This window comes from Pinisolibacter sp., assembly GCF_036782435.1.
Classification (GTDB): Bacteria; Pseudomonadota; Alphaproteobacteria; order Rhizobiales; family Ancalomicrobiaceae; genus CALBKH01.
In genome coordinates, this window is the sequence record NZ_DAIPZB010000042.1 from 1 (window position 1) to 41,395 (window position 41,395).

A 41,395-nucleotide genomic window follows, 5' to 3' on the forward strand; every position below is an offset into this window, starting at 1 on the left:
CGGCCCATCAGGCCTTCCCGGTCGGCGATGCCGCCGCCGCGCGGGCCGTACATGCCGACCGCGTGCACCTCGTCGATGTAGGTGAGCGCACCGTACTTCTCGGCGAGATCGCAGATCTCCTTGATCGGCGCGATGTCGCCGTCCATCGAGTAGACGCTCTCGAAGACGATCAGCTTGGCCCGCTCCGGATCGGCCGCCTCGAGCAGTTCCTCGAGGTGCTCGACGTCGTTGTGGCGCCACAGCTTCTTCTCGCAGCCCGAACGGCGGATGCCTTCGATCATCGAGGCATGGTTGAGCTCGTCGGAGAGGATGAGGCAGTTCGGCAGCAGCTTGGCGATGGTCGAGATGCCCGCCTCGTTGGAGACGAAGCCCGAGGTGAAGACGAGGCCGGCTTCCTTGCCGTGCAGGTCGGCGAGTTCGGTCTCGAGCTCGACCAGCGGATGGGAGGTGCCGGAGATGTTGCGGGTGCCGCCGGCGCCGGTGCCGAGACCCTGGGCGGTGGAGATCATCGCGCCGAGCACGCTCTGGTGCTGGCCCATGCCGAGATAGTCGTTGGAACACCACACGACGATCTCGCGCGGCTCGTCCTCCTTGCCTTCCTTGCGCCACATGGCGCGCGGAAAGCGGCCGACGATGCGTTCGAGATCGGCGAAGACCCGATAGCGTTTCTCGGCCTTCAGCTGATCGATGGCGTCCTCGAAAATCGACTGATAGTTCATGTCCGTCCTCGAGCCCCTCTCACTCATTTCTGGTGGGCCGTTTCGTCGTCGAACCTCGAAACCAGAGGACCAGCTCGGCTTCGAAGCCCCTCGTCGACGACCGTCTCGAACTCACTGTCCTTCCGATTCTCGCACCGTCTCCCTGACGTCTCGCTGACGCGTCGGCCGTCTCGGACCCGGTGCGTCTATTAGACTTACATGAATTCGATGCACTTTGACCATGATCAAGCTGGCCGAACTTGGCCATACGGGACCCTACGGACCGTGGTTCGTCGACGCAGCCTCACGGCAACCGCTTGTTCACCTTTCCCGGCGAGACTCGTGATCCGTGGAGGAGGCCCCGCGTGAACCTCGATCTCGCATCCCTGACCTTCCTCGTCGTCGAGGACAGCGCCTATATGCGCACCATCCTGCGCACCATGCTGCAGGGTTTCGGCGCGCGCCGTATCGTCGAGGCGGAAGACGGCGCTTCGGGCCTCGAAGCGATGGATCGCGCCAATCCCGACATCCTCATTCTCGACTGGGTGATGCCGATCCTCGACGGCGCCGACATGGTGCGGATGATCCGCAATCCGCAGAACCCGTTCGCCTACATTCCGGTGATCATGGTGACGGCGCACACGGAGCGGTCACGGATTCTCGAGGCGCGAAAACTCGGCATTCACGAACTGTTGTGCAAGCCGATCTCGGCGAAGTCACTCTATCAGCGCATCGCCTCGGTGATCATGCACCCGCGCGAGTTCGTGAAGACGCCCAACTATTTCGGCCCGGCGCCGCGCGCCATCCGCAACCGCCAGAAGATCTGGCAGGCCAAGCCCCAGGGGCTGCTCACCGACAAGCCGAAGGACGGCGGCGACAAGACCGAGATCGCCGCCTGATCCCGGCTCGATCTCCGGCGGCTGCGATTTCCTCTCCCGATCGCCTTCGCTTCGCCGCATGATACGAAACTCGAATTTTCCATTCGGGTTTCGTATTCCGTCCGTCGAAACAGCCCGGTCCGCTCGCGGGCTTTTCGACGGGACGGATCCGGCATCGCGAAGCGATCTGCCGGATCTCGATGAACGAGACGGGCAGGAGCGGGGTCGCGCGGCGCTTCGCCGGGACGATGCGGGGGAGAGTCCGTGAAGATCTGGCCGAGCGGCGGCGCCGCGGTGTTCCTGAAGCGAGTGGGCACGGTCTCCGGCTTCACCATGCTGTCCCGCGTCACCGGCTTCCTGCGCGACGTGGTGCTCGCCTGGGTGATCGGCGCCGGCCCGCTCGCCGACGCCTTCTTCATCGCGCTCCGCATCCCCAACCATTTCCGCGCCCTCTTCGCGGAAGGCGCCTTCAACGCTTCCTTCGTCCCGACCTACGCCGGCACCCTCGAAGCGCAGGGCGCGGAAGCGGCGATGCGCTTCGCCGCCCGCGTCCTCGGCGCCCTGGTGGCGGTGCAGGTGGTGATCCTTCTCGCCGCCGAGATCTGGACGCGCGGTCTGCTGGAGTTGATCACCCCCGGTTTCGCCGGCGCCGGCGAACTCGGCGATCTGACGGTGACGCTCACCCGCATCACCTTCCCCTATCTCCTCTTCGTCACCCTGGTGACGGTCTACGGCGCCGTCCTCAACGCCCATCACCGCTATGCCGCGGCGGCGGGCGCGCCGGTCCTGTTCAACTTCGCCATCATCGGCTGCGTCGGCGCGACCCTCCTGGTCCCCGGCCGCACGCCGAACCTCGCGCCCACCGCCGCCGCGGTCGGCGTGGCGCTCGCCGGCGTCGCCGAGCTGATCCTGCTGATGTGGGCGATGCGTCCGGCGGGGCTGTCGTTGAAGCCCGCCCGGCCGCGGCTCGACCCGGAGGTGACGACCTTCCTGAAGCGCCTCGGCCCCGCCACCATCGGCTCCGGCGCCTCGCAGATCGCCATGTTCGTCGACACCATCCTCGCCGCGGCGCTGCCGGTCGGCGCGGTCTCGGCGATGTACTACGCCGATCGCCTCTACCAGCTGCCGATCGGCGTCATCGCCATCGCCATCGGCACGGTGCTGCTGCCCGAACTCTCCCGCCGCTTCGCCGCGAAGGACGAGGCCGGCGCCCGCCGTGCCCAACGCCGCGCCCTGTTCTGGTCGATCGTGCTCACCGCGCCCTTCGTCGTCGCCTTCCTGCTGATCCCCGACTGGCTGGTGAAGATCGCCTTCGCCCGCGGCGCCTTCGACGCCGCCGCCGTCGCCCGTGCCGGCATGACGCTGCAGGCCTATGCGGTCGGCCTCCTCGCCATCGTGCTGTTGCGCTCGGTGGTGCCGGGCTTCCACGCCCGCGGCGACACACGCACGCCGATGTGGGTCGCCTTCGCCGGCATCGCCGTCAACGTCGCGCTGAAGTTCTGGCTCACCGGCCCCTTCGACGTCGCCGGTCTGGCGCTCGCCACGTCGGCCGGCGCCTGGGTCAACCTGCTGCTCCTCGTCGCCATCGATCGCCATCGCGCTCGTGCGGCGTGACGGCCGGGCGCCGCCGCTTGCGCCGGCCCGCGCCGACGTCGCAAGATCGACCGATCGGGCGAGGAAGATCCCATGCGCGGACGCGGCACCATCCTGTCGAACGGTTATCGCTCGTTCCTCGCCGTCGCCGAGGCCGGCTCGATCCGCGCCGCGGCGCGTGAACTCAACATCGTCTCCTCCGCCGTCAATCGCCAGGTGCTGATGCTCGAAGAGGATCTCGGCATCCGCCTGTTCGACCGCGTCGGCCGTGGCCTGCGCCTGTCGGAGGCCGGTCGCCTGCTGCTGCGACAGGTGCGCGAGGCGGTCGATCGCCACGACGACGTCGTCGCCGAGCTCGACACGCTGCGCGGCTTGAAGCGCGGCCGCGTCCGCCTCGCCACGGTGGAGAGCATCGCCGCCGACCGGCTGCCGCGCCTCCTCGCCGACTTCTGGCGCCGTTATCCCGGCGTCGAGACCGGGCTCGTCGTCGCCGGCGCCGAGGAGGTCTGCCGTCTGGTCGAGACCAATTCGGCCGACATCGCCTTCACCTTCTCCACCCACGAGCTTCCCGCCATGCGGGTCGTCCACCACGAGCCCCATGCGCTCGGCGCCGTTCTCGCTCCCGACCACGCGCTCGCCGGCGCCACCACGTTGCGCCTCGACGATCTCGTCGGCGAGCCCCTCGTCCTGCCGGCACGCGGCCTGTCGCTGCGCGCCGCGCTCGAACCGGCGCTCGCCCGCGTCGGCCGCGCCCTCGTCGTCCGCGCCGAATGCGATTCGCTGCGCCTCACCGCAGCGCTCGTACGCCGCGCCTCGGCCATCGGCTTCATGACCCGGGTCGGAATCGAACGCGAGTTGGCAGCCGGCGAACTGGTCTGGGTGCCGCTCGCCGACCCCGATCTCCTGCCAGATCATCTCGACGTCGTCGCCCGCGAACGCGCCGTGCCGAGCCTCGCGGTGGCTGCTCTCTGCGATTTCATCGAAGAGTCCTGGGGAGGGGCTGCCGTTTCGGCAGGCTGAGGCGTTGATCCGCCGCGAAAACGGGCAGAGGCTGCCCGATACGCGGTCGACGTGTCGATCGATGCTTTTTCGAGTTCGGTACGCTCGAAAATCATCGCTTTTTCGAACGGTCGACTCGACGCATGATCAGGAAATGCCCGTAGGCTCATGGCCGGCGGGCGGATGTCGCGGGGCGCCCATGGCGGTGAGGCGCCCGCGCGGCGTCTCGCAGACGAGGATCGACCATGGGCCGATTGACCACACACGTTCTCGACACCTCGAGCGGCCTGCCCGCCGCAGAGCTCGACATCACCCTGTGGAAGCTCGCCCCCGACGGCAGTCGGCGCCGCATCTCCGCTCACCGCACCAATTCCGACGGTCGCGTCGATCGGCCGATCCTCGAGGGCGAGACCTTCGTTCCCGGCATCTACGAGTTCGTCTTCGCCGTCGGCGACTATTTCCGCCGCCGCGGTCTGGTTCTCGACGATCCGGCCTTCCTCGACGAGGTGCCGCTCAGGTTCGGCATCGCCGAGGGTCTCGGCCACCTCCACGTCCCCCTGCTCGTCGCCCCCTTCGGCTATTCGACCTATCGAGGGAGCTGACCGCATGCGCCGCTCGATCCGCTACCTGTCGCAAGGCCGTGTGATCGAGGTCGCCGACTTCGATCCGACGACGACGCTGCTCGATCACCTTCGCTTGTCTCGTCGTCGCACCGGCACCAAGGAGGGTTGCAACGAGGGCGATTGCGGCGCCTGCACCGTGGCGCTCGGCCGTCTCGTCGACGGCCGGCTCGTCTACGAACCGGTCACCGCCTGCATCCGCCTGCTCGGCACCGTCGACGGCTGCGAAGTGGTGACCATCGAGGATCTCGCCGAGGATGGCCGCCTCCATCCGGTCCAGGAGGCGATGGTGCGGCTGCACGGCTCGCAATGCGGCTTCTGCACGCCGGGCATCGTCATGAGCCTCTTCACCCTCTACGCCACACCCGGTCCGATCGATCGCGAAGCCGTGCTCGATCGCCTGTCGGGCAACCTCTGCCGCTGCACCGGCTATCGCCCGATCGTCGACGCCGCGCTCGCCGCCTGCGCCGCGCGGCCCGGCGACCGGCCCGACGATCTCTTCGCCGCCGCCGCGGCCGAGACGACGCTGGCGCTCGCCGCCCTCGACGACGGCGACGAGGTCTTCGTCGGCGACGAGGACCGCTTCTTCGCCGCGCCACGCCGGCTCGACACCCTCGACAGCATCCTCGCCGCCTGCCCAGACGCCACCCTCGTCGCCGGCGCCACCGACGTCGGTCTGTGGATCACCAAGGCCGGCCGCGACCTGCCGCGCCTCGTCCACGTCGGCCATCTCGACGGCCTCGACCGGGTGGAGGAGCACGACGACGCGGTCGTTCTCGGCGCCGCGGTCAGCCTCGAGGACGCCGGCCGCCTCCTCGGCCGCCTCGATCCCGACATCGCCCATCTCTTCCGCCGTATCGCCGGCGCCCAGGTCCGCGCCTCCGGCACGATCGGCGGCAACATCGCCAACGGCTCGCCGATCGGCGACACGCCGCCGTTGTTGATCGCCCTCGGCGCCTCGATCGAACTGGTCCGCCCCGGCCACGTCCGCCGCCTGCCGCTCGAGGACTTCTTCGTCGCCTACGGCCGTCAGGACCGCGCCCACGACGAGATTCTCACCTCGATCGTCGTGCCGAAGCTGGGCGCGAACCACGCCTTCCGCGCCTTCAAGATCGCCAAGCGCCACGACCAGGACATCTCCGGGCTGCTCGCGGCGCTGCGCCTCACTCTCGACGGTCACACCGTCGCCGAAGCGCGCCTCGCCTTCGGCGGCATGGCCGGCACGCCGAAGCGGGCAGCCGGCGCCGAAGCCGCGCTCGTCGGCGTCTCCCTCGCCGATCCGGCGAGCTGGCGTCCCGCTCTCGACGCGTTGCGCGCCGACTTCACGCCCCTTTCCGACCTGCGCGCCTCCGCCGACTATCGCACCGAGGCCGCCGTCGGTCTGCTCGGCAAGGCGCTGGTCGAGATCGCCGGCACCCCGACCACCCGCACCCGCATCGCCGGCGCCAGAGAGGAGGCCGCCCATGGACGCGCCCTCTGACGCTCCGCGCCGCGATGCCGAGGCGAGCGCCGTCGGCCGATCGGCGCCGCACGAATCGGCCCGACTGCACGTCACCGGCGCCGCCCCCTACATCGACGACCTGCCGGAACCGGCCGGCACGCTCCACATCGTCCCCGGCTGGTGTCGGACGGCGACACGCGGTCGTATCCTGCGCCTCGACCTCGAGGCCGTCCGCGCCGCTCCCGGCGTCGTCGCCGTGCTCACCGCCGCCGACATCCCCGCCGTCAACGACTGTTCGCCCTCGGTCGGCGGCGATCCGGTCTTCGCCGAGACCGACATCCGTTTCCACGGTCAGGTGGTCTTCGCCGTCGCCGCCGAGAGCCGCGCCGAGGCCCGCCGCGCCGCTCGTCTGGCGGTGATCGAGGTCGAGGCGGAGAAGCCGGCGGTCACCGTCGCCGACGCCCTCGATCGCGGCACCGACGTGCTGCCGCCCTACGAGTTTCTGAAGGGCGACGCCGCCACGGCGATCGAGGCCGCACCCCACCGCATCGTCGACGGCTTCCTCGTCGGCGGCCAGGAGCACTTCTATCTCGAGACCCAGGTGGCGCTGGCGATCCCGCGCGAAGCCGACGAGATCCGCATCCTCGCCTCGACCCAGCACCCGACCGAGGTCTCCCACATCGCCGCCCGCGTCCTCGGCCTTCCCGAGGCGGCGGTGCCCTGCGAGTGCCGGCGCATGGGCGGCGGCTTCGGCGGCAAGGAGAGCCAGGCGACGCAATGGGCGGTGATCGCCGCTCTCGCCGCCAGGGTCACCGGCCGGGCGGCCAAGATCCGCCTCGACCGCGACGACGACATGATGATGACCGGCAAGCGCCACGACTTCCGTGTCGACTGGTCGGCCGGTTTCGACGGTTCGGGGCGACTGGCCGGCGTCGAGGTCGACTTCTACGCCCGCTGCGGCCACTCCGCCGACCTCTCCCAGGGCGTCGTCGACCGCACCATGTTCCACGCCGACAACGCCTACGACTACCCCGCCGCCCGCATCTCCACCCGCCGGCTGATGACCGACACGGTGTCGGCCACCGCCTTCCGCGGCTTCGGCGGCCCGCAGGGCATGGCCTTCGCCGAGCGCATGATGGACGCCGTCGCCATCCGCCTCGGCCTCGACCCGCTCGACGTGCGGCTGGCCAATTTCTACCCCGACTTCGAAGCGCCCGCCCACGGCACCACGCCCTACGGCCAAGTGGTCGACGACGGCATCCTCCGCGCCCTCGTCACCCGGCTCGAGGTGACCTCCGGCTACCGCCGCCGGGTCGCCGAGATCGACGCCTTCAACCGGACGAGCCCGGTGCTGAAGCGCGGCATCGCCCTGACCCCGGTGAAGTTCGGCATCTCCTTCACCCTCATGCATCTCAATCAGGCCGGCGCGCTGGTCCACGTCTATTCCGACGGCTCCGTCACCGTGAACCACGGCGGCACCGAGATGGGCCAGGGGCTGATGACCAAGGTGGCGCAGGTCACCGCCGACGTCTTCGGTCTGGCGCTCGACGCCGTCCGCGTCACCGCCACGGCGACCGACAAGGTGCCCAACACCGCCCCGACGGCGGCCTCCTCCGGCTCCGATCTCAACGGCTGGGCGGCGCGCCGCGCCGCCGAGACCATCCGCGAGCGCCTCGCCGCGGTCGCCGCGCGCCTCCTCGGTGGCGACGCCGCGGCGGTGCGCTTCGCCGGCGGCCGGGTGTGGGCGGGCGACGGCAGCCTGCCCTTCGCCGACGTGGCGAAACAGGCCCATCTCGCCCGCGTCTCGCTGTCGTCGACCGGCTTCTACGCCACTCCCGGCCTCACCTGGGACCGGGCGAACGCCCACGGCCGGCCGTTCTTCTACTTCGCCTACGGCGCGGCTTGCGCCGAGGTGGTGATCGACAGCTTCACCGGCGAGATGCGTCTCGCCCGCGTCGACCTCCTCCATGACGCCGGCCGCTCGCTCAATCCGGCGATCGACATCGGCCAGATCGAGGGCGGCTTCGTCCAGGGTCTCGGCTGGGTGACCAGCGAGGAGCTGGTGTGGGACGCCGCGGGCCGGCTCCTCACCCATGCGCCCTCGACCTACAAGATCCCGACCGCCCACGACGTGCCCGAGGATTTCCGTGTCGCGCTGTGGGACGGCGACGCCCGCGTCGACACCATCCATCGCTCCAAGGCGGTGGGCGAGCCGCCCTTCATGCTGGCGATCTCGGTCCACTCGGCGATCCTCAGGGCGTTGGCTTCGCTCGCCCCGGGCCGGCTCCCCCCGCTCGACCTGCCGGCGACGCCCGAGACGATCCTCGCAGCGGTCAAGGCGATGCGCCATCCGGAGGTGACGCCGTGATCGGACACTGGGCCCGCCTCGCCGCCACCCTGGAGAGCCACGGCCGCGCCGCCCGCGTCGCCGTGGTGGCGACCCGCGGCTCCACCCCGCGCGAGATCGGCGCCGCCCTGGTGGTCCGCCCCGACGGCGGCTTCCACGGCACCATCGGCGGCGGCGCCCTCGAATGGTGCCTCCTCGCGCATGCCGGCGTCGCGCTGAACGACGGCGCACCCGGTGTCCACTTCGAGGAGACGGTGCTCGGCCCCGATCTCGGCCAGTGTTGCGGCGGTCGCGTCACCGCGGCGATCGAGATGTTCGATGCCGGCGACCTCGCCGAGGTGCGCCGTTTCGCCCGTCTCGAGGCGGCGGGTCCCTTCACCCTCGTCGCCGAACTCCACGACGGTCGCTTCCGCCGCGCCGTCACCGAGGATCCCGATGCGGAACCCGGCCTCGATCGCGACGGTCGCCTCGTCGAGCACTTCGGCGACGACCGGCGGCGCCTTCTGCTCTTCGGCGCCGGCCACATCGGCCGCTCGCTGGTCCTGGCGCTGGCGCCGCTGCCCTTCCGCGTCACCTGGATCGACGGCCGTCCCGATGCCTTCCCCGCCGCGTCGCCGGCGAACGCGAGCTTGCATACGCCCGCCGATCCGGTGACGATGGTCGCCTCCGCCCCGCCCGCCGCCTTCGTTCTCGCCATGACCCACGACCATGCCCTCGATTTCGCGATCGTCGACGCGAGCCTGCGCCGCAGCGATTTCGGCTATGTCGGGGTCATCGGCTCGGAAACGAAGCGTGCCCGTTTCGCGAGCAGATTGTCGGAAATCGGGCACACGGGAGAGGCGACTCGCCGTATGGTCTGCCCGGTGGGCGGCATCGGGCCGCGCTCCAAGGAACCGGCGGTGATCGCCGCCTCGATCGCGGTGGAACTGCTCGTCGCCGACGAGATGGCACGAACCCCGCAAGGGCGCATGCGCCACGCGGCCGAGGGCGTGAGCGTGGCGGAGGAGTGGGCATGACGGCGAGCGGGACGGCGGCGGGCGGTGCGAAGGGGGAGGGGGCGAGCGCGCCCGGGTTCCTCGTCGAGGCGCGCGGCGTCGTCAAGCGCTTCGGCGCCTTCACCGCCAACGACCACGTCGATCTGGCGATCCGCCCGGGCGAGATCCATGCCCTGCTCGGCGAGAACGGCGCCGGCAAGTCGACCCTGGTGAAGATGCTCTACGGCTCGCTGCAGCCGACCGCCGGCCGCATCTTCTGGAAGGGCGAGCCGGTCGTCGTCACCGACCCGGCCGAGGCGCGCCGTCTCGGCATCGGCATGGTGTTCCAGCACTTCTCGCTGTTCGAGGCGCTGACCGTCACCGAGAACATCGCCCTGGCGCTGTCGAACGTCTCCGACATGAACGCGCTCGCCGCCCGCATCGCCGCGGTGTCGAAGGACTACGGCCTGCCGCTCGAGCCGCGCGCCACCGTCGCCGATCTGTCGGTCGGCGAGAGGCAGCGCATCGAGATCGTCCGCTGCCTGCTCCAGGAGCCGAAGCTCCTGATCATGGACGAGCCGACGGCGGTGCTCACCCCGCAGGAGGCCGACCAGCTGTTCCTGACGCTGGAGCGCCTCGCCTCCGAAGGCTGCGCCGTTCTCTACATCTCGCACCGGCTGGAAGAAGTGAAGCGCCTCTGCCACGCCTCGACCATCCTGCGCCACGGCAAGGTGGTGGCCCGCGTCGATCCGAAACAGGAGACGGCGGCGAGCCTCGCCCGCCTCATGGTCGGCGCCGACGTCCACGCCATCCGCCCCAAGCACGCCCGCGTCGCCGGGCCCACCCGCCTCTACGTCGATCAACTCGACCTGCCGGCCAACGGCCCCTTCGCCGTCGCCCTCGACCAGGTCTCGCTCGAGGTCCGCGCCGGCGAGATCCTGGCGATCGCCGGGGTCGCCGGCAACGGCCAGTCCGAACTCTTCGACGCGCTCTCCGGCGAGCGCCATGCCGATCACCCCGGCGCGGTGGTGATCGACGACACGCCCTGTGGCCATCTCGGGGTCGGCGCCCGTCGCGAACTCGGGGCGGCCTTCGTCCCCGAGGAGCGCCTCGGCCACGGCGCCGTGCCCGCCTTCCGCCTGTCCGAGAACGTCGTGCTGACCCGCGACACGATCTTCGCCGACGCGGCTCGCCGCCTCCTCGGCTTCCTCGACTTCGGCCGCGCCGACCAGACGGCCGAGCGCGTGTCGCAGGCCTACGACGTCCGCAAGAGTCGACCCGACCCGGAGGCGCGCTCGCTCTCCGGCGGCAACCTGCAGAAATTCGTCGTCGGCCGCGAACTCGACCGCAAACCGCGGGTGCTGGTGGTCAATCAGCCGACCTGGGGGGTCGACGCCGGCGCCGCGGCGCTGATCCGTCAGGCCCTCGTCGACCTCGCCGCCGACGGCGCCGGCGTGCTGGTGATCAGTCAGGATCTCGACGAGATCTTCGAGATCGCCGACCGCATCGCCGTGATCTCGCGTGGGTGCCTATCGCCCGGCTACGACGCCCATGTCATGACGCTCGAGAAGGTCGGCCTGCTGATGGGCGGCGCCCACGGCGGCTCCGAGGCGATCGAGGGCGCGCTGAAGCTCCGGGAGGCGGACGGCCGTGCGTATTGAGCTCGAGAAGCGTCCCGAACGCTCCGCGACGATGGCCTGGGCCTCGCCGCTCATCGCCGTCCTCGCCACGGTGGTGACCGGCGGCCTGATCTTCGCCGCGATCGGCAAGCCGCCGCTCACGGCGTTGTGGATCTTCTTCCTCGAACCCTTCTCCAGCCTGTGGTCGCTCGAGGAACTGGTGGTCAAGGCGACGCCGCTGATCCTCATCGGCGTCGGCCTCTCCGTCGCCTACCGTGCCAACGTCTGGAACATCGGCGCCGAGGGCCAGTTCACCTTCGGCGCGCTGATGGGGGCGATCGTCCCGATCTTCTTCAATTCCTGGCAATCGCCCCTGACCCTCGTCGCCATGCTGGCGCTCGGCGTCCTCGGCGGCATGATCTGGGCGGCGATCCCGGCGCTCCTCAAGATCAAGGCCGGCGCCAACGAGATCCTCGTCTCGCTGATGCTGGTCTATGTGGCGCAACTGCTGCTCGACTGGCTGGTGCGCGGCCCCTGGCGCGATCCCAAGGGCTACAACTTCCCCAAGTCGGTCGGCTTCGAGGATTGGCAGACCATGCCGGTCTTCGGCGGTGGCCGTCTCAACCTCGGCATCGTCCTCGCTCTCGTCGCGGCGGCGGCCCTGGCGATCCTGATGCGGCGGACGATGAAGGGCTTCGAGGTCCGCGTCCTCGGCGAGGCGCCGCGCGCCGGCCGCTTCGCCGGCTTCTCCTCGGATCGCATGACCCTCTTCGTCTTCCTGCTCTCCGGCGGCCTCGCCGGCCTCGCCGGCATCGTCGAAGTGGCCTCCACCGTCGGCCAGCTCCAGCCCAACATCTCGCCCGGCTACGGCTTCACCGCGATCATCGTCGCCTTCCTCGGCCGGCTCGATCCGATCGGCGTCGTCGTCGCCGCGCTGATGCTGGCGGTGAGCTATCTCGGCGGCGAGGCGGCGCAGGTGGCGCTCGGCATCTCCGACAAGGCGGCGCGCGTCTTCCAGGGCGTGCTGCTGTTCTGGGTGCTCGCCTGCGACACCCTCATCTACTACCGTCTGCGCATCGTCCGAACCGCACCCGTGGCCGAGGAGGGCGCCCGCTGATGGACCAGTCCGCGCTCCTCGCCGTCCTCCTCACCATCGTCACCGCCTCGACGCCGCTTCTGCTCGCCGCTCTCGGCGAACTCGTCACCGAACGCGCCGGCGTCCTCAACCTCGGCGTCGAGGGCATGATGGTGATGGGCGCCGTCGCCGGCTTCGCCGTGGCGCTCACCACCGGCTCGCCCTATCTCGGCATCCTCGCCGCCGCGGCCGCCGGCGCGCTGCTGTCGGTGCCCTTCGGCTTCCTGACGCTCAACCTCGTCGCCAATCAGGTGGCGACCGGCCTCGCCCTCACCCTGCTCGGCCTCGGCCTCTCCGGCCTGATCGGCGAGCGCTTCGTCGGCCAGCCCGGGGTGCGGCTCTCCAAGCTGCACATTCCCGGCCTCTCCGACATCCCCTTCGTCGGGCCGCTGCTCTTCGGCCAGGACATCCTCGTCTATCTGTCGATCGTCCTGGCGGTCCTCGTCTCCTGGGTGGTCTTCCGCACCCGCCTCGGCCTGATCCTGCGCGCCGTCGGCGACAACCACGCCTCCGCCCATGCGCTCGGTTATTCGGTGGTGCGGGTGCGCTGGATGGCGGTGCTGTTCGGCGGGGCGCTCGCCGGGCTCGGCGGCGGTTACCTGTCGCTCGCCTATACCCCGCAGTGGATCGAGAACATGACGGCGGGCCGCGGCTGGATCGCCCTGGCGCTGGTGGTGTTCTCCTCCTGGCTGCCGTCGCGGCTGGTGATCGGCGCCTATCTCTTCGGCGCGGTGACCATTCTCGGCTTCTTCGTCCAGGGGCTCGGCGTCGGCGTGCCGGCACAGCTCTTGTCGTCGCTGCCCTACATCGTCACCATCGCCGCGCTGGTCGTCATCTCCACACGACGCGGGCGCGCGAGGGCCGATACGCCGGCCTGTCTCGGACAGCCCTTCGTGCCGGATCGATGAAGCTTTCCGGTGGAGGCGCCCTTCGCGGTCGGGCGCCGTCGCCGAACAATTCCCGCACCGCCCCGTCCTTGGAGGAACTCCTCATGAAGAAATGGTCCGCGCTCACCCGCCGTGATGCGATGGCGAGCGCCTTCGCCGGATCCGTCGCCGTCGCGCTCTCCGCGAGCCTCGCCGGTCCGGCGGCGGCGGCCGACAAGCTCAAGGCGGCCTGGGTCTACGTCGGCCCGGTCGGCGACTTCGGCTATTCCTATCAGCACGACCAGGGCCGCCTCGCCGTCGAGAAGGCGCTGGGCGACAAGGTCCAGACCACCTTCGTCGAGAACGTGCCGGAAGGCCCCGACGCCGAGCGCGCCATCGAGCGCCTCGCCCGCGACGGCAACAAGCTGATCTTCACCACCTCCTTCGGCTTCATGGATCCGACCCTCAAGGTCGCCAAGAAGTTCCCCGACGTGAAGTTCGAGCACGCCACCGGCTACAAGCGCGCCGACAACGTCGCCACCTATTCCGCCCGCTTCTACGAAGGCCGCTACGTCATCGGCCAGATCGCCGGCAAGATGACCAAGTCGGGCACCGTCGGCTACATCGTCTCCTTCCCGATTCCGGAAGTCGTCTCCGGCATCAACGCCTTCATGCTCGGCGCCCAGTCGGTGAACCCGAACGTCAAGGTCAAGATCATCTGGGTGAACTCCTGGTACGACCCGGGCAAGGAAGCCGACGCCGCCAAGGTGCTGATCGGCCAGGGCGCCGACATCCTGACCCAGCACACCGACTCGACCGCCGCCCTCCAGGTCGCCCAGGAGAAGGGCATCCTCGGCTTCGGCCAGTCCTCCGACATGGACAAGTTCGCGCCCAAGGCCCAGATCACCGCCATCGTCGACGACTGGTCGCACTACTACATCGGCCGGGTGAAGGCCGCCCTCGACGGCTCGTGGAAGGCCATCGACACCTGGGACGGCATGAAGGAGGACGCGGTCGTCCTGCCGCCGATCAAGAACGTCCCCGACGACGTCAAGGCGATGGCCGAGAAGACCGCCGCGGCGATCAAGGCCGGCACGCTGAAGCCCTTCGGCGGCAAGATCACCAAGCAGGACGGCTCCACCGTCGAGAACCTCGACGACGGCGCCATCCTGTCGATGAATTGGTACGTCAAGGGCATCGACGACAAGCTGCCGCAGTGACGGACGGCTCGACGGCATGAGGCTCGCCCGACGATCCTCGTGCCGTTCGCCACCATCGTGTGTGCGGCGCGCGCTGCTCCGGCTCCGAACGGGCATGAGCCCGATGGGCAGGGAACTCACCCCGGGTTTCCCCTTCTCCCCTCGCGGGAGAAGGTGCCCCGAAGGGCGGATGAGGGGGCTGGAACCCTCCTCCGGCTCGAAGCTCGAAGGCTGCTCCTTGCGCGCTGTCGCGCGCGCCCCTCATCCGCCCCTTCGGGGCACCTTCCCCCGCGAGGGGGGAAGGAAGGCGGTGGATTCCCCCGGCCGTGCCCTGCTCGGTTTGGTCCGAGCCCGCGCACCGGGTGGGTCGACGCGTTCCGCGCTGTGGGAAGAACCGATGCTCGCCTATGCGGCCGATTGGCTGAACATCCTGACCCGCTGGTTCCACCTCGTGGTGGGCATCGGCTGGATCGGCACCTCCTTCGCCTTCATCGCTCTCGACGTCTCGTTCCGGAAGCGTCCCGAGACGCCGGAGACCGGGCTCGGCACCTCGTGGCTCGTCCACGGCGGCGGTTTCTACCATGTCGACAAGTACATGGTCGCGCCGCCGCGCCTGCCCGAGGACCTCATCTGGTACAAGTGGGACGCCTATCTCACCTTCGTCTCCGGCATCGTGCTGATGGCGGTGCAGTACTGGTGGAGCGCCCGGGCCTATCTGATCGATCCCAAGATCGTCGCCATGGAGCCGTGGATGGCGATCGCCATCTCGATCGGCTCGCTCACCGCCGGCTGGCTGATCTACGACGCGCTCTGCCGCTCGCGCCTCGGCGAGAAGACGCTGGCGTTGGCGGCCGTCGTCTTCGCCCTGATCGTCGGCGCCGCCTGGGGCTACACCCACCTCTATTCCGGCCGCGGCGCCTTCATCCACATCGGTGCCTTCGTCGGCACCATCATGGCCGCCAACGTCTTCCGGGTGATCATCCCCAATCAGAAGGTCATGGTCGCCCAGCTCCTCGCCGGCGAGGCGCCGGACGCCCGGCTCGGGGTCATCGCCAAGCAGCGCTCGGTGCACAACACCTATCTGACCCTGCCGGTCCTGCTGATGATGGTGTCGAACCACTATCCGATGCTGACCAACCATCCGCAGAGCTGGCTGGTGGTGGCGCTGATCCTGGTGATCGGCGGCCCGATCCGTCACTTCATCGTCCGCCACGAGGCCGGCGATTCCTTCGCCAAGATCCTGTGGGCGCCCGGCGTCGCCGCCCTCGGCCTCGTCGCCGCACTGATCCTCACCCTGCCGAAGACCGCGGCGGTGAGCGGCGCCGCCGTCTCCGACACCGAGATCCTGACGCTGACGGCCAAGCACTGCACCATGTGCCATTCGGCGAAACCGCGCCACGAGAGCTTCGCCGAGGCGCCCAAGGGCGTGACGCTGGAGACGATCGCCGACATCACCCGCTACGCCCCGCTGATCAAGGCGCAGGCGGTCGACACCGACGCCATGCCGCTCGGCAACGAGACCGGCTTCACCGCCGAGGATCGGGCCAAGCTCGCCGCCTGGATCGCGGCGCACTGAGGGGAGGGGACATGCTCGACATCGCGACCGTGAACGCGCTCTCGATCGACGACTTCGTCGCCCGCTTCGGCGATGTCGCCGAGCATTCGCCGTGGGTGGCCGAGGCGGCGGCTCGCGCGCGCCCCTTCGCGACCCGCGAGGCGATGATCGAAGCCTTCGCCGCCGTCGTCGCCGCCGTATCCCGCGAGGCGCGCCTCGCCCTGATCCGCGTTCATCCCGATCTCGCCGGGAAGGCGGCGCGCGCCGGGACCATGGCCGAGGATTCGAAGCGCGAGCAGGCCGGCGTCGGGCTCGACACTCTGAGCGAGGCCGAGTTCGCCCGTTTCACCGACCTCAACACCCGTTACCGCGACAAGTTCGGTTTCCCCTTCATCTTCGCGGTCAAGGGGGCAACCAAGGCGATGATCCTCGACGCCTTCGAGGCGCGTCTGCCGAACGACGTCGAGACCGAATTCGCCACGGCGCTCGCCCAGGTCGTCCGCATCTTCCGCTTCCGTCTCGAGGACCGCATCTCGTCGTGATCGAACCTTCCGCCATCGCCGCGCTCGGCCACCGCGCCCAGGCGCTCCTCGACGACCTCGCTCTCGTCACCGACGAACCGGGGCGGGTGACCCGCACCTATCTGTCGCCGGCCCACGCCCGCTCGATCGACCTCGTCGGCGGTTGGATGCGCGCGCGCGGCATGACGACGACGGTCGACGCGGTCGCCACCCTGCGCGGCCGCCGCGAGGCCGACATCGCGCCCGAGACGGCGAAGACGCTGCTGATCGGCTCTCACATCGACACGGTGATCGACGCCGGTAAGCTCGACGGCTGCCTCGGCGTGATCGCCGGTCTCCTCGTCGTCGAGGAGATCGCGAAGCGCGGCGAGAAACTGCCCTTCGCCATCGAGATCCTCGGCTTCGGCGACGAGGAGGGCGTGCGCTTCCCCACCGCTCTCTCCTCGTCTTCCGCCGTCACCGGCACCTATCGCCGCGAATGGCTCGAGGTCAGAGACCGCAAGGGCGTGTCGCTCGGCGAGGCGCTCGCCGCGTTCGGCTGCGACACCGACGCGATCGAGGCGGCGCGCATCGATCCGGCCGGCGTCGTCGGCTGGCTGGAGATCCACATCGAGCAGGGGCCGGTGCTCGAACACTGGAACACGCCGCTCGGCGTCGTCACCTCGATCGCCGGACAGTCGCGCTTCACTTTCTCTCTGCAGGGCGTCGCCGGCCACGCCGGCACCGTGCCGATGGACCTGCGCCACGATGCGCTCGCCGGTCTCGCCGAGATCGCGCTCACCGTCGAACGGGTCGGCCGCCAGGGCACCAACGGCCTCGTCGCCACCGTCGGCCGCGTCGACGTCGAGCCCGGCGCCGGCAACACCGTGCCCGGCCGGGTCGAGGCGAGCCTCGACATCCGCGCCGGCGCCGACGCGCCGCGCCTCGTCGCCATCGACCGCATCCGCCACGAGGCCGAGCGCATCGCCGAACGTCGTGACCTCGGCTTCGAGCTGACCCGTCACATCGACGTGCCGACCTGCCCGATGGACGAGCGGCTCCAGGCCGCCTTCGCCCGCGCGGTCGCCTCCCTCGATCTCGATGTGCGGCGATTGCCTTCCGGCGCCGGCCACGACGCCATGGCGATGGCGCGCGCCTTCCCCTCGGCGATGCTGTTCGTCCGCTCGAAGGACGGCATCTCCCACAATCCGCGCGAATGGTCGTCGCCCGAGGACATCGGCCTCGGCGTCGAGGCGCTGGTGCGCACCGTGCTCGATCTGGCGAAGGGGGAGGGGGCATGACCACCGTCCATCTCGCCCGCACCCTCTCCTTCCGCGACGATCCGTCGGTGGCCGGGGCGAAGGCGGTGGTCTTCCGCGAGCGCGGCGCCGTGGTGGTCGGCGACGACGGCCGCATCGCCTGGGCCGGCGAGGCCGCCGACCTGCCCGAACAACACCGCGACGCGCCCCGGATCGATCACGGCCGCGCCCTGCTCTCCGCCGGTTTCGTCGACACCCATGTCCACTTCCCGCAGTGGCGCATGCTCGCCGCACCGGGGCGCGACCTCCTCGAATGGCTGGAGCGTTTCACCTTCAGGGAAGAGGCGCAGTATGCGGAGCGCATACATTCCGAGCACAACGCCGAGGCCTTCCTCGATCGATTGATCGAGAACGGCACGACCTCCGCGGCGGTCTATTCTTCGTCCCATGCGGTCGCCTGCGACGCGCTCTTCGCCGCCGCCGAGAAGCGCGGCATGGGCGTCGTCACCGGCAAGACCCTGATGGACCGCGCCTGTCCCGAGACGCTGCGCGACGATCCCGAACGCGGCATCGCCGAGAGCGCCGCGCTGATCGGCCACTGGCACCGCCGCGGCCGGGCCCGTTACGCCATCACGCCGCGCTTCGCCGTCACCTCGACCGAGACGCAGCTGCGCCTCGCCGGCGAGTTGCTGCGCGACCACCCGACCTGCCTGATGCAGACCCATCTCTCCGAGAGCGCCCGCGAGATCGAGACGGTCCGGGCGCTCTTCCCGAAGGCCGCGAGCTACACCGACGTCTACGACCGCTTCGGCCTCACCGGACCTCGCTCGCTCTTCGGTCACGCCATCCATCTCGACGACGACGAGTGTCGGCGGCTGTCGGAGACCGGCTCGGTGGCGGTGCACTGCCCGACCTCCAACTGCTTCCTCGGCTCCGGCCTCTTCGACATCGCCCGTCTCGACGATTCCGATCGGCCGGTGCGGCTGGCGCTCGCCACCGACATCGGCGGCGGCACGTCGTGGTCGATGCTCGCCACCCAGGGCCGCGCCATCGAGGTCGCCCGTCTGGTCGGGGTCGAACTCGATGCCACCCGCGCCTTCTATCTCGCCACCCTCGGCAACGCCCGCGCCCTCGGCCTCGAGGCCGAGATCGGTTCGCTCGAGCCCGGCCGTTTCGCCGACATGGTGGTGATCGACCCGCGCGCCACGCCGGTGCTCGCCGCCCGCGACGATCTCAGCGAAGGTCTCGAGGATCTCCTCTTCGCCCTCGCCATCCTCGGCGACGACCGCGCCGTCCGCTCCACCTGGATCGCCGGCCGTCTCGCCCACGAAAATCCCACGCCCACAGGAACCGCTCGATGACCTCGCTCACCGACCGCATCTCGTCTCTCGTCGACGCCCGTTTCGACGAGGAGGTCGCCTTTCTGGCCGAACTGGTGAAGGTGCCGTCCGACAATCCGCCGGGCGATTGCGCGCCGCATGCCGAGGTCACCGCGAGCCTGCTCGAGAAGCTCGGCTTCACCGTGTCGCGCCATCCGGTGCCGAAGGCGGTGGTCGAAGCGGCCGGCATGAAGACCGCGACCAACATCGTGGCGCGGCGGACCTACGGCGCCGGCGGTCCGGTGATCGCCCTCAACGTCCACGGCGACGTGGTGCCGCCCGGCGAGGGCTGGACCGCCGACCCCTACGGCGCCGAGATCCGCGACGGCTGGATGTACGGCCGCGGCGTCGCCGTGTCGAAGTCGGACTTCGCCAGCTACGCCTTCGCCATCCTGGCGCTGGAGAAGGCCGGCGTGGCGCTGAACGGCACCCTCGAACTGCACGGCACCTGGGACGAGGAGGCCGGCGGCGAGATCGGCCCGAAGTGGTTGCTCGACGAAGGCATCGTCGAACCGGATCTGGCGATCGCCGCCGGCTTCTCCTACGCCGTGGTCGACGCCCACAACGGCTGCCTCCACCTCGAGATCACCGTCGAGGGCCGCTCCGCCCACGCCGCCATGCCCTTCACCGGCGTCGACGCGCTCGAGGCGGCGACCGGCGTCCTGAACGCCCTCTATGCCTTCCGCAAGTCGCTCGCCACGAAGGTCTCGGCGACCCCCGGCATCGGTTCGCCGCAGCTGACCGTGGGTCTCATCTCCGGCGGCATCAACACCAACGTCGTGCCCGACAAGGTGACGATGCGCCTCGACCGTCGCATGATCCCGGAGGAGAACCCGGAGGCCGTCGAGGCCGAACTGCGCGGTGTCGTCGAAGGCGCCATGCGCGCCTATCCTGCGGCGCGCGCCGGCGTGAAGCGCATTCTACTCGCCCGCCCGCTCACCCCGCTCGCCGGCTCCGAGAAGCTCTCGGGTGCGCTCTGCCGCCGCGCGACCGAGGTCTTCGGCGTCCCCGTCGGGGTGAACGGCGTGCCGCTCTACACCGACGCCCGCCACTACAGCGATGCCGGCATTCCCATCGTCCTCTACGGCGCCGGCCCGAGCACCATCACCGAAGCCAACGCCCACCGCGCCGACGAACGCCTGCCGCTCGACGATCTGCGCAAGGCGACCAAGGTCATGGCCCTGGCGCTGGCCGATCTGTTGGGGTGAGCGGGGACCGGCCGGCGGATCGTGGATCGGAGGGGGGAATTCGCTGCGCTCTTTCCACCCTACGGCGTCCCGTCGCGCAGCGTCGAATTCGGAAACACGAAGGCCGGAGCGGGCGACCGCTCCGGCCTGTTTCGTGTCGCGTCACGTCGCTTGAGGTCTCACTCCGCCTTCGGACCGACCGTCACCACGGTCATCGGCTGCGACAGCAGGCGCTTGGCGACGCGGCGGATGTCGTCGATGGTCACCTTCTCGATCAGCGCGTTACGCTTGTCGATGTAGTCGATGCCGAGGTCGTCGACCTGGATGGCGAGAAGCGATCCGGCGATCTTGTCGGACGTGTCGAAGCGCAGCGGATAGCTGCCGATGAGATAGGCCTTGGCCTCGGCCAGCTCCTTGTCGGTCGGTCCGGTATCGCGCATCCGGGTGATCGCGGCGCGGATGAGGGCGAGGCTCTCCTCGACCTTGTCGGCTCGCGTGCCGACCGCCCCGACGAACAGCCCGGCGTGCATCATCGGCGCGAGGCCGGTGGAGACCGAATAGGCGAGGCCGTTCTTCTCGCGCACGTCGCGATAGAGCCAGGACGAGAACGAGCCGCCGCCGAGGATGTGGTTCATCACATAAGCCGGCACGAAGTCGGGATCGGCCCGCTTCAGGCCCGGCCCGCCGAAGCGCACCACCGCTTGCGGGATCGGCGCCGCGGACGAGACGGTGCCACCGGCGATCGGCGTCACCTCGGCGACCGGGGCGATCGCCCCTTCCGCCGGCAGGCGGCCGAAGACCTTGTCGAGCAACGGCGCCAGCGTCGCCGCGTCGATGTCGCCGACCACCGCGATCTTCAGACCCTTCCGGGTGAAGATCTTCGACCTCATCTCCTTGATGTCGGCGATCGTCACCTTGGCGATGCTCGCCTCGGTGCCGTCGGAGGGCCGGCCGTAGGGATGGTCGGGGAAGACCGTCTTGGAAAACAGCCGCCCGGCGATCGTCTCCGGGTCCTTCTCGGCGCGGCGCCGCGCCGCGATCGACTGGGCGCGCATCCGCTCGACCGCTTCCGCATCGAAGCGCGGCGCATTGAGCGCCAGCGCCAGGAGATCGAAGGCGGCGTCGCGGTTCTCGCTCAGCGTCTTCATCTCGCCTTCGAAGCGGTCGCGCCCGTCGCGGAAACTCACCTGCACCGAGAGGTCTTCGAGCTTGGCCTGGAACTGCTCGGAGGTGAGATCGCCGGCGCCTTCGTCGAGCAGGGTCGACAAGAGATCGACCGCACCTTCCTTGCCCGCCGGATCCTGGGTCGAGCCGCCGAGGAAGGCGAAGTCGACGGCGATCAGCGGCACCGCGTGTTCCTCCACCAGCCAGGCTTCGATCCCCGACGGGCTCGTCACCTTCTGGATCTGCGTCGCCGTGGCGGGCGAGGCGGCGAGGAGCGCGACGGCGGCGACGGCGAAGCCGACGCGGCGCAGGCCGACGAAGACGCGACGCGCCGAGCGAACCAGGGCTTCGGAAGAAGCGAAGATCATGGGCTGAACCTCTCGGACGTCAGAATCGGGACGCGGGCGGCAGCGCCGGCATCAACGCGTCTTCGAACATGCGGATGTGGCCGTTCGAGCCGGGGTCGGCCGACGGCATCGGCCGCTTGCCGACCGCTTTGCCGGTCGACGGCGCCGAGCGTAGGAGCCCGGTGGCGGCGCGGTCGCTCGTCAGCCACTTCGCGGCGGCGGCCTTGACCTCCTCGCCGCCCACGTTGCGGATGCGCGTCGGCAGGGTGCGGACCTCGTCGATCGTCCCGCCCGTCGCCAGGGTCTGGCCGTAGATCCGCGCCAGCGTCGACTGACTGTCCTGGGAGCGGATCGAATCGGCCGCCACCTTCTTGGCGGCGCGCTCGACCTCTTCGGGCTTGGGCCCGCCGGTCGCCAGTTCCGCCACCACCTCGTCGATCGCCTTGCCGAGATCCTCGAGGCTCACCCCGTCGCGCGGCGTGGCGTAGATCATGATCGTGCCGTCGTCGAGCGAGCCGGAACGATAGTAGGCGCCGGCGGAGGCGGCGATGCCCTTCTCGGCGACGAGCTTGCGGTAGAGCCGGCTGTTCGAGCCGCCGCCGAGCACGTCGGCGAGCACGGTCAACGCCTCGCTCTCGCCCGGAGTGGCGGTGCGCTCGGACGGCACTTCGTAGACCCGGCGCCAGGTCGGCTGCGCCACCCGCTCGTCGGCGAGCGAGACGAGGCGCACCACACCGGCGATGTCGGGATCGCGCGGCCGCTTGCGCTGGCCCGGCTCGGCGCGGCGCGGCACCCGGCCGTAGGTGTCGAGGGCGAGATCGCGCACCGCCTTCTCCTCGACGTCGCCGGCGACGACGAGGATGGCGTTGTTCGGCGTGTAGAAGCGATCGTAGTAGGCGAAAGCGTCGGCGACCGTCAGCTTCTCCACCTCGTGCTTCCAGCCGATCACCGGGATCCGGTAGGGGTGGTTGCGGTGGAGCGCCGCTTCGAGCGCCTCTGAGAGCTGGGCGGAGGGGTCGTTGTCGGTGCGCATCGAGCGCTCCTCCAGCACCACCTTCAGCTCCGGCTCCGCCACCTTGGGGTCGAAGGCCAGATTCTGCATCCGGTCGGCCTCGAGCGCCATCATCTTCGGCAGATGCTCCTTGGCCACCCGCTGGTAGTAGGCGGTGTAGTCGTAGGAGGTGAAGGCGTTCTCCTGGCCGCCGATCTCCGCCACCTTCTTGGAGAAGGCACCGTCCGGATTGGCCTTGGTGCCCTTGAACATCAGGTGTTCGAGGTAGTGGGCGATGCCCGACTTGCCCGGCGGTTCGTCGGCCGAGCCGGCCTTGTACCAGATCATGTGGGTGACGACCGGCGCCCGATGGTCGGGAACCACCACCACGGCGAGCCCGTTGGGGAGCGTGAAGGTCGAGATCTTGCCGGCGGTGGTCGGTGCGGGTTTCGTCGCGGTCGCGGCGGCCGGGGCCGGGGTGGGCGCCGGCGCCTGCGCCTGCGCCGCGGCGGGCAGCGCTCCGGCGAGGAAGAGGGCGAGGCTACCGACGGCGCCGATGGGGGCGAGGCGCGCGATGCGGCGACGCGACGGCGTGGAGACGGCGGATCGACGGTGCAACTGCTCACCCTCCCGGAGCGACGATGATGGGGGATCGGCCGGAATCCACCGGAGCGGATCCCGCGGCCGCCGAGAAGACCGGCGACACCGAACGGACGGGAATCTCCCGCGACCCCGTCACGAGAGTTCCTGTCCGATGGATATGGCGAAATTCCGTCCGCCGCCAAGAGGCTGCGTGACGGCGTGTCGCGCTCAGAGCGGCCACCAGCTCGGCTTCCACGAGGATTTCTCCTCCGGAGCGGCGACCGGCGCGTTGGGCGAGGGCTTGCGGTAGGCGTCCGGCGGCTCGATCAACGTGCGTCGGCCGCTCGGGTTCTCCGCCCGCTTGATCGCCTCGGCGTTGACCTGCGCCTGACCGGCCATCTGCTCCGGCGACAGGCGACGGCCCGGATTGTCGTCGTAGATGCGCCGCTGGCCGGCACCGGGGATGGCGTAGCGCGACAACTCGTCCGGCGTCATCACCCGGCCGCTCTTCGACGGATCGACGTCCTTCTCCAGCGCCGCCTTGCGGTTCTCCTCGGCGACGTCCTCCGGATTGCGCGGGAAGCTCGACGGGGTCGCCGCGTCCGGGTCGACGGGCGCGCGCAGGTCGCGCTTCGGCGGCACCACCAGCGGCGCCCGCGGCCGGAATTCGATCGGTTTCTCGTGCGGGTCGATGGCGCCGAGGCCGGTCATCACCGCCTTGATGGCGTTGGTGTCGGCGGCGCCGGTGTCGGAGCCCTCCTCGACGAAACCATCGGTCGAACTGGCGCAGCCGGAAAGAAGGGCGGCGAGGAGCAGGACCGCGGTGGCGCTCGGCGCCGTCTTGGAGAACTTCGTCGTCACGGAGGTGGATCTCCCGGCCGGTTCGGAGGAGGTCGTCGTCGACCGGCGCTCACGATACGAACAGATATTCGGCGGCCGAACCGGGTCCGGCCACCGTACGCGTCTCAGGAAGACCCGGACTTTGTGGCATCCTTGGGACCGGAGACGAGGGAGTCATACAGGAGCCCGGCCACACCGACAACGATCCAGACGTCGGCGAGGTTGAACACGTACCACGAGCGCGACCGGTCGGGCAGGAACAGATGGGCGAAATCGATCACCGCGCCCCACCATGCCCGGTCGATGGCGTTGCCGATCGCCCCGCCGACGACGAGGCCGAGCGAGACGGCGAGGAGCCGGCTCTCGGCCTTCGCCATCCACACCGTCAGCGCCACCGAGGCGACGATCGAGAAGGCGAAGAGCGCCCAGCGGCCGACGTCGCTCTCGGCCTGGAAGAAGCCGTAGGAGATGCCGTAGTTCCAGATCAGCCGAAGTTCGGCGAAGGGCGCGAGCGGAATCGGCCCGGTCTCGGCGAGCCGGACCCCGAGGAGCAGCCACAGTTTGCTCGCCTGATCGAGAACCAGTCCGAGGACCGTGACGATCAGGCCGAGCCGGAAGGGCGAGAGCCCGTTCATGCGGTCGCGCCCCGCGCCTTCCATTCCCGCAGCGCCTGCGCATCGCGCGCCGAGACGTCGGGGAATTCGGGATCCGAGCCGACGTCCGCCACGATCCGCCACGAGCGGGCGCACTTCGGACCTTCCGCCTTCTTCGGCACCACCGCGACGCCGGCGACGTCGTAGAGGCGGAACGCGTCTTCCGGCGCCTCCTCGCCCGTCACCACGATGCCGGAGGTGATCGCCACTTCGGCGAGATCGACGCCGTCGAGCGCTTCGACGAGGCCGACGTCGGCGATGTGGACGATCGGCGCGGCTTCGAGGCTCGATCCGATGCGCTTGGCGGCGCGTTCGAGCTCCAGCGCGCCGGTGACGACCCGGCGGACGTCGCGCACCTTGGCCCACTTCGCCACCAGCGCCTCGTCCTTCCACGCCCCCGGCAGCTCGGGGAAGAGCTCGAGATGGATCGAGCCGGCGCCCGGATGGGCGTGGCCCCAGGCCTCCTCCATGGTGAAGGGCAGCATCGGCGCCAGCCACTTGGCCAGCGCGTCGAAGAGCTGTGCCACCACGGCGAGCGCCGCCCGGCGCTTCACCGAGGAATGCGGCTCGCAGTAGAGCGCATCCTTGCGGACGTCGAAGTAGAAGGCCGAGAGATCGACGACCATGAAGTTCATGATCGCGCCGACGACGCGCTTGAAGTCGTACTCGGCGTAGCCGGCCTTCACCGTCTCGCCGATCTCGGCGAGGCGATGCAGCATCAGCCGCTCGAGTTCCGGCATCTCCGCGAGCGCCGGATCGAGCGCCGCGTCGTGATGGGCGAGCGTGCCGAGCATCCAGCGGACGGTGTTGCGCAGCTTGCGATAGGCCTCGACGTTGGTCTTGAGGATCTCGTTGCCGATGCGCAGATCGTCGGCGTAGTCGGAGGTCATCACCCACAGGCGCAGGATGTCGGCGCCCGACTGGGCGATGACGTCCTGCGGGCTGACGATGTTGCCGAGCGACTTCGACATCTTGCGGCCGTCCTCGGCCATGACGAAGCCGTGGGTGAGCACCGAGTCGTAGGGCGCGCGCCCGTTGGTGCCGCAGCTCTCGAGCAGCGACGAATGAAACCAGCCGCGATGCTGGTCCGAGCCCTCGAGATACATGTCCGCAGGCCACTTCAGATCGGGGCGCTTCCTCAGGCAGAAGGCGTGGGTCGAACCCGAGTCGAACCAGACGTCGAGGATGTCGGTGACCTGCTCCCACTCGGCGATGTCGTCGACGAGGCCGCCGAGGAAGCGCTCCTTGGCGCCCGCCTCGTACCAGGCGTCGGCGCCGTGCGCGACGAAGGCGTCGTGGACGCGCTTCATCAACTCGTCGTTGGCGGCGAAATGCGGTCCCGGCGCCAGATCGTGGGTGCGGGCGTTGCGGAACACGGCGATCGGCACGCCCCAGGCGCGCTGGCGCGACACCACCCAGTCCGGGCGGTTGGCGATCATGCCGGTCAAGCGGTTCTGACCCGCGGCCGGATAGAAGGTGGTCTCGCCGATCGCGCGCAGCGCCCGGGCGCGCAGCGTGTCGCCCTGGCCCTCGATGTCGCGGTCCATGTGGATGAACCACTGCGGTGTGTTGCGGAAGATCACCGGCTTCTTCGAACGCCAGGAGTGCGGGTACTGGTGCTTGAGCCGGCCGCGCGCCAGGAGCGCGTTCGCCTCGATCAGCGCCCGGATGACATTGGCGTTGGCGTCACCCTTGTCGCCATCGGCGGTGATGACGACGCTGCCGGTCAGCCCCGGCGCGTCTTCGGTGAGGACGCCGGCGTCGTCGACGGTGAAGGGGATCTCGGTGTCGATGCCGCGCGCCTCGAGGAAGCGGCCGTTGGCCATCCAGATCTCGAAGTCCTCGCGGCCGTGGCCCGGCGCGGTGTGGACGAAGCCGGTACCCGAGTCGTCGGTGACGTGGTCGCCGTCGAGCAGCGGCACGGGGAACGAATAAGGTGGATTAAAATCATAAGATGCAGCGTAGCCAGAGCCGTCTTCACGCTCGACAATCTTATTCCTCAAGCTGGAGTACAGCCCGCCAAATTTGTCGATCCATTCAGTCATTCCCCCACCGAATCCAGCTCCGGCTCCAATTGTCACAGGCGCGATCGGATTCAGCGGATGGGCGAGCGACAGCGCGCCGAGGTCTGCCGCCGAGACGGTGCGGACCTTCTGGAAGTTCTCGACCTTGGCGGCCTTCATCACCTCCTCGGCGAGCTTGTCGGCGAGGATCAGGAGGTCGCCCTCCTTCGCCCAGTTGCCCTCCGGCGCGGCGTTGACGCGGTAGAGGCCATAGGCGATGCGGTTCGAATAGGAGACGGCGCGGTTGCCCGGGATGGTCCACGGCGTCGTCGTCCAGATGACCACCGACGCGTCGGCGAGTTCCCCGTCCGAGGTCACCGGGAACTTCACGAAGATCGTGTCGGACGTGTGGTCCTGATACTCGACCTCGGCCTCGGCCAGCGCCGTCTTCTCGACCACCGACCACATCACCGGCTTGGAGCCGCGATAGAGCTGGCCCGAGGTGGCGAACTTCTGGATCTCGTTGGCGATCACCGCCTCCGCGTCGTAGCTCATGGTGAGATACGGATCACGGAAGTCGCCGACGACGCCGAGGCGCTCGAATTCGGCCGACTGCACCTTGACCCAGTGCTCGGCGAAGGCGCGGCACTCGGCGCGGAACTCGTTGATCGGCACCTCGTCCTTGTTCTTGCCCGCGGCGCGATACTTCTCCTCGATCTTCCACTCGATCGGCAGGCCGTGGCAGTCCCAGCCCGGAACGTAGTTCGAGTCGAACCCTTCCATCTGCTTCTGGCGGGTGATGACGTCTTTCAGGATCTTGTTCAGCGCGTGGCCGATGTGCAGGTGGCCGTTGGCGTAGGGAGGGCCGTCGTGCAGCACGAACTTCGGCCGACCGGCGGCCTTCGCCCGCTGGGCACGGTAGAGGTCGTCCTTCTCCCACTTGGCCAGGATCTCCGGCTCGCGCTGCGGCAGGCCGGCGCGCATCGGGAAATCGGTCTTGGGCAGAAAGAGCGTCTTGGAATAGTCGACGGGTGCGGCGGTCATCTCGGTATCCAACGTCGGAAGAATTCGGAAGGCGGGCGGCTCGGCGGCCGCCGCTCGCTCGGTTCGCTCGAACCCGGCGGGAGCGTGTCCCACGGGCGAGCGCGAGGGTTCCCGGATCCGGCGTGCGGCCCTCAGGCGCGCCCGCTCGGAGCCGGGCCGATAATTCGCGTCGCCGAAGCGCGCGGGGCGAAGAGGCTCGCCCGATCGGTCCACCGAGATTTCATGGGCGCGTTTCTAACAGGAGACGCCGAGAACCGGAAGGGGCGGGCGACGTCGCCTTGCGTCGAAACCGCCATCTTGCGATCCGCCGTCCGAGGCACGACATGTGGTCGTGAGGGGCTCGATCCGGAACCGTCGCAGGATGGAGGATCAGACCGTGACGACACCCGAACTCACCGAGAGGCTGGCCGATCTCGCCGGCCGTATCGAGGCTCGCATCACCGACCTGCGCGAGCGCGGCGAATTCTCCGACGTCCACGCCGCCGCCTTCGCCGACATTCGCGCCAAGCGGGCGGCTCTCGAAGAGCGGATGGAGGAGGCCGTTGCCGCCGGCGAGGCCGGCCGCGCCACGCTCATCGAACTGCGCCGCGACGTCGATGCGCTGGTCGACGGCTTCGAAGAGGCGGTCTTCGCCATCGACGCTCGCGGCGAGCGCGCCCGCAACGGCTGACCCCGCGCCCCCGAGCCGGCCGTGTCGGTCCTGCGCCGGATCCGGCCGCCGCCGCGGAACGAAGCCCGTCGGGTGAGCGAGCGTCCGGCGCGGAGCACCCATGCCGGAACCGAGGGAAAGACGACTTGCGTGGTGCCCGCCGCGGTCGTCTGATCGCTCCGCCGCGTACCGGAGGAACTCCACCATGACCCATGTCCCCGCCGCCGATCGCTACGAGCGCGCCACCTTCCGCCGTTGCGGCCGGTCGGGCCTCGATCTGCCGGCCCTGTCGCTCGGCCTCTGGCACAATTTCGGCGATGCCGACCCGATCTCGACCCAGCGCGCCATCCTGCGCCGCGCCTTCGATCTCGGCATCACCCACTTCGACCTCGCCAACAACTACGGCCCGCCCTACGGCGCCGCCGAGATCAACTTCGGCCGTCTGCTGAAGGAGGACTTCGCCGCCCATCGCGACGAGTTGATCATCTCCTCCAAGGCCGGCTGGGACATGTGGCCCGGCCCTTACGGCCGCGGCGGCGGCAGCCGTAAATACGTGATGGCGAGCTGCGACCAGAGCCTGAAGCGCATGGGGCTCGACTACGTCGACATCTTCTATTCGCACCGTTTCGACGCCACCACGCCGCTCGAGGAGACGGCCTCGGCACTCGCCGACATCGTCCGGCAGGGCAAGGCGCTCTACGTCGGCATCTCCTCCTATTCGGCGGCGAAGACCCGCGAGATGGCGAAACTGCTCGCCGAGCGCGGCACGCCGCTGCTCATCCACCAGCCCTCCTACAACATGTTCAATCGCTGGATCGAACACGGCCTGCTCGACGCGACCGAAGACGTCGGCGCCGGCATCATCGCCTTCACACCGCTGGCTCAGGGGCTGCTGACGAACAAGTATCTCGCCGGCGTCCCGGCCGATGCCCGGGTCAACAAGCCCGGCGGCGGATCGTTGCGCCCCGCCCATCTCTCCGAAGCCAACCTCGTCCGCGTCCGTGCGCTGGCGAAGATCGCCGAGCGGCGCGGTCAGAGCCTCGCCCAGATGGCGATCGCCTGGGTGCTGCGCGATCCGCGCGTCACCTCGGCGCTGATCGGCGCCAGTTCCGTCCGCCAGGTCGAGGAGAACGTCGCCGCACTCGAGAACCTCGCGTTTTCGGCCGAGGAACTCGCCGAGATCGACGTCCATGCCGTCGAGGCGGGCATCGATCTCTGGGAGAAGCCTTCGACCGATCAGGCGGTGTGACGGAGCGACGCCGGACCGCCGCTCACTCGAGCGGCGGTACCTCGCGCGAGCGGCCGTGCAGCCGCTCGCGATGGACGATGTAGAGGCCGGAGGCGACGATGACGGCGATGCCGACCCAGGTCGGGCCTTCCGGGAAGTCGCCGAACATCAGGAAGCCGAGGATCGTCGCCGAGACGATCTCGAGATAGCCGAAGGGTGCCAGCACCGCCGCCGGCGCCAGTTCGAAGGCGCGTACGATCATCCCGTGAGTGAGGAACGACAGCGCGCCGATGCCGAGGAACCACACCCAGGAGAGGCCGGTGGGCATCACCACCGGCTGCGCCAGGAGCCCGGTCGCCGCCGCTACGGCGAGGACGACGCCGAGCGCCACCGTGCCGACCGCCCCGGTGACGAACTGTACCGCCACCAGACTGCCCGCTCCGGCGAGCCGCCGCGTCATCACGTGATAGCCGGCGAAGGTGCAGGCCGAGCCGAGCGGCAACAGCGCCGTGGCGCCGAACTGTTCGAAGCTCGGGCGGATGATCATCAACGTGCCGAGGAACCCGACCGCACAGGCCGCCCAGCGCCGCGGGCCGACCGTCTCGCCGAGCAGGATCGGCGACACCGCGGTCAGGATCATCGGTTCGGCGAAGGCGATGGCGAGCGCATCGGTGAGCGGCATCGTCGCCAGCGCCGTGAAGAACATCATCGAGGTGGCGGCGAGGAGCAGCGATCGCACCACGTGGCCGCCGAGCCGCGGCGGGATCAGCCGACGGCCTTCGCCGAGGGCGACGCCGACCACCACCGCCGCCAGGAGCTGGCCGACGAAGCGCCCGAAGGCGACCTCGAGTCCCGACATCTCGGCGGTCAGGAGCTTCGCCAGCGCGTCCATCGACGGCACGATCAGCATGGCGACGGTCATGATGCCGATGCCGCGGACGATGGTCTGGGAGCGCGCTTTCGGATCGAACGGGATCTCGGTCATGGCCGGAGCTCGGCGAGCGCCCTGTCGAGGGCCGACCCCGGCCCGATCGCCGAGAGCAGCGCTCGCGCCTCTCCGCAGTCGACCTTCATCTGGTCGATCAATCCGTCGAGCGAGGCGAACTTCGCCTCGGGACGCAGATAGGAGACGAAGGTGACGTCGGCGGTCTTGCCGTAGAGATCGCCGGCGAAGTCGAGGACATGGGTCTCGAGCACCGGCGCGCCGTGGTCGAACTGCGGCCGCCGGCCCCAATTGGCGGCGCCGAGATGGGGCACCCCGTCGACGGTGAAGATCACCGCATAGACCCCGTGTTTCAGGCGGCAGTCGCCGGCCAGCCGCATGTTGGCGGTCGGGAAGCCGAGATCGCGGCCGCGCCGGTCGCCGCCGACGATCGCGCCCTCGACGAACCAGCGATAGCCGAGGAGCCCGGCCGCCTCGGCCAGATCGCCCGCCTCCAGCGCCGTGCGGATGCGGCTCGACGAGACCAGCGCCCCGTCCTCGGCGGTGTGCGGCTCGACCACGTCGACGCCGAAGCCGTGGCGCACACCCGCCACCGACAGGAAGGCCGGGGAGCCCGAACGCCCCTTGCCGAAGTGGAAGTCCCAGCCGACCGTGGCATTGGCGAGACCGAGCCCGTCGACCAGCACGCGCGCGACGAAGTCATCGGCCGACAGCGCCGCCAGCTCACCGTCGAACGGCGCGACCACCAGCCCGTCGAGACCGAGAGCGGAGGCGAGCCGCGCCTTGGCGGCCGGCGGGGTCAGCCGGAATACCGGCTTGTCGGGGGCGAAGAAGGAGCGCGGATGCGGCTCGAAGGTCAGCGCCAGCGCCGGCCGCCCCGCCGCGCGGGCCCGATCGAGCGTCGCCGCGAGCACCGCCTGATGGCCGCGATGCATGCCGTCGAAGTTGCCGATCGCCACATGAGCGCCGCGCAACGTCGCCGGCAGGCCTTCGCCGAAGGCGATCGACCGGAACGGCTGAGAGCGCGGCGACGTCGGATCGGACATGGGGCGGGTTCGCGGGGTCGTCGGACGAGGGGGCGCGGCACCGCAGGCGGCGCGCGAAACGAGCCGCGACCCTGCCCGAGCCGATGCCGGACGGTCAAGTCCGCCCGGCGCAGCTCTCCTCTGCCCATGCGGTCGCGGGATCGGCGTTTCGGGATCGGCGTTTCGGGATCGGCGGCTCGGGATCACCGGCTCGCGGCCGACGCTCGGGGGTCGGTGCCGGGACCCCGCCGGAGCGAGGTCGCGGCCGGTCCCGGACGATCAGGCGGCGGCCTCTTCCTTCGGCCGTGGCGGGACCATGACGATCGCCTGACCGTCGAGCACCACGGTGTCGCCGACATGCGCCTCGCAGTGCAGCGTGCAGCGCCGCCCCTTTTCCGCCAGTTCGATCACCTCGACGCTGACCACGACGGTCTCGCCGATCTTCACCGGCGCCCTGAAGTGGAGCGTCTGCGACAGATAGACGGCGCCCGGGCCCGGCAGACGGGTGCCGAGGATCGCCGAGATCAGAGAGGCGGTGTAGAGGCCGTGGGCGATGCGCTGGCCGAAACGGGTCTTCGACGCGTAGACGTCGCACAGATGGATGGGATTGTCGTCCCCCGACAGCTGCGCGAATCCGATCACGTCGGAATCCTCGACCGTTCGCGTCAGGCTCTCTTTCATGCCGACGGAAAGATCTTCGAAGAAGTAGGACTTCAGTACCGGTACGGACATGTACGACCTCACCAGACGAAAACGTTCGTCTCGACGTTGGGGAGTATTTTACACGAGCCTTCGCGCGAGACCAGAGCGCCTCAATACGGACCCGGGCGAAAGTATGAATCGTGGAGTAACCACGACGACTCCAATTCGATGACTCTTTGACGAGATTTGCGCCATTAACCGAATGTTGGATTCTCCGCGGTAGATTGTCCCATGGGCTCGGGGAGAGGCGGAGATCGGCGAACGATCCCAAGCCGACCCCGGAATGAACACCAAGGAAGCGACTCGACAGGGAACGTCGCGGCCCGTTTCGGAGTACGAACTCATGGCGCTGGATCTCACGATGCCGGTTCTCGTGGTCGACGACTACAAGACGATGATCCGCATCATCCGCAATCTCCTCAAGCAGCTCGGCTTCGACGATGTCGACGAGGCGTCGGACGGCACCGAAGCGCTCGGCAAGATGAAGGAGCGCCGCTACGGCCTCGTCATCTCCGATTGGAACATGGAGCCGATGACCGGCTACGAGCTCCTCAAGCATGTTCGTGCCGACACCGGTCTCTCCAAGACCCCGTTCATCATGGTCACGGCCGAGTCCAAGACCGAGAACGTCATCGCCGCCAAGAAGGCCGGCGTCAACAACTACATCGTCAAGCCGTTCAACGCTCAGACGCTGAAGGGCAAGATCGAGGCGGTCTTCTCGGACTGATCCGCGACACGAGGACCGGGAGCCGGCGGCGAGTGGGGATTCCCGCCGGTTCGAAACTCATCAGGGGACGAAGAACATGGCGCCGGCGAGCCCGGAGCAGCTGACGCACATCGTCGATTTCCTCCGGCGCGAGAGACGCGATCTCTCCCTGGAAGACGTGATGGTCCTCGCCGAACGTATGGCGGCGACCCTCGACGAGACGGTGGCGCGCGTCGATACGCTGCTGCACGACGAATTCAAGATGATCGTTGGCGAGATCGCCACGCTCCGGCGCGACATCGGCGGCCTGCGCCCCGATCACATGCGCTTCGAGCGGATCCCGGAAGCCGGCCGCGAACTCGACGCCGTGGTCGAGGCGACCGAGACGGCGACCGTCGCCATCATGGAAGCGGCCGAGACCATCATGGCCGCCGATGCCTCCGATCCGGAAGCCTACAAGGCGCTGGTCGACGACAAGATGATCGTCGTCTTCGAGGCCTGTTCCTTCCAGGACATCACCGGTCAGCGCATCCGCAAGGTGGTGCGCACCCTCGGCTGGATCGAGGAGCGTCTCGGCCAGTTGAGCCAGCGCCTGAAGTTCGGCGAGGCCGATCCCCTCCACGTCCACGAGACCGAGGAGGAACGCCGCCAGCGCGAGCTCATTCTCCACGGCCCGCAGATGAAGGGCGAGGGCGTCAGCCAGGATTTCGTCGACGACGTCTTCGCCATGTCCGACCAGGACGCCATCGACAAGCTCTTCGATTGATCGCGAGCGCCATGCGCGACACGACGAAGCCGCCCGAGCCTCTCGGGCGGCTTCGTCGCTTTGTGATGAATTCGAGGCGCCTCACGCGAAATTCGGGCGAATCCCTCCGAACTTCGCGTTCCGCTCGTCGAAAGCCCGTCTGAGCAAGGGCTTTTCGACGAGTTGAATCCGGCATCGCGGAACGCGATCTGCCGGATTCCGTATCAACGCGCCGCCGTTCCCGGAACGATGCGGATACCGGGGCGCGGGGCCTCGGCCTCCGCGGCCGGACGTGGTCTCGGCATCGGCCGGGGCACGGGAGCCGGTGGAGCCGCCGGACGAGCCGCCTGGGCGCGCCCTTCGGCCGCCGTCGATTTCGGCTGGGGGGGCGGGGGCGCCGCCGCGGCCTGGGTCGCCGGTGTCGGCGCCGCGGCGCGCGCCTCCGGCGAAGCCTTGAGCACGTCGGCGCGCACCGGCCGCGGCGGCGCGAACAGGAAGCCCTGGCCGTAGCGCACGCCGAAATCGAGCACGTCGACGACGTCCGCCTCGCGTTCGACATGGTCGGCGATCAGTTCCATGCCGAAGCGCTGGAAATAGTCGGCGAGATCGGCCGCATGGATGTCGGTGCCGAGATCGCCGGAACGGCCGAGCAGTCGGTCGGTGGTGATCTTCACATAGCGGAAGCCGAGGTCGGCGAGGTTCTGGAAGCTGATCTTCAGATCCGACACCTGATCGATCGAGAAGCGGAAGCCGAGCCCCCGCAACAGCCTGAGCCCTTCCGTCTCGATCGGCCCCATGTTGCGCACCGAGGCGTGCGGGAACTCCAGTACCAGCATGTCGCGCAGATCGCGATTGGACTCGAGCTGGCGGACGAAGTCCTCGAAGAAGGCGCTGTCGCCGAGGCTCGCCGGCGACAGGTTGAGGAAGATCCCCACCTCCTTGGAGCGCGTCGCCAGACGGCGCAGGATCTGCACCGTCTTCATCAGGATCTGCTGGTCGATCACCGTGACGTAGCCGTGCGATTCCGCGATCGGGATATAGTCGGAGGGGTGGATCGTCTCGCCGTCGTCGCTTCTCAGCCGCGTCAGGCATTCGTAGAAGCGCACCTTGCGCTGCGGCAGGGTGACGATCGGCTGGAGGTGCAGGTCGATCCGTTCCGCATCGATCGCCCCGCGGACCAGGGCGAGGAACCCGTCGGCGCCGAGATGGGCGAAGCGATCCGGCACCAGCGGCGACACGCCCTCCGGTCGCGGTTCGATCGCGCCCCGCCGGCTCGGGGCCGCCTCCCCGCCGCGCGAGGCCGGCGACCGGCTCTCCGCCACCGCGATCTCGAGGTCGGCGACCGTCTCGATCACCTGGCGGGTGAGCGTCCCGATCACCTCGACCTCGGCGACGATCTGTTCGAACTCGTCGCGATGACGCCGGGCGCCACCGTCCTCGACCGCCCCCAGACGCCGCTCGATCGCGGTGATGTCGCCCTCGATCTCGGTCATGCGGCGCGCCAGCGTGGAGAAACGCGCCTCGGTGTCGCGTCGGCCGCGACGCCTGAGCCCGTCGAGACGCAGCAACACCAGCACCGAGAACACCACCACCGCGGTCGCCACGGCGCTGCCGATGGCGACGTCGAAGCGATAATGCGCGATCACCCCGACCGACGCGGCGACGATCGGGATGCAGATCGCGATGAACAGATCGGCGAGGCGGTGCATGGAACGAACCGGTGAGGACACACGCGACCGGCCCGTCGGCCGATCGCGAAGCGGATCGCCGCACCATGCCTGATTCACGCCGTCGAGGCCAAGCGATCGCCGCCCGAGGCGACGCGGACGGCGGAGGTTTTCCACGAAGACCGGCCGTATCGATCGCGCAGAGGTGATCGCCGCGCCGCTCCGCCGCCTTGACCGCACCTCGGGCGCTTCCCCAAATGCACCGGAAGAGCGCCGGTTCGCGCCGATCCGGCCGTCGAAGAGGATCTTTGCGATGATCACCCTGAACGTCGAAGGCATGACCTGCATGGGCTGCGTCGCCAGCGTCGAGAGCGCGCTGAAGAAGGCCGATCCGTCGGCGAAGGTCGCCGTCGACCTGCCCACCGGCAAGGTCGACGTCGACGGCGCGTTGAGTTTCGAGGCGGCCAAGGACGTCATCGAGGCGACCGGTTTCGACGTCAGGGGCTGAACGCGAAACCCGTCGCGGCGGTCGGTCGAACGTCGGTTTCCGATGCGGCGACGGAACCCGGACGGGGCGTGCGGCGTTGCCGTCGCGCCGACCCTTGCGGTGGCCATGAAAGGCGATTGCGTCGGGCATCGAAGGGTGGCATGACGCGACGCCACACCCGCCGGATTCCGCCCCGATGAGCTTCTTTCGCGTCTATCTCCGCGCCCTCGGCCTCGTCGGGCCGGACAAGGGCCTCGCCCTCGGCCTCGCCTTCTCCGGCGTCGTCCTCGCCTTCCTCGGTTTCGCCGAGCCGATCCTGTTCGGCAAGGTGGTCGACGCACTGACCAACGACCGCCCGGCGATGGGCATCGTCGGGGTGTGGGCCGGCCTCGGCTTCGTCGGCATCGCTGCCGGCATCTTCGTCGCGCTCCACGCCGACCGCCTCGCCCACCGCCGCCGGCTCGAGGTGATGAAGTCGTTCTTCGAACACGTCATCCAACTGCCCGCCTCGTTCCATTCCGACGAACAGTCCGGCCGCCTCATCGCGGTGATGCTGCGCGGCACCGATCACCTGTTCTCGCTCCTGCTCTCGGTCTTCCGCGAGCACCTGACCGGCATCGTCATGCTCCTCACCCTGGTGCCGGTGGCGATCTGGATGAACTGGCGCATGGGTCTGCTGCTCCTCGGCCTGATGGTGATCTACACCTCGCTGTCCGTGGTGGTGGTCAGAAAGACCCGGTTCGGCCAGGAACGCGCCGAGACCTACCACTCCGAGCTCTCCGGCCGTGTCGTCGACGTCATCGGCAACGTCTCGGTGGTGCAGTCCTTCACCCGCCTGCAGGAGGAGGCGCGGGCGCTGCAGGGCATCATGGGCAATCTCATCGCGGCGCAGTTCCCGGTGCTGAACTGGTGGGCGCTCGCCTCGATCCTGACCAAGGCGGCGGCGACCATCACCATCGTCTCGCTCTTCGCTCTCGGCACCTCGCTCCACGCCAAAGGCGAGATCACCGTCGGCGAGATCGTCTCCTACGTCGGCTTCGCCACCATGCTGATCGGCCGGCTCGACCAGCTCACCCACTTCCTGTCGAGCCTCGTCTTCGACGCCGCCGGTATGCGCCAGTTCTTCGCCGTGCTCGATCAGACCTCGACACTGGTGGAGAAGCCGAACGCCCCGGCCCTGAAGGTCGAAGGCGGCCGCGTCGTCTTCGAATCCGTGAGCTTCACGTATCCGAAGTCGAACTCGGGCATCTTCGACGTCTCCTTCGTCGCCGAGCCCGGCGAGACGGTGGCGATCGTCGGCCCGACCGGCTCGGGCAAGTCGACGGCGCTGGCGCTCTTGCAGCGTGCCCGCGACCCCGACGCCGGCCGGGTCACCATCGACGGCCAGGACCTGCGCGACGTGACGATCGACAGTATCCGCCGCTCGATCGGCGTGGTCTTCCAGGATCCCGGCCTGTTCGACCGCTCGATCGCCGAGAACCTGCGCATCGGCAAGCCCGACGCCACCGACGACGAGATCCGCCACGCCGCCGCTCTCGCCGAAGCCGACGGCTTCATCGAGAACAAATCCGGCGGCTACGACACCCGCGCCGGCGAACGCGGGCGCGGGCTTTCGGGCGGCGAGCGCCAGCGCCTCGCCATCGCCCGTGCGGTGCTGAAGAACGCCCCCATCCTCATCCTCGACGAGGCGACCTCGGCGCTCGACAACGAGACCGAGCTGAAGATCAAGCGGGCGCTCGACAAGCTGGCGCGCGACCGCACCACCTTCGTCATCGCCCACCGCCTCTCCACCGTCCGCTCCGCCGACAAGATCCTCTACATGGAGGCCGGCCGCATCCTCGAGGTCGGCAAGTTCGACGCCCTGGTCGCCGAGGGCGGCCGCTTCGCCGATCTGGTCGCGGCGGGCGAGTTGAAGGACGAGGAAGAGGAAGAAGCGGCGGCCTCGCCGGGGTGAGGGGTGGAAGGACGTCTCACGTCGCCGATCGTCTCACGGCGGGCGGCGGCGCCCGCACTCGACGGTCTCGAGATCCGTCATCCCCGGCCGAAGCGAAGCGGAGGGGAAGGGGATCCATCGATTTTTTCAGGGAGTTGCGAGGCGGATGGATCCCCTTCCCTCGCTTCGCTCGCCGGGGATGACGGCGGTGCGGGTGGCGGCGAATTCGCCCTCTGCGAGTCCCGATCTGCCGCCACCGACCCCGATGACGGCCGATCGCTAAAACTCTAACGATCCTCCGAACCGGATCTTCGCATCCCTCTGCTAGTGACGACGGACCTCGGCCGCGTGTGCCCACGCGGCTTCCGTCGATCTCGAGCAACGGGTCCCGCATGGCTTCGGTTTCCTCCACCTCGTCCTCGCCCTTCGGCGCCGCCGATGACGTCCTCGCCGGCGCCTTCGTCGCCACCACCTCGGACCGTGACGACTGGCGCCCCGCGCCGATCACGCCGGCGTGGGTCCGCGAAGGCCGGCCACTCGCCCGCTTCGTGCCGCTCGCCCGCGGCCGCGACGATCTCGGCTCGACGACGCTGTGGGACTGCACCGACGGCACCTTCGACTGGACCTTCGTCTGGGACGAGACCGTCCACATCCTCGAAGGCGCCGTCACCGTGACCCTGCCCACCGGCGAGGTGCACCGGCTGACCGCAGGCTCAGTCGCCTTCTTCCCGGCCGGGTCCACGGCGGTGTGGAAGGTCGAGGGCTATGTCCGCAAACTCGCCGTCTGCCGCCGCGCCTATCCCGGCCCGCTCGCCCGCGCCGTGGCGCTCGCCCGCCGCGCCAAGTACGGCCTCGCCGCGGCCAAGGCCGGCGCCTCTGATTGGTTCGCCCCCGTCTCGGCGGCGGCGCGCCTGCGTTTCGGCGCCGCTGCCGCGCTCGGCCTGTGGATCGGCCTCGACCTCGTCCTCGACTTCGTCTGAGCGCCCGGCGCGACGCGCCACGACCCCGCCCGCCGGAGCGATCCGGCGGGCGGGGCCGCATCGCGCTCCCGCGTCGTCGCCGGAGCCGTCGCGCCTTCACCCTTTCCGACCTTCGTCGATGCGTTCGCCTTGACAGCGCCGACGCGCGTCCCTATCTCGGCGACAGTCCTCTGGCACTCGTCTCGGATGAGTGCCAGCAGGCACGATTTCCCGGCGCTCGCGCGCCCGTCCGCTCCCGACGAGGGAGGCGGGAGGGGCGAGGGGGCCGCTTCAACCCGCCCACGAGAGGAAATTCTCCCATGGCCACTTCCTTCCGTCCGCTGCACGACCGCGTCGTCGTCGAGCGCATCGAAGCCGAGCAGAAGACCGCCGGCGGCATCATCATCCCCGACACCGCCAAGGAAAAGCCCCAGGAGGGCAAGGTCCTGGCCGTCGGCCCGGGCGCCCGTGACGATGCCGGCAAGCTCGTTCCGCTCGACGTCAAGGTCGGCGACCGCGTGCTCTTCGGCAAGTGGTCCGGCACCGAGGTGAAGATCGACGGCAAGGATCTCCTGATCATGAAGGAGAGCGACATCATGGGCATCGTCGGCTGAGCCGACCGAACCCGAGGCGACGGACATGCCCGGCACCCCAGGAAACCCGATCGTCACCCAGGAGTGGCAGATCGCACTGGTTCTGATCGCCGGCTTCGCCGTCGCCTACCTGCTTCATCGTATTGCCCGTCGCATGGCCGCGAAGGAACGCTCGAGCCGCCGCGACGACCGAGGAGAAGATTGAAATGGCTGCCAAGGACGTGAAGTTCTCCGCCGATGCCCGCGAGCGCATGCTGCGCGGCGTCGACATCCTCGCCAACGCCGTCAAGGTGACGCTCGGCCCCAAGGGCCGCAACGTCGTCATCGACAAGTCGTTCGGCGCCCCGCGCATCACCAAGGACGGCGTCACCGTCGCCAAGGAGATCGAGCTCGAGGACAAGTTCGAGAACATGGGCGCCCAGATGGTGCGCGAAGTGGCCTCGAAGACCGCCGACCTCGCCGGTGACGGCACCACCACCGCGACCGTGCTCGCCCAGGCGATCGTCCGCGAGGGCGCCAAGGCCGTGGCCGCCGGCATGAACCCGATGGACCTCAAGCGCGGCATCGATCTCGCCGCCGCCGCTGCCGTCAAGGATCTCGAGGGCCGCTCCAAGAAGATCAAGACCTCGGGCGAAGTCGCTCAGGTCGGCACCATCTCCGCGAACGGCGAGAAGGCCATCGGCGAGATGATCGCCGAGGCGATGCAGAAGGTCGGCAACGAGGGTGTCATCACCGTCGAGGAGGCCAAGACCGCCGAGACCGAGCTCGACGTCGTCGAGGGTATGCAATTCGACCGCGGCTACCTGTCGCCCTACTTCATCACCAACGCCGACAAGATGATCGCCGACCTCGAGGATCCCTACATCCTCGTCCACGAGAAGAAGCTCTCCAACCTCCAGGCCATGCTGCCGGTGCTCGAGGCGGTCGTGCAGACCTCCAAGCCGCTGGTCATCATCGCCGAGGACGTCGAGGGCGAGGCTCTGGCGACCCTGGTCGTCAACAAGCTGCGTGGCGGCCTGAAGATCGCTGCCGTCAAGGCGCCGGGCTTCGGTGATCGCCGCAAGGCCATGCTCGAGGACATCGCCATCCTGACCAACGGCCAGGTGATCTCCGAGGACCTCGGCATCAAGCTCGAGAACGTCGGTCTGGAGATGCTCGGCCGCGCCAAGAAGGTGACGATCGCCAAGGAGAACACCACGATCGTCGACGGCGCCGGCGCCAAGCCGGAGATCGAGGCGCGCGTCGCCCAGATCAAGGCGCAGATCGAGGAGACCACCTCCGACTACGATCGTGAGAAGCTCCAGGAGCGTCTGGCCAAGCTCGCCGGCGGCGTCGCGGTCATCCGCGTCGGTGGCGCCACCGAGATCGAGGTCAAGGAGAAGAAGGATCGCGTCGACGACGCGCTCGCCGCCACCCGCGCCGCGGTGGAGGAGGGCATCGTCCCCGGCGGTGGCGTGGCGCTGCTGCGCGCCAAGAAGGCGGTCGAGAGCCTCACCTCCGACGTCGCCGACGTCCAGGCCGGCATCCACATCGTGCTGAAGGCGCTCGAGGCCCCGATCCGTCAGATCGCCGAGAACGCCGGTGTCGAGGGTTCGATCGTCGTCGGCAAGCTCGTCGAGGGTTCGGACGCCGAGATCGGCTTCGACGCCCAGACCGAGAAGTTCGTCAACATGGTGTCGGCCGGCATCATCGACCCGACCAAGGTCGTCCGCACGGCCCTCCAGGACGCCGCTTCGGTCGCCGGCCTCTTGATCACCACCGAGGCGATGATCGCCGAGAAGCCGCGCAAGGAAGCCGCTCCGGCGATGCCGGGCGGCGGCATGGGCGGCATGGGCGGCATGGACTTCTGATCGAAGATCGGAAGTCCATGAGAGCCGCCCATGGG

Annotated in this window: 36 protein-coding genes; 26 read left to right on the forward strand and 10 right to left on the reverse strand. The window is 69.3% G+C overall.

Going from position 1 to position 41,395, the window contains the following annotated elements; translation table 11 throughout:
* Positions 1–719 (reverse strand): 5-aminolevulinate synthase (hemA, locus tag V7Q42_RS16505; protein ID WP_333825201.1); only part of this gene is annotated, 719 nt, incomplete at its 3' end.
* A 344-nt stretch (positions 720–1,063) separates the two neighbouring features.
* Here hemA and V7Q42_RS16510 point away from each other — a divergent pair.
* The 16 genes from V7Q42_RS16510 (at position 1,064) to V7Q42_RS16585 (ending at position 20,270) form a co-directional block, all read left to right on the forward strand.
* Positions 1,064–1,597 carry a response regulator gene (locus V7Q42_RS16510; protein WP_333825202.1) on the forward strand — a complete coding sequence of 178 codons (534 nt, stop codon included), beginning with the start codon at positions 1,064–1,066 and terminating at the stop codon, positions 1,595–1,597.
* Between the two features lie 243 nt (positions 1,598–1,840).
* Complete coding sequence (gene murJ / locus V7Q42_RS16515) at positions 1,841–3,190, forward strand: murein biosynthesis integral membrane protein MurJ (RefSeq protein ID WP_333825203.1); 1,350 nt, start codon at positions 1,841–1,843, stop codon at positions 3,188–3,190.
* A gap of 72 nt (positions 3,191–3,262) precedes the next feature.
* A complete protein-coding gene (locus V7Q42_RS16520) occupies positions 3,263–4,189 on the forward strand; it encodes a LysR family transcriptional regulator (RefSeq protein ID WP_333825204.1) in 927 nt (308 codons plus the stop codon).
* Between the two features lie 224 nt (positions 4,190–4,413).
* Positions 4,414–4,770 (forward strand): hydroxyisourate hydrolase, encoded by a 357-nt coding sequence (gene uraH / locus V7Q42_RS16525; RefSeq protein WP_333825205.1) that lies wholly within the window; start codon positions 4,414–4,416, stop codon positions 4,768–4,770.
* Between the two features lie 4 nt (positions 4,771–4,774).
* Positions 4,775–6,268, forward strand: a complete 1,494-nt coding sequence (xdhA, locus tag V7Q42_RS16530) for a xanthine dehydrogenase small subunit (protein WP_333825206.1) — start codon at positions 4,775–4,777, stop codon at positions 6,266–6,268.
* Positions 6,252–8,597 carry a xanthine dehydrogenase molybdopterin binding subunit gene (gene xdhB / locus V7Q42_RS16535; RefSeq protein WP_333825207.1) on the forward strand — a complete coding sequence of 782 codons (2,346 nt, stop codon included), beginning with the start codon at positions 6,252–6,254 and terminating at the stop codon, positions 8,595–8,597. Before xdhA ends, xdhB begins: the two co-directional genes overlap by 17 nt.
* A complete protein-coding gene (gene xdhC, locus V7Q42_RS16540; protein ID WP_333825208.1) occupies positions 8,594–9,592 on the forward strand; it encodes a xanthine dehydrogenase accessory protein XdhC in 999 nt (332 codons plus the stop codon). Before xdhB ends, xdhC begins: the two co-directional genes overlap by 4 nt.
* On the forward strand, positions 9,589–11,211 hold the full coding sequence (locus V7Q42_RS16545; RefSeq protein ID WP_333825209.1) for an ABC transporter ATP-binding protein: 1,623 nt from the start codon (positions 9,589–9,591) through the stop codon (positions 11,209–11,211). The genes xdhC and V7Q42_RS16545 overlap by 4 nt, the downstream gene beginning before the upstream one ends.
* Entirely contained in the window at positions 11,201–12,286 is a 1,086-nt protein-coding gene (locus V7Q42_RS16550) for an ABC transporter permease (protein ID WP_333825210.1), read from the forward strand. Before V7Q42_RS16545 ends, V7Q42_RS16550 begins: the two co-directional genes overlap by 11 nt.
* Positions 12,286–13,212: an ABC transporter permease gene (locus V7Q42_RS16555; protein ID WP_333825211.1), complete on the forward strand. Its 927-nt coding sequence runs from the start codon at positions 12,286–12,288 to the stop codon at positions 13,210–13,212. The genes V7Q42_RS16550 and V7Q42_RS16555 overlap by 1 nt, the downstream gene beginning before the upstream one ends.
* 119 nt (positions 13,213–13,331) lie before the next feature.
* On the forward strand, positions 13,332–14,390 hold the full coding sequence (locus tag V7Q42_RS16560; protein WP_333825236.1) for a BMP family ABC transporter substrate-binding protein: 1,059 nt from the start codon (positions 13,332–13,334) through the stop codon (positions 14,388–14,390).
* A 376-nt stretch (positions 14,391–14,766) separates the two neighbouring features.
* Positions 14,767–15,945 (forward strand): urate hydroxylase PuuD, encoded by a 1,179-nt coding sequence (locus tag V7Q42_RS16565; protein WP_333825212.1) that lies wholly within the window; start codon positions 14,767–14,769, stop codon positions 15,943–15,945.
* An 11-nt stretch (positions 15,946–15,956) separates the two neighbouring features.
* Positions 15,957–16,466, forward strand: a complete 510-nt coding sequence (gene uraD, locus V7Q42_RS16570) for a 2-oxo-4-hydroxy-4-carboxy-5-ureidoimidazoline decarboxylase (protein WP_333825213.1) — start codon at positions 15,957–15,959, stop codon at positions 16,464–16,466.
* On the forward strand, positions 16,463–17,725 hold the full coding sequence (locus V7Q42_RS16575; protein ID WP_333825214.1) for an allantoate amidohydrolase: 1,263 nt from the start codon (positions 16,463–16,465) through the stop codon (positions 17,723–17,725). The genes uraD and V7Q42_RS16575 overlap by 4 nt, the downstream gene beginning before the upstream one ends.
* Positions 17,722–19,044, forward strand: a complete 1,323-nt coding sequence (guaD, locus tag V7Q42_RS16580) for a guanine deaminase (protein WP_333825215.1) — start codon at positions 17,722–17,724, stop codon at positions 19,042–19,044. The genes V7Q42_RS16575 and guaD overlap by 4 nt, the downstream gene beginning before the upstream one ends.
* Positions 19,041–20,270 carry a M20/M25/M40 family metallo-hydrolase gene (locus tag V7Q42_RS16585; RefSeq protein WP_333825216.1) on the forward strand — a complete coding sequence of 410 codons (1,230 nt, stop codon included), beginning with the start codon at positions 19,041–19,043 and terminating at the stop codon, positions 20,268–20,270. Before guaD ends, V7Q42_RS16585 begins: the two co-directional genes overlap by 4 nt.
* A 158-nt stretch (positions 20,271–20,428) precedes the next feature.
* On the opposite strand, the gene V7Q42_RS16590 is transcribed toward V7Q42_RS16585, so the two are convergent.
* The 5 genes from V7Q42_RS16590 to ileS all read right to left on the reverse strand — a co-directional run bounded on the left by V7Q42_RS16590 (position 20,429) and on the right by ileS (position 27,873).
* A complete protein-coding gene (locus V7Q42_RS16590) occupies positions 20,429–21,781 on the reverse strand; it encodes a M16 family metallopeptidase (RefSeq protein WP_333825217.1) in 1,353 nt (450 codons plus the stop codon).
* Between the two features lie 19 nt (positions 21,782–21,800).
* The gene (locus tag V7Q42_RS16595) at positions 21,801–23,267 is read right to left on the reverse strand and encodes a M16 family metallopeptidase (RefSeq protein ID WP_442958219.1); all 1,467 of its coding nucleotides are present in this window, start codon (positions 23,265–23,267) and stop codon (positions 21,801–21,803) included.
* A 294-nt stretch (positions 23,268–23,561) separates the two neighbouring features.
* Positions 23,562–24,194 (reverse strand): hypothetical protein, encoded by a 633-nt coding sequence (locus V7Q42_RS16600; RefSeq protein WP_333825219.1) that lies wholly within the window; start codon positions 24,192–24,194, stop codon positions 23,562–23,564.
* Positions 24,195–24,298: 104 nt separating this feature from the next.
* Positions 24,299–24,808, reverse strand: a complete 510-nt coding sequence (gene lspA / locus V7Q42_RS16605; protein WP_333825220.1) for a signal peptidase II — start codon at positions 24,806–24,808, stop codon at positions 24,299–24,301.
* Positions 24,805–27,873, reverse strand: coding sequence for an isoleucine--tRNA ligase (gene ileS, locus V7Q42_RS16610; RefSeq protein WP_333825221.1), 3,069 nt, complete (start codon positions 27,871–27,873; stop codon positions 24,805–24,807). Before ileS ends, lspA begins: the two co-directional genes overlap by 4 nt.
* A 376-nt stretch (positions 27,874–28,249) precedes the next feature.
* Here ileS and V7Q42_RS16615 point away from each other — a divergent pair, with 376 nt between their 5' ends.
* Positions 28,250–28,543 carry a hypothetical protein gene (locus V7Q42_RS16615; RefSeq protein WP_333825222.1) on the forward strand — a complete coding sequence of 98 codons (294 nt, stop codon included), beginning with the start codon at positions 28,250–28,252 and terminating at the stop codon, positions 28,541–28,543.
* Between the two features lie 184 nt (positions 28,544–28,727).
* Entirely contained in the window at positions 28,728–29,771 is a 1,044-nt protein-coding gene (gene mgrA, locus V7Q42_RS16620) for an L-glyceraldehyde 3-phosphate reductase (RefSeq protein WP_333825223.1), read from the forward strand.
* 22 nt (positions 29,772–29,793) lie between these two features.
* Here mgrA and V7Q42_RS16625 read toward each other — a convergent pair whose 3' ends face one another.
* From V7Q42_RS16625 to V7Q42_RS16635, 3 genes are all read right to left on the reverse strand, one after another.
* Positions 29,794–30,735 (reverse strand): DMT family transporter, encoded by a 942-nt coding sequence (locus V7Q42_RS16625; RefSeq protein WP_333825224.1) that lies wholly within the window; start codon positions 30,733–30,735, stop codon positions 29,794–29,796.
* The gene (locus tag V7Q42_RS16630; protein ID WP_333825225.1) at positions 30,732–31,739 is read right to left on the reverse strand and encodes a bifunctional riboflavin kinase/FAD synthetase; all 1,008 of its coding nucleotides are present in this window, start codon (positions 31,737–31,739) and stop codon (positions 30,732–30,734) included. The genes V7Q42_RS16625 and V7Q42_RS16630 overlap by 4 nt, the downstream gene beginning before the upstream one ends.
* A 258-nt stretch (positions 31,740–31,997) precedes the next feature.
* Complete coding sequence (locus tag V7Q42_RS16635) at positions 31,998–32,450, reverse strand: MaoC family dehydratase (protein WP_333825226.1); 453 nt, start codon at positions 32,448–32,450, stop codon at positions 31,998–32,000.
* 313 nt (positions 32,451–32,763) lie between these two features.
* Between V7Q42_RS16635 and V7Q42_RS16640 the strand changes: the two genes are divergently transcribed.
* Together V7Q42_RS16640 and V7Q42_RS16645 are read left to right on the forward strand one after the other, a co-directional pair.
* Positions 32,764–33,147, forward strand: a complete 384-nt coding sequence (locus V7Q42_RS16640) for a response regulator (RefSeq protein ID WP_333825227.1) — start codon at positions 32,764–32,766, stop codon at positions 33,145–33,147.
* 76 nt (positions 33,148–33,223) lie between these two features.
* Positions 33,224–33,892 (forward strand): protein phosphatase CheZ, encoded by a 669-nt coding sequence (locus V7Q42_RS16645; protein ID WP_333825228.1) that lies wholly within the window; start codon positions 33,224–33,226, stop codon positions 33,890–33,892.
* Positions 33,893–34,095: 203 nt separating this feature from the next.
* Here V7Q42_RS16645 and V7Q42_RS16650 read toward each other — a convergent pair whose 3' ends face one another.
* Positions 34,096–35,580, reverse strand: a complete 1,485-nt coding sequence (locus V7Q42_RS16650; RefSeq protein ID WP_333825229.1) for an EAL domain-containing protein — start codon at positions 35,578–35,580, stop codon at positions 34,096–34,098.
* A 271-nt stretch (positions 35,581–35,851) separates the two neighbouring features.
* Here V7Q42_RS16650 and V7Q42_RS16655 point away from each other — a divergent pair, with 271 nt between their 5' ends.
* From V7Q42_RS16655 to groL, 6 genes are all read left to right on the forward strand, one after another.
* Positions 35,852–36,046 (forward strand): heavy-metal-associated domain-containing protein, encoded by a 195-nt coding sequence (locus tag V7Q42_RS16655; RefSeq protein WP_333825230.1) that lies wholly within the window; start codon positions 35,852–35,854, stop codon positions 36,044–36,046.
* Positions 36,047–36,221: 175 nt separating this feature from the next.
* A complete protein-coding gene (locus V7Q42_RS16660; protein ID WP_333825231.1) occupies positions 36,222–37,979 on the forward strand; it encodes a glucan ABC transporter ATP-binding protein/ permease in 1,758 nt (585 codons plus the stop codon).
* Between the two features lie 371 nt (positions 37,980–38,350).
* Positions 38,351–38,938 (forward strand): cupin domain-containing protein, encoded by a 588-nt coding sequence (locus V7Q42_RS16665; RefSeq protein WP_333825232.1) that lies wholly within the window; start codon positions 38,351–38,353, stop codon positions 38,936–38,938.
* A gap of 299 nt (positions 38,939–39,237) precedes the next feature.
* Positions 39,238–39,531: a co-chaperone GroES gene (gene groES, locus V7Q42_RS16670; RefSeq protein WP_333825233.1), complete on the forward strand. Its 294-nt coding sequence runs from the start codon at positions 39,238–39,240 to the stop codon at positions 39,529–39,531.
* 25 nt (positions 39,532–39,556) lie between these two features.
* Positions 39,557–39,715 carry a hypothetical protein gene (locus tag V7Q42_RS16675; RefSeq protein WP_333825234.1) on the forward strand — a complete coding sequence of 53 codons (159 nt, stop codon included), beginning with the start codon at positions 39,557–39,559 and terminating at the stop codon, positions 39,713–39,715.
* A gap of 1 nt (position 39,716) precedes the next feature.
* The gene (gene groL / locus V7Q42_RS16680) at positions 39,717–41,360 is read left to right on the forward strand and encodes a chaperonin GroEL (RefSeq protein WP_333825235.1); all 1,644 of its coding nucleotides are present in this window, start codon (positions 39,717–39,719) and stop codon (positions 41,358–41,360) included.
* Positions 41,361–41,395: the final 35 nt, after the last annotated feature.

Bases quoted from the DNA above. Each gene is read 5' to 3' on its own strand.
- lspA (WP_333825220.1), bottom strand. From the start codon at position 24,808: ATGAACGGGCTCTCGCCCTTCCGGCTCGGCCTGATCGTCACGGTCCTC.
- V7Q42_RS16625 (WP_333825224.1), bottom strand. From the start codon at position 30,735: ATGACCGAGATCCCGTTCGATCCGAAAGCGCGCTCCCAGACCATCGTC.
- V7Q42_RS16675 (WP_333825234.1), top strand. From the start codon at position 39,557: ATGCCCGGCACCCCAGGAAACCCGATCGTCACCCAGGAGTGGCAGATC.
- V7Q42_RS16555 (WP_333825211.1), top strand. From the start codon at position 12,286: ATGGACCAGTCCGCGCTCCTCGCCGTCCTCCTCACCATCGTCACCGCC.
- xdhA (WP_333825206.1), top strand. From the start codon at position 4,775: ATGCGCCGCTCGATCCGCTACCTGTCGCAAGGCCGTGTGATCGAGGTC.
- uraD (WP_333825213.1), top strand. From the start codon at position 15,957: ATGCTCGACATCGCGACCGTGAACGCGCTCTCGATCGACGACTTCGTC.
- groES (WP_333825233.1), top strand. From the start codon at position 39,238: ATGGCCACTTCCTTCCGTCCGCTGCACGACCGCGTCGTCGTCGAGCGC.
- V7Q42_RS16630 (WP_333825225.1), bottom strand. From the start codon at position 31,739: ATGTCCGATCCGACGTCGCCGCGCTCTCAGCCGTTCCGGTCGATCGCC.
- V7Q42_RS16650 (WP_333825229.1), bottom strand. From the start codon at position 35,580: ATGCACCGCCTCGCCGATCTGTTCATCGCGATCTGCATCCCGATCGTC.
- V7Q42_RS16560 (WP_333825236.1), top strand. From the start codon at position 13,332: ATGGCGAGCGCCTTCGCCGGATCCGTCGCCGTCGCGCTCTCCGCGAGC.
- V7Q42_RS16585 (WP_333825216.1), top strand. From the start codon at position 19,041: ATGACCTCGCTCACCGACCGCATCTCGTCTCTCGTCGACGCCCGTTTC.
- V7Q42_RS16590 (WP_333825217.1), bottom strand. From the start codon at position 21,781: ATGATCTTCGCTTCTTCCGAAGCCCTGGTTCGCTCGGCGCGTCGCGTC.
- V7Q42_RS16520 (WP_333825204.1), top strand. From the start codon at position 3,263: ATGCGCGGACGCGGCACCATCCTGTCGAACGGTTATCGCTCGTTCCTC.
- mgrA (WP_333825223.1), top strand. From the start codon at position 28,728: ATGACCCATGTCCCCGCCGCCGATCGCTACGAGCGCGCCACCTTCCGC.
- groL (WP_333825235.1), top strand. From the start codon at position 39,717: ATGGCTGCCAAGGACGTGAAGTTCTCCGCCGATGCCCGCGAGCGCATG.
- uraH (WP_333825205.1), top strand. From the start codon at position 4,414: ATGGGCCGATTGACCACACACGTTCTCGACACCTCGAGCGGCCTGCCC.
- V7Q42_RS16660 (WP_333825231.1), top strand. From the start codon at position 36,222: ATGAGCTTCTTTCGCGTCTATCTCCGCGCCCTCGGCCTCGTCGGGCCG.
- V7Q42_RS16635 (WP_333825226.1), bottom strand. From the start codon at position 32,450: ATGTCCGTACCGGTACTGAAGTCCTACTTCTTCGAAGATCTTTCCGTC.
- V7Q42_RS16665 (WP_333825232.1), top strand. From the start codon at position 38,351: ATGGCTTCGGTTTCCTCCACCTCGTCCTCGCCCTTCGGCGCCGCCGAT.
- V7Q42_RS16640 (WP_333825227.1), top strand. From the start codon at position 32,764: ATGGCGCTGGATCTCACGATGCCGGTTCTCGTGGTCGACGACTACAAG.
- xdhB (WP_333825207.1), top strand. From the start codon at position 6,252: ATGGACGCGCCCTCTGACGCTCCGCGCCGCGATGCCGAGGCGAGCGCC.
- V7Q42_RS16655 (WP_333825230.1), top strand. From the start codon at position 35,852: ATGATCACCCTGAACGTCGAAGGCATGACCTGCATGGGCTGCGTCGCC.
- V7Q42_RS16645 (WP_333825228.1), top strand. From the start codon at position 33,224: ATGGCGCCGGCGAGCCCGGAGCAGCTGACGCACATCGTCGATTTCCTC.
- ileS (WP_333825221.1), bottom strand. From the start codon at position 27,873: ATGACCGCCGCACCCGTCGACTATTCCAAGACGCTCTTTCTGCCCAAG.
- V7Q42_RS16545 (WP_333825209.1), top strand. From the start codon at position 9,589: ATGACGGCGAGCGGGACGGCGGCGGGCGGTGCGAAGGGGGAGGGGGCG.
- guaD (WP_333825215.1), top strand. From the start codon at position 17,722: ATGACCACCGTCCATCTCGCCCGCACCCTCTCCTTCCGCGACGATCCG.
- V7Q42_RS16565 (WP_333825212.1), top strand. From the start codon at position 14,767: ATGCTCGCCTATGCGGCCGATTGGCTGAACATCCTGACCCGCTGGTTC.